The organism is Methanoregula sp. (assembly GCF_028679125.1).
GTDB lineage: Archaea > Halobacteriota > Methanomicrobia > Methanomicrobiales > Methanospirillaceae > Methanoregula.
The window spans coordinates 115,344-156,193 of the sequence record NZ_JAJRCG010000005.1 but is presented as its reverse complement, the minus strand read 5'-3'; the positions used below and the strand labels follow the sequence as shown (position 1 = coordinate 156,193).

The window sequence follows — 40,850 nt, the reverse complement described above, 5'->3', positions numbered from 1 at the left end:
TCAGTGACCCCCGGCCAGTTCGGTGTAACCTACGAGAAGATCGAGAAGCCCGAGGCCATCCACTGGCCCTGCCCGACCATCGAGCACCCGGGAACCCCGATCCTCCACATCGGCAAGTTTGCCGCTGCGGATGGCAAGGGCACCATGTTCGGTATCGAGTACCGCCCGCCCGCAGAAGTTGCGGATGCAGAGTACCCGTACACCCTGATGACTGGCCGTATTATCTTCCACTACCACACCAGGACCCAGACCGACAAGAGCCCGACCCTGCACAACGATGTACCCGAAAACTACGTCCAGCTCAACACGCTGGATGCAAAGGAACTCGGCATCAAGCAGCACGAGAAGATCAAGGTAACGAGCCGCCGTGGCGAGACCATCGCCATTGCACGGGTAACCGACGATGTCGCACCGAAGGTACTCTACATGCCAATGCACTTTGCCAATGGTGCAAACAACCTGACCAACACCGCGCTCGACCCGATGTCCAAGATGCCGGAGCTCAAGCACTGTGCTGTCAAGGTTGAAAAGATCGCAAAGGAGGCCTGAACATGGCAACAAAGAAAGGCGATATGCTCTATGCCTGGACCAATGATGCAGACATCAAGAAGAAGGCCGAGCTCGGTGGCGCAGTAACCGCCCTCTGGAAGTATGCCCTCGAGGCCAAGGTCGTTGACGCGGTCCTTGTGGTCACGAAAGGTGTGGACCTCTACGACGCGGTCCCGGTTGTTATTTCCGACCCGGCAGAGCTTGCCAAGACCGCCGGTTCCCTTCACTGCGGAACGCTGCTCATGGCAAAACTCGTCAAGAAATTCCTGAACGGGGCCAAAGACCAGAAGATCGGTGTCACGGTCAAGGGCTGCGACGCGATGGCGTTCTACGAACTCGCCAAGCGCAAGCAGATCAATCTCGACAACGTCATCATGATCGGTGTCAACTGCGGAGGATCGGTCAGCCCGGTCACAGCCCGCAAGATGATTCGTGCAAAGTACGATGTTGACCCCGAGAAGGTTCACAAGGAAGAGATCGACAAGGGCCAGTTCATCATCGAGTACGAGGGAGGCCACAAGGGTATCTCCGTTGACGAACTCGAAGAGGCCGGTTACGGCCGCAGGTCCAACTGCCGCCGCTGCAAGATGAAGATCCCCCGCCAGGCAGACCTTGCCTGCGGGAACTGGGGTGTTATCGGCGAGAAGGCCGGCAAGGCAACCTTTGTAGAAGTCTGCTCCGAGAAAGGTGCAGCACTCATTGAAGGCGCTGTCAAGAAGGGTCTCCTTGCCACCGAGCCCGCCAACCCCAAGGGTCTTGAGATCCGCGGAAAGGTCGAGGGCGCAATGCTCAAACTCGGCGAGAAGTGGCGAAAGAAGGACTTCGAGGCACTCGGCGAGGGCAAGGACCGGTTACAGAAGATCATGTCCGAGACCGCCCGCTGCATCAAGTGCTACCAGTGCATTGATGTCTGCCCGATCTGCTACTGTGTTGACTGCACGACAAAGAACCCGGCCATGGTTCCCCCGGGCGAACTGCCGGTCAACTTCATGTTCCACCTGATCCGGTACTCCCATATCGCTGATTCCTGTGTCAACTGCGGGCAGTGTGAGGAAGTCTGTGCAGCTGAGATTCCGAATGCGCTGATCATGCACTCCCAGCAGGTTGAGCTTGAGAAGATGTTCGGCCACACGCCGGGCATCAACATGGAACTTCCGCTCATGGCATATGTCGAGGAGAAGGAAGAGCGTGCACGGCTGAACAACACCGGCAGCGACATGATCTATCAGAACGTGTTCAACCCGGTTGCGAAGAAATAACCTTTTTTTTTAAAATAGAGTTTGTAATGGTCTGCATTTTAAATAGTTAAGTATATTAATATGTATGATTTTAACCAAAACCTTTAGGGTACTTCCCGGTAATATTGTGGTTAACGATTGGTTCGTGAGGATGGATTTTACGATGTTACAGTCCACAAAATTGCTGCTCACCCGGTATATGCCGTTCATGAACTGCTAATCGGTTATCTGGAGTTTTGTTGTCTGGATGCACCAGTATGTTGTGGACTTTCCACAGCAGAATTCAGTGCAGAAACCGATCAATGCGGTCACGGATTCTGATGAGAATCTGTAACATCATCATCCATTCCCTGGATCGTTTACCGGTGCCGAACCCGAACGTGTTCAGCGTTGGAATCCAGGTTGTTACGACCCACTGACGTTATATGTCAGATCATCGTTTTTGAACGAATCACAGCCAACCGTGAATCAGAAAATGGAGCATGGAAATGTCACAAACCCATGAAAATGCATTTACTGGTCTTGAAGCTGCAATTGTGCTTATTGCATTCGTCGTTGTCGCAGCAGTGTTCTCGTATGTACTTCTCGGCGCCGGGTTCTTTACAACCCAGAAGAGCCAGGAGACCGTGCACACTGCCGTTGGCCAGGCCAGCTCCGCCCTTGAAGTATCGGGAAACGTTATAGCGATCGCGTCATCCACAAGTGCTCTTGGAAATGTTGCAATATACCTCCAGCTCGCTGCAGGTGGCACAGAAGTTGATATGACAAAGGTAGCCTATACCGTTTCCACCTCCAATTTCCTGAAGACCTATCCGGACAGCGACACCACCCACATCACACGTGACCGTGTCCAGGGAACAGACTCGGATCTCCTGAGGAACCTTGAGATGGATAAAATCACCATCGTTGTTACGGATGCACAGATCGATATGAACGAGAAGTTCATCGTTGAAGTGAAACCCGATATCGGTGCAGCTCTTCCGATACAACGGACCGCTCCACCTGCACTGGTTCGCAATCAGGTCTATGAGGTTTACTGAAGTGAAGAAAATGAAACGATTGACACACTATGATGAAGGGTTCACCGGCCTTGAAGCTGCGATTGTGCTTATCGCATTTGTCGTTGTCGCGGCAGTGTTCTCATATGTGGTGCTCGGTGCCGGTTTCTTCACGACCCAGAAGAGCCAGGAGACCGTGCACACTGCAGTCGGACAGGCCAGCACAAGTCTTGAACTTGTTGGCAATGTATATGGTGCAGGATCCGGATCTTCAGCGCTGAAGTACATCCAGATCACCGTTGCATGCACTGCCGGGGGAGGGTCTCTGGATCTCTCGAAGTTAACTGTAACCTATCGGGATAATGAGGTATTCAATGAAATTGCGTATGACGTGACCAATTCCCAACTGGATGGCACTGAAGCGACAAACTCACCGACAGCAGGTAAATGGATCGTCTCGCAGGTACTGAATGGTAAAGGTGCGACGCAGACTGCCCTTCTTGAGCCGGGTACACAGTTCACCCTCCAGCTCCATCCCCCGTCAGGTGCGAACACGAATGTTAACCAACAGTTCACCATTGAACTGAAACCCGCGATTGGTGCAGTGCTCCCCATCACAAGGACGGTCCCTGCAGCAATCCAATCGAACAACGAACTCTACTAATTCTTTTTTTTAAAAACTGTATTCTGACCAGGTCATCACGTTATGTGAATTACCTTCGTAGCGATGCATCGATTGTGTATCCGGATGTGGAGATCTCGATGCAAGTGTCCCTGTGGGGAGATGACAATCTCTCACCGCATCATCTGGTATTCCGTGAATGAATTCCCCCAAAAAAGAATGGAATAAGACTCTGGATGCAGGACGGTGCATCGGAGCCTGTACGCAGGTTATCCCCACGTTTCGGGAAATGCCATGTTGGTGTAGAGATCCTCGAGTCGTGCCTTGTGTCCCCGCTCCATGTTGGCGAGCTGGGTGAAGAGCAGCTGTGTCTCCATGTCAGCAGCTGCACTGGCAAGCTGGGTATACATCTGCATGGCGTCAAGTTCCTTCTTGATGGCAAGGACCAGGCCATCAAGTGGTTTTAAATTCATCGTCAGGTCTGGTGTCGGGAGTGCATCGCCGACCTTGTAATCATGCCCTGCTGCGAACTTTATCCTGCTGACGTCTTTTGTGAGGAATCCCTGGAGGAACTCGCGGTGCTTCTTCTCTTCACCGGCAAGCTCAGCAAAGAGCGCCTTTAAGTTCTTGTCGTTAACCTTGTCGGAGACATTCCGGTAAAATGTGTACGCTTCCACTTCGCGATCAATAGCGGTTGAAATGATCTTCTTTGCATCCTCTGTCTTCATGTTCACACCCCGTAAAATATTTTATACCTGATATTGTTGAATAGCGTATTTATATTGTGGGTTAATACCAATTATCCGGCGTTCATGCTACACCAGATCGTTTTTTTTATCGGGGTGCGTCCCGGATTCGCCAGGGTCTCCCGCATATTCGCCGGAGAATAATTCTGTCTCTTTATCGTTTTTGCTTGGGAGTACGTTCCAGGCTTTATTATCGCGTATCTCCCTGTGGACCGGGTTCAGCTGTCAGGTTTGTTCGTCTTCACCGGGTCGTTCCAGAAGAGGTACGCCATGATGAACGGTGCGAGCAGGAAGATTTCCGCGCTCGAATAGATCTGGAATACGGCGATGATGATCCCTATAATGGCAAGGAGGGGAAAGACCAGGGTCCAGCTGACTTCGCGCTCGATCCAGACGGAATCGAGGTCCGGGACAAGGTCTGCCCTGCGTGTCCCGATGTAACGCCACTGGGCGAATGCGATTATGCCGATGATGAAAATATTTGCCTCGAAGAGCATGGCACCGAAGGTGTCGAAGGGATAATCCCCGGCCACGTTAGTGGTGAAGGGAATGAGGCAGACGAACGCGAGGCTCGTGATGTTCATGCAGAGGAGCGGGCGGTCGAGATGGATGAGATGACGGAACCGCTGGTGCTCGAAGTACCAGAAGATGGCGAGAATGATGAACGCGATGAAGTAGTGGAGGAGGTCAGGGAGCACGCTGGTGAGGATAGCCTGTACCGGTTCGGTGACATTTACCTGATCGTACTTGGGCGGGACGCTGATGGTGGTGACGAGCAGCGTCATGGAGAATGCATAGATTGCGTCGATGACGTTGCCGATCCGTTCCTTGGGGATGATGTGGTAGGGGAGGGGGGCAGTCATGATTGGTTGTCCTGTGAGTGATGTTAGCGAGGATGGGAAATAAAACCCGGGGCTGGTTCAGGAGCCAGGGGCAATTCCTGTGCGTTTTTTTGTGGTGGCGTAGTAAAATATTATGCATGAACACCCGCTTTTCCAGTGGTATCGGGGACTGTCCTGGTTTTTAAAAAATGATGTGCGTGATCAGTCGAATCCTGACGATAACCCGTTGCGGATGTCGGTTTTTCTCTCCGTGTTGAGCCTGGCGATATAATCTTCATACCGGTGGATTCTCGTACTGACCGGGAACGGGATGCCAATCGTTGAGATGATCGCCTCGCCCCGGTCGAGCGTCTGGATCTCGATCTCCATTTTACTCAGATCCTGCTTGGCGCTGCCCATGATGATCTCGCGGTCCCCCCGGTCGCCGAGGCCCATGACAACAAAGGTGTTGATCTGTGCCAGTACTTTTGGATCAACGTTCTTGGGCTGCTGGGTGATGACACAGAGCCCCACGCCGAACTTTCTTCCTTCCATGGCGCATTCCCGAAACATCTGGGTGGAGGCGCCCCCGGCGGCAAGCACTCGCTGTGCCTCTTCGATGGTGATCAGTACCTGGTGGCCGGATCCCGATTTCTCATCGATCCCAAAGCCCCGAGCATCGGACCGGTGCCGCTCCATGATCATCCGGGTGATGACCGAGAGGACAAAGAGTTCGCTCCGCTCCCCCATGTCCGGGATGTCGATGAGGACTACCCGGTTGGAATGGAGGTCCGTTATGATCTCCTGCACCGATGAACCCTGCTCGCGGAAGAATGCCCGGTTGCCGTTTGTCAGGTTCTCGATGTGCCGCTGGATCACCCGCACGGGGCCTGACATCGAGTTCCGGATCTGGTACGCGAGGCTCCCCTCCCGGATACCCGCGGCAGCGGGATCCTTGATGGGGAAGATCTCCGGGTCAACGTCCTGGAAGAACCGGATCGCATCTTTCCCGCTGACCCGGGCAAACGCCTCGATGATATCGTACTGTGCCGAGGTGAGTTCATAAAGAATCGAGAGGTCGGAGAGCCGGAAGTCATCGTATTCGAGCCAGAGCCGGTTCATCGCGTACTTCTTCCGGTCATCCTCGCCCCGTATGGTGAAGATCGAGAGGCCGTACTTGCCGTTCGTGTAATGGATGAGCCCTTTTGTCGGTTCCCCGGTCGAGGACTTGCCGCCGCTCACGTACTCGCCGTGCGGGTCAACGATCAAAAGGCCGAACTTCTGCTCCTTCATGCACGAGGCACAGAAGGTCTTCATGAAATTGGACTTGCCCATGCCGGTCGTAGCAAAGACGCCCATATGCTGCGGGAGGACGCGGGCAGGGATCCGGACCGGGACATCTTTTATCACATCCTGGCCGCTCCGCATGAGTCCGACCTCGATCTCGCCCATCTGTTCGGTGAGGAACAAGAAGTCCTCCGCGGTCGGGTCTTCGACAATGGAGAACTTGGAGGGGATGGTGCGGGCCTTGTGGAAGTCCCCGAGCAGGTCCACGCACCCGAGCGGCACGGCATCGACCGTGATGAAGACATCCTCGCCCAGGCCATAGAACTTCTCGGCATAGGCCCGGGTGTCCCACCGGGAATCGGCGAAGTTGGAATCATGCGAGAGGTCGGTGATCTTGGCAAAGAACGTGACGCCTTTGATCGTGTCGACGATCTTCTTGATATCGCCGATGTAGAGCGTCTCGCTGTGGGGGGCGATGAACCGGTAGGAGAGGACGCTCCTGCCAATGAGACGGTACTTCGAGGTATCCGTAGTTTCAGTATCGCGCAAATTCATCATGGTAATCTCCGAACAGGATCTCATAGGTCTGCCGATCGATACCGGCCTCTGCGAGCCTTCCGAGCAGCTCGCCTTTCACCTGCGCCACGATCTCTTCTGTCAGGGCAACGGTGCGATGGGCATCGAAGAGGGGATAGGGATAGCCCGGGATACGGCCGTCTGCGGAGCAGCCGCAAAGCCGGTTCATGATCTCTCCGGCATCCGGAATACCCGTGGCGAGTTCGATCTTCAGTGGTCCTTTCGAGCGGGGATGGAGGCAGGCGACATACATCTCGCCGTGCTGCCACTGGGCGTGCGGGGTATGGTCGAGAATGGCGGGATCGATTTTGATCCACCACGGGGCCGGGATGGTGCGGGTCTTTGCATACCCGAAGACTGCGGGGATGAGAGGGTAGCCGCCGCCCCATGTGGCAGTCGATCGTTTGGATATTCCGGCAAGACGGATCTCCCGGTCTTTGCATGCCAGGGCGATCCGGGTGAGGACCGGGTTGTGGCTCTCGTGGGACACTCTCAACGGGCCGTCCCTTAAGAGAAGGGCGCCGGGCGAAAGCTCGTTTGCCATCCGTTCCGTGACCCAGTACTCGACGGTATCCCGGAGGATTCCCGCAGCCCGCGAGATGTCCTCGTTCGAGAGCGTCTTTCCCGGCGGCTGTCCGAAGCAGTCGGCGTACAGGACCGGGAAGTCCTGGTTCTCTTCGTCAGGGCCGATCAGGGGGAATCTCATAGGCGTAACCGAGCGGCGCTTCCGTTCCATGTCCACAAACGTTGTCTGGGCCGCCCGGATAGCGGCAAGCACGAAGCTGCCGGATTCGAGGAGCATCACATTGCTGCCGTCAATAGCGCAGACCTCTCCGCACGGGGATGCGGTACAGGGAATGAAGTCGGACTTTTCGATGCCGCAGCTGGTTGCGAATTTCTCTACAAGATCCGCCGGGATCGTTGAGCGGATCCGGGCTGCGGCTTCCATCACGGCACTGGTGACCTCGTAGTCGCCCGCCATTACTCCACCATCTTCGCTGCACCCGGGTATTCGTCCTTCATGTACGTTGAATTCTATTTTGGCATAATGGGATATAAGAGGGTGGGAATGCGAGTGAACCTATGTACCAGAAGTACCCTTGTCGAGGTTCTGATGAACCTTTCAACGGCAGAAAACGGGAGGAGTCAACGGTATTCTTAACTGAAACAGGGGATTGTTTTTTCGAGGTTTACCGGTGCGAATAACGTCTGGCATCGTTCCTTGTATTATCTGGCCATAAGAGTATTCTTCTTTCTTCGGCCGGATCAGGGCCCCGGTTTGTTGCCGAAGACTAAACCTATTTATCTCACATCATGATATGGTAGGGTAGAGACAGAGCTCCTCCGGTGAGTGACAGAGATTATCATGACAGATTCTGGCAGAAAATACCGGTTCTCATGGGTACTCCTCGGGGATCTCACCTCCGGGAGACCCAGCCTCGGCCCCACGACACGCCTGGAAGTGTACCGGCTGATGCAGTATACCCTGCGGGATATCATTGAACAGGTGTGCGGGACAGAGAAGGCAGATGAGATCTTCTACAAGGCCGGGTTGCTTGCCGGAAAAGAATTTTACAAAAATGTTCTGGGAATCCCTGCGGACCTGAACGAGTTTGTCCGGAATCTGCAGCAGGTACTGGTGGACATGAATATCGGGATCCTCCGGATCGAGAAGGCGGACGCGGAGCAGGGCTCTTTTGTCATGACCGTGTCGGAGGATCTGGACTGTTCGGGTCTGCCCGAGACCGGCTATGGCATCTGTACCTATGACGAGGGGTTCATTGCCGGGCTCATGGAATCGTTTACGGGTGAACCGTTCGATGTCAGGGAGATTGACTGCTGGTGCACCGGCGACCGGACCTGCAGATTTGACGTGAATCGCCGGTCGCGGTAGATCGTTTTCGTATGGCAGAAAAAACGGCAGAAAAAAAACGCAGGACGCTGCCCCCCGGCTCACCTGATTCCTTGAAGGATGTACTGAAGGCAGTGGAGGATACGTTCCGGACGGAGATCTCTTTCGGAGATCCGGTTCCGCTCTCTGATAAAGAGGCACAGGACCAGCTGAAAGCGATCCTTGCAGATCTCGCGGCAACCCGACAGTTTGCCCAAACCCTGGCACGGGGGGATCTCTATGAGGATCTTCCCGTAACGGGGCGCACTGCCGGCTGCCTCAAGGCCCTCCAGGCCAACCTCCGGCACCTTACCTGGCAGACCGGACAGATCGCCAGCGGCGACCTCTCTCAGCGGGTCCATTTCATGGGGGACTTCTCGGATTCTTTCAATACCATGGTTGAACGTCTTTCCGAGGAGAAACTCAACCGGGCGCACCGGGAAGAAGAACTCCAGCGAGTGAATACTACCCTTGCCGATGAGGTTGCCGAACGAAGGAAGATAGAGGATGCGCTCCGGCGGGCAAACGAGAAGATCAGCATGCTCTCCTCCATCACGCGCCACGATATCCGGAACCAGCTTCAGGTCCTCCAGGGATACCTTGAACTCACCCTGCATACGGCAAAAGACCCGGTACTTCTCAATTATATCAACCGTGAGAAACAGGCCGCAGCTGCGATCGCCGGCCAGGTCGAGTTCATGAAATATTACGAGAGTCTCGGGGTCAATGCCCCGGAATGGCAGGATATCTCCCGGCAGGCCCATGCTGCAATAACCCATCTGCCCATACCGGGTACAACTGACATAGTCATCGATATCCCTCCCATTAAGGTATTTGCAGACGGGCTTATCGAGAAAGTCTTCTATAACCTTTTAGAAAATACGCTCCGCCACGGGGAACGGGTCAGCAGGATCCGGCTCTCCTTCCATGAAACGAACCATGGCGCGGAGATCGTGTACGAGGATAACGGCGTCGGGATCTCTCCCGAAGACAAGCCATTTCTCTTCCAGAAAGGGTTTGGCAAAAACACCGGTCTTGGCCTCTTCCTCTCGCAGGAGATACTGGCGATCACAGGCCTGACGATTCGGGAGGAGGGTGTGCCGGGGAATGGGGTGCGTTTCGTCATCGTTGTGCCGAAGGGGGCGTACCGGTTTTCCAGCACGGGGTAACGGGATACCTGCATTCGGATGATTTTTTTACCGGATCCTGGGTGGCTTCCCGTAGGCAGCATTACAATACGCAGAAAAAGAGGGAGGTAATGGTGGGATAAGAATTATTTCCGGATCCGGTCAGCCATTGCTTTACCGGCCTTGAACGCAGTGTCAAGTTCGGGAGCGTCCGGCACGTACAGGACTTCCTGCGAGCCGACAACGGTGAACCCGGCAGTCTTTAATTCATCGGCAACAATCTTCACGGCACCGCCCTTGCCTCCCATGGATCCGAAGGTGAAAGCGAACCGCTCGCCGGTCCGGTTGAAGTGCAGCCCCTTCAGGTAATAGAGGAGGTCCCCGATGCTCGGGTACGGCATGTCGTTGATGGTCGGAACGCCGACCATGATTGCTTTTGAATCGAGGATGTGCTTGACGATCTCGGATCGTTCGTCCTCGTGGAGGTTGAAGACCTTCACGTCGCATCCGCCCGCAATGACACCTTCTGCAAGACTGTGGGCGAGCATCTTGGTCGAGCCATGCATGGTGTCGTAGATGATCGTCACCTTGTTTTTCATGGCAGAACCGGATGCCCAGCCAACGTATGCCCCGATCACGTTGCCGGGATTGGTCCAGATCTGGCCGTGCGAGGGGGCGATCATGGTTACCTTCTCGATCAGGCCAAGCTCGGTGAGTTCTCCGGCTTTTTTGAGGAAGAGCGGTGACAAGGGAACGATCAGGTTGGCATAGAATTTCTGCGTGGCATCCATCAGGACATGCTCGGGAATTTCGGTGTCGAGCCGCTGTGCGCAGCAGAGGTGCTGGCCGAATGCATCGTTCGGGAAGAGGATTCCCTTCTCGGCATAGAGCGTGAACATCGAGTCCGGCCAGTGGAGGAGCGGGGCCTGGACAAATGCGAGGGTCTTTCCCCCAAGGTCAAGGGTCTCGCCGGTTTTGATATGATGGAATGCTGCACCCGAGAGGGCAGGGAAGTGCCGGAGGAGTCCGGTTTCAGCAATTTCGGTACAGTAGATCGGAGCCTTCGGGAATTTTTTATGGATCTCGACAAGCGCCCCGGAGTGATCCTTCTCTACGTGGTTCTGGACAATGATGTCGATCTGCTCCGTCTTTCCTTCCTTACTGAATGCATCCGCGATGCGGGCCCACATCTGGGCCGAATGTCCCGGGTAGACATTGTCAATGAGCGCAGTCTTTTTACCAAAGACAAGGTAGCAGTTGTATGACGTTCCATCAAGGGTGTACCCGTGGTAAGTCCTCAGGTCCCAGTCAAGCGACCCGACCCAGTACACGCCATCGGCGATTTTGTACGATTCGGCTTTCATGGTTCTCACATTGTTCGTAACTATACGAATGTTCTATTGTTTACGAACAGATTATATATGAATGTTGCGAAACTTATTGCAGGATATGGAAACTCAGTTGTTTAAGGGGAAACGATCGCCTGCGTCCCGACCGGAGGACCCGTCAGCGATCGGTCTCTTCTCCACACCTGCCGGTATACGGACGGTCCAGTCCCCGGTTCGCGTGAAGATCCTCTCGGTGCTCAGCACCCGCGATCGTACGTTCGATGAGATCGTCTCCGTCTCCGGCCGGGCCAAGTCAACCGTATCAGTCCATCTCAAGGGACTGGAGCAGGACGGGATTATCGGTTCGAAGATCGATCCAAAGGACGAGCGGAAAAAGATCTTTTATCTCCGGTCACATGCCCTGGGAAACCTCACCGGCGGTATTCCGGTTGATGACGGGGCGGACCTGGCAGGCCGGCTGATTGACGGTAACGATCCGTTTGGTTTTTACCGGTACATGTTCCGCACGATCCGGGTATCCCTCCTTGCCGAAGGGATCAATATTGACCCGGTGCTGCGCGAGTCCGGGAACCGGGTAGGCCGCACGATCGCGCAAAACCTCGCGGACAAGGACCTTTCGGTGCTGCTGGAAAACCTGGGGAATTTCTGGCGGAAGCATAACCTCGGGACACTGAATGTCGAGTCGCTTGCACCGCTGACCCTGCGGGCATATGACTGTTTTGAATGCGGGAACCTCCCGTATCTTGGCCGGCCGGCCTGTGCCTTTGACTCCGGGATCCTCGACGCGGTATTTTCAGAACACTTCAGAAAACCCCAGCAGGTCGATGAAACAGCCTGTTATGCCATGGGCGACGATCACTGCAGGTTCGTTATCACGCCCCGGTGAGATCTCAGTTTTAACGCGGTTCTTCGGTCTTGCCGCTTCCCTTTTCCTGGAAGGGAAATTCTCCCTGCATGAGCATTCCCTTTTCTCATGCAGCAGACCGGCGCTCACCATCAGCAACGGTATCTTTCATGCCACGATGAGATGGTATGATTAAAAAGAATCTGTGCACTACCACATGGAATTACAGACCGGCAAAATTATCATGCTCCTTGCAGCCGCCATGCCCCCGGTGGCACCGTTATCTCAAACCGTGCAGAATTGCCCGGCTCACCGGTCTCCCGGATAGTAATATCGGTAATGGCAAGGATCTCCCGGGCAAGGAAGAGACCGAACCCCGTGTTTTTACCAAATCCCCGCTCGAAGATATGCTCCTTATCTTCAGAGGGGATGCCAACACCATTGTCTTCATAGATCAGCACCAGTTCACCGGTATCCTTATGCCGGCAGGATAACCGGATCTCTGTTGCGGTCTCACTGTGACGGAGGGTATTGTCAACCAGGGTATAGAGACCTTTTTCAAAGAGCGGATCTGAAAAAATTTCAATCCCCGTGATATCCATACCAACGGATACAGACTCCGGCCGGAGGTCTGTTATCTGCTTTTCTGCGCATGTCCGGAGGTTCTGCCACTGGGGGGCTTTCACGCCGATATTCTGGTAGAGCCGGGTGAATACGATGTGCCGTTCTACGGCTGCGGAAGCATGCATTGCTTTTTGAATATGCCCCCGTGTCTGTTCATCCGCCACGTTTTTTGCCGCGAGCTCCAAAAATCCGCTCACCACCATCAGCTGGTTGAGGATGTCATGCCGGGTGATCGAGCTTAAGAGATTGAGCTTGACATTTGCCCGATGGTACGCCTCTTCAGTCTTCCGGAGATCCGCGGTCCGTTCAACAATCCGCTGCTCCAGGTTGGTGTACAGCATTTTGAGCTCGTCTTCCGCTGTTATCCTGTCAGTGATATCGATACCTATGGAAATAGTCCCGACAATGGTGCCCTGTTCCCGGATCTCATTATTCTGCCACGTGATATGCCGCACGTCGCCCGTTTTTGTCAGGAGGGGAATTTCCAGCTGTTTTGGTATCCCATCCCCCGTCAGATGATCGAGTTCTTCATAGACAGAAGAAAACCGGTCCCGGGGGACTACCACCTCAAACCAGTTTTTACCCTCCAGTTCGGCTCGGGTGTATCCGGTCGTCTTCTCCGCGGCCTGGTTGAAGAGGGTAATCCGGCCCGCGGTATCGTGGCCGACAATGATCGCATTTGCCGTCTCGATGACCGTTTCGGCAAACTCTCTGGCGTTCTCAAGCGCGATCTGTGCCTGCTTGTGAGGGGTGACATCGCGGATGGATTCTATCGCCCCGATTGTGGTGCCCTGTTCATCGTAGAGGGGGCTTGCCTTGGCCCAGAGATGCGTGCTCTTTCCGATCGGGTGGGGGAGATCCAGTTCTGCAATGAGCAGGTTCCCCTCCTGCCGGATGATATGGTAATGGTTGTTTTCGATCCGGTCACCTGGCTGGAGAACCAGGTTGATAAGGACCGGCCGGCGCAGTCCATAGAACGGGATGGCATAGGCATAATCCCCGCATCCCAGCATCTGTTCTGCCGGTACACTGGTCATCTCTTCGATCGCGCTGTTCCAGGCAATGACCGTTCCGGTCCGGTCGATGACAAACGTTGCATCGGGCAGGAAGTTGATGATATCAGTAAACTGGCGTGAAGATTGTCCAAAGTCAGTCCCTGCCTGTATTCGTTCCGTCATGATCATGAGAAAACCTGTCCGGTACTTTGCGCGAAGAAGTGCCGGATACTCGTACCAGCTATATGAAGAAAAATAACTTATAACATGATATATCTTTTTAAAAAATTATTACTCTCTCAATACATGCGGTGTCGGGGGTTCGTTTTGATGACATGAGGGCTGGTGTGGGTGCACTAGGTAAAAAAAAGGAATGCCCATGCTGGTCCTCCCGTGTTCGCAGACGGGCCTGCGTCCTGACATCACCTTGCGGGAGCGGATCATCGAAAACCCGGAATGAGACGATACACGATTACACGGCGTTCCCCTTGCCATCCCGGGATTATACCGGTGTTGACCGTGCCTCTCTTTGCGCTCATCGTGCCGGGAGATTTGCCGTGGATTTCCGGGATGGCGGGGATGAGGATGACCCAAAACTCCTCTCGTGCGTCAGGAAATTATCCGCGAATACCATATCCGCCCGTAGCGATCCTTTGTCTCTGCCAGGGACCGGTTTTTCCTGCATCGCATCAGGTATCTCCTGAACAGTTCAGGTGAGATATCCCCGGCCTGCCAGTTCATGATGGTAAGACAGAATTTCCCGTTGGACCGTTTGAGGCATTCATCCAGTCTCTTCTCCAGCCGTGTTTCCAGGGGATCGGTTCGTTTCCTGATTCGTACGGTATTGTCCGGGGCTCCCGCGTCGCAGGCAGCGGGCAGGCCCGGGTCTTCCTCTTTCCAGATATTCTTGCACCGCTTGCAGTGCATGGTATCGAGAAGACTGTAGACCTTATCGCTGGAACAGAACGGACAGCCTGGCATAATTCATCATTTAGCACGAGAAACGGCCGGCCGGTCCTCGTGCATCACTCCACCTCTTTTATCCTGCTCGCATTGTCTGCGCCCATCTCGATCTGAAGCGTGTTTGCAAACTCGCCCTGCATCTCTGCTATGTGGGAGATGAGGAGGATCTGCGGGAAGCGGGACTCCTGCGTGCGGAGGGCAGTGAGGAGATTGTTTCTCCGCTCCTCGTCCTGGCTCCCGAAGATCTCATCGAAGATGAGGAACGTGGACTCGTGCACCTGGTGGAGTTCAGCGAGATACCGCGAGAGGGCGATTCGGAGCGCGACCGCGATGTCGTCCTGCTCGCCGCCGCTGAACCGGTCGATCGGGTAATCGTTGTCAACGTCCCTCACGAGCAGGTTGAAGTCCTCGTCAAGGAGGACCTGTTCGTATCTCCCGCCCGTGATCTCTGCGATAATCCGGCTCACCTCGCCTTCGAGCCGGCTCCTGACGACCTGCATGAGGTAGACCACGTACTCGGCGATGAGGCTCCGCGTGAGTCTGAGAAGATCGATCTCGTCTTTGAGTTCTGTTGCCTGTTTCTGCAACAGGACGATCTGTTCAGTGGTACGCTTGTAATCCGCGATCTTTTCTTCGGCAAATTTTTTATCCCGTGCCGCATTGGCGATCGCGACATCGGCATCCCGGAGAGCCGTGTCGGTTGCCTTCATCCGGTCTTCGGTTCCGGCTGACTCTGTCGGGTTGTACGGCGCACCGGTTATTTCCTGTTCCCGTTTCGCAAGGTCAGCGTTCCTCTTCGCGATACGTTCCACGAGATCGGCGAGCTGCTGCTTCATGGAGTTTGCCTGGCCGATCTTTTTGCCGAGCTCGGTGAACCGGGCCTGTACCTTCCGGGCCGCTGCCTCCTGCTGCTCTGCGATGCTGCAGGTTTCCGCATTGAACGCGAGGTTTGTTATTGCCTCTGCACAGGCATGCTCTTCGCGCTGCTTTGTGCTGAGCTGGGTGGTGAGTTCCGCGATCGCGCTCTCGAACTCGGCCCGGCGTTTCAGCTGTGCAGCGAGGGTCCGGAGCTGTTCGAGAACCGGTCGCAGGGCCTCGATTGCTGTCTTCTCCTTCTCCAGTCTCTCCTGTCGTTCGAGATCGGCGACAGCCTTGTCCTCCATCTCCCGGAGTTTTGATCCGAACTCCTGCTCCAGGTCCCCGAAGTGGGCACCGAGTTTCTGCCGGCAGAGCGGGCAGATGCCGTCCGGCCCGGCCTGTGCGATCGTTGCCCGGTCGGCTTCGAGTTTTTCTTTCTCTTCTTTGTACCGCTGCTGCTGCGCTGCAAGGGTGCCGGCCCGCTTCATGAGATCCGCAACCTGGTAGTTGACCGCAGTATCGAGCCGGTCGTCCGCAAGCTCCGGGCCGGCACCGATGGACTTCCTGATGGTGGCGGCGAGGCGGGTATACTCCTCGGCGTCTTTTGCAAGACCTGCAAGCCGGGTTTTCTCCTTCCCGATACGGGCGTTTATGTCTGCGACCTGCTTTCGGCAAAAGCCGAGTTCCCCGGTGATGCGCTGGTGCTCGGCCTTCTGCTTTGCGAGCGTGTCGAGCCGTGCCCGGATCTCTGCATACGACCCGGCAGCCTTTTCGAGCTCGTGATACTCGGCCTCATCGTTCCTGAGCAGGACGAGGCCGGATTCGATCGTCTTCTGCTGGGCCGTCTCGGTGGCGAGCTCTTTTTTGATCGCCAGCTGCTGCTGCACGAGCCGGTCGTATGCGGCCTTCTTCTCTGCAAGGACCCTGAGTTGTGCGTCGAGCTCCGCCCGCTGTCTGGTGAGGTCGGTCTTCTGCTTCCCGAGTTCCGCGATCGCGGTGGTGAATGTTGTGATGGATGCCTGGAGGTTTGCGAGTTCTCCTTCGCTCTGCCGGCCGGACATTGCCGCAAGCTCGCCTTCCTTGCGCTGGAGTTCGCCGGTTTTTTTATCGATATCCTCTTTTAAGACTTTCTGGCTCTCGGTGCTCAGGTAATCGATCCCGAGCGCCCGGAGGAACCACTCTTTCCGTTTTCCGGGGGTGTTCTCCAGGAGCGTGAGGAGATCCTTCTGGCCTGCGTAGATCGTGTTTTTGAAATCCACCGGGCCCATCCCGAGCGTCCGCTTCACCTCGGTCTCGACCGGGCTCACGCCCGTTGCCATCATCTTATTGTTTTTGTGGAAGCTGGCATCGTGCGTGACCGTCTTGCCTTTTTTGAACGTGCGCACGACCGTGTAGGTGTCGCCCCCGATCCGGAAGTCGAGCCGGACCTCGCACTTCTCTTTCTGGCCTGCAAACGATGAGACAATATAGTCCGCAGCGATCCCGGTTGCCTGCACGCCATAGAGCGCAAAGAAGATCGCGGTGACGAGGCTTGACTTGCCCGTGCCGTTATTCCCGAGGATGCCGGTGATGCCGTCATGGAAGTTGATCACCTGGTGCCGGAACCGCTTGAAGTTATTGAGTTCGAGCCGGTCGAGGATCATGGGTGGGCTCCCGAACGATTTTTTATTGACGCTCCTGGGGGCCACGCCCCCGCCGCGTGGGCAGCCCCCGGTTTAAAGCCTCTTACCGGACAAATTTCCGGAACTCCGTCCTGACCGTGGGTGAGTGTTCCCCCACCCTTCGGGGATCGCCCGGCCGCTTCGTCAGGACCTCGCCCGGTAATGAGCGGATTCGCGAGACCGGTACGCTCATTGAGACCGCCGCGGGAGCGCGACAGGCATCGCAATGATTGAGAGAACATACAAGGAAATACATCTCCCCCATCGCCAAAACACTTGAAGGAGATCATTCTCCTGTCCCCCGGTGCTCGTCCATCACGGACCGGAGCACATCTCTTCCGCGTGCGAGCGCGAACTCCTTCTGCTTTGCGGAGATCTGCTGCTTTGCCACGAAGCCCTCGAATTCCTGCAGGTAATCGATCATCCGGATGTCCTGCTGGAGCAGGACCGGCGTGTCCTCCGCTTCGGATTTCACCCGGATCTTCAGGTCGAGCAGGTGCTCGCGGACGCCCGCAAGGTTTCGCGTGTCAATTCCCTTCCCGTGCTCCCGCGAGAGGCCGTCAAGCGTGACCTGCGCCATCGCGAACTTCGGGAGATTTTTCTGCTCCACGCGGGCGATGATCTCCTCCGTGATATCCCCGGGATGTACGCTCTGGCATTTGATTGTCCCGCAATCCGCCATCGCCGTCTTCGGGAGTCCGAGCGGCACAACCTCGTGCCGGCCCGGGTCAACGGAGAGGCCGCCCTTTGCATCCCGGATCTCGCCGTACGTGAGGAACTCGGAGGACCCCGAGTACCAGGCATTGTCCGTGATCTGGCACTGCCGGTGGTAGTGGCCGAGCGCAATGTAATCGAAGCGGTCGGAGAGGATCGTGCCATCCAGCTCGTGCTCGGCAACGGTCGCGAGGCGTTTGTCCTTGATCGCGGTCGCGAGGCCGTGGGTCACGAGCACGTTGTTGTGGTCCGGGCTGATTGTTATCTGATCGTAGGCTGTGCGGTAATCTTCGGGCCGGAGCATGTTGGGGATGAGGTGGAAGACGGTGTCCCCGATCTCGACCTTCTCGTACCGGAATTTATACGCTGCCTTGATTGCGGATTTGTGGTACGTCAGTACTTCGAACGGGCTTGTTGTATACCTCGTTTTGACCATGCTGTGGTTGCCGGCGATTATTACCAGGGGGATCTCTTTTTCGTGAAGTCGTTCGAGGGCTTCGAGAACGGTTGTGTAGGCTTTCGTTTTTGGTTTTACCACGTCAAAGAGATCGCCGGCGTGGACGAGGGCTTCGGGTTTTTGTTGTATGATCTCATCTATCGCTGAAAGAAAGTTATCGTACACCTGTTTTTCCCGGAGGTTCATGCCGCTTTCTGGATCGAGGCGGTTGAATGCTGCGAGGCCCAGGTGGGTGTCGGCGATGTGGATGAGTTTCATTTCTTAGATTGTTCGTTGGGTTTTATGGGATATAAGGGGGTGGGGGAGAGAGGTGAAAATGTGAAGATGAGGTCATGAAAAAATTATTCGTATGGATCCTTTGGCTGTATCCCGGTGCGAGGAAATCCGGTATGGTATTCTCTTTTCGGACCTGATGAAACGGGTGAAGCGATCTTATCGTGAGCTGCCGTTTATTGTTACTGTTGCGGGGAAACCCGTGACCGGGAAGATCGACCGGCTCATGGAGTTCGATGACGGGTCGTGGGCCGTGATCTATTACAAGAGCGAGGCGGCCGGGCCGGAGGAGTGATCCGGTACCGTACAGGACCCGGATTTGAGGTACGTTCCTGCGGGTGATCAGGCAAACCAGGACCTGTCCTCCCGGAAAGACCGTATCCCAAATACGCCCGATACGGCCCCGGATTGGCAATCCGGCGATCCGGTTTTCCGGTTCCACAGGAAATGATGTCCACGCCCACGGAAAAAACGATATTTCAGGGGTATTTTCAAAAACCGGGCAAAATGAAGGCCACTTAAACCTGCAAAATAGAAGGCGTCCAGCGCCCCCTTTTTTCAGACAGGTTTCGGGACGTGAAAAAATAACCTCTGGCCGGAGGCCGCTATGACCGTTTTAGAGGGGGGTGCCAGATTTCACGTCGGAGAAGTGAATATACATCCTGCCAGAGGGTCCGGCAGCCCGGAGTGCCGTGTACCAAACCGGTTCGGGAACCGATTGCATCGAAATATTTACCGGGCGTTGAAGGAACGAAGAAGGGCACGATCATTCATGAGGTCTTGCGGGGCCGGGATGCGGCAACCGTGCTGAAGGAGTACGGGGAATTTTCGGAGGAGCATCTCCGGCAGCTCGGAGAGATTGTTACCCGGTTCTTTTCTTCAGACCTGATGAAGCGGGTGAAGCGGTCGTTTTGTGAAGTGCCGTTTGTTGTTACGTTTGAGGGCGGGCCGGTGACCGGGAAGATTGACCGGTTGTGTGAATTTGATGATGGTTCCTGGATCGTGATCGATTACAAGTCGGAAGCATCTGCGATTATGCTGCTTTAGAGGAGGAGTACGCGCTTTCGTTGTCGGTTTATTGTGAGGCGGCCCGGCAATTCACCCGGGGGAATAGTGTAACCAGGGGGATATATTTCACGGAGACCGGGAAGTTTGACATAGTCTCCTCAGTGCAAAATTGAAAAATCCGTTGAAGGTATTTCAGAGAATGTATCAGAGATCAATCTGTTTTCTCACCGGGTCTGACTCACGGTGTGGATGCAATCAATTCCATGCACAAACCTTTGGGTCACGAGCACGTTGTGATGCGATCCGCCGGACTCAACGCATCGCGCATGCGATCCGGTAATCCTCGGCCAGGAGTATGTTAGGGGTCCGGTAAGAAATTGAAAGGTTTTCGCACAATCTTTGTTTACGCATGGTGGAGCCATGAGTGTATCAATTAAGTGAAAATCTTTTATGGAGAAGAACTTTCATTTGAAAGTTCTTCGATTGTGAGCCAACTTGAATTATCTGTGAATTAAAAAATAGATTATTAAGGAGTATAAATTTCGACCGTTGACATTGGTATTAAGTGTATTTTTTATTATCAGTTTCCGATGATAAATATGAATCAATCAAATCATAATGACCAACAAGAAAAAATGATAGGCTTTTTCATACCATGCATCATTTAGTAATTAATACTGGCTAAATCGGGTTGGAAAAATGATTGAGTTAGTTGTTACACTCCCAAAGTATGGAAGTGATGTGGCTTCACAGCATATTTGGTTGAAGATATCCACCGCGTTTCCTGAATTAAACGGTGTTTGCTATTATATGCATCCCATTTTAAAAACTCGATCTGGTGTTGTCCCCGACTTTACGTTACTTACACAATCTCATCAACCAGTTGTAATCCGATGTCTTCCCTATCAAATCGATGAGATAAAAAATCTTAATGAAAAATTTTGGATTGTCAATAATGAAGAAATTGATTCTCCCATTCAAGAGGCTGGGGATTTTGTTTTCCTACTCAAATCCAAATTCGGTGCTGATCGTGATTTAAGAAAAAGATTAGAACCTTATTGTATTCTTGCGCTTCCGTCGATTACCAAAAAAGAATTTGAAAGTAAATTTCCAAATACTTTAAACGATACCCTCGTTATATGGAAAGATAGTGATATTAATACTTTTTTAAAAGAGATTTCCCCTCGATTAACCGATGTTGAATGGCGATTAACTCGATCAATTATTCAAGGAATTAATCCTTTAACAAAAGGTGGTGGCCTTAAACCAAAACCTGCAAGTACACTTGGAGAAGCAATAAAATCAATAGATTCATACATTGCCTTATTGGATGATGAACAAGAGAAGGCTGCACTTCAAATCGCACCCGGACCTCAAAGAATTCGTGGCATGGCAGGAACGGGGAAAACAGTTTTATTGGCAATGAAAGCTGCTCAGATTCATCAAAGATTTCCTGAGAAGCGTATTCTTTTCACATTTAATACTCAAAGTTTGTATAATCAGATCCGAACATTAATAACAAAATTTTACAGGTTTCACAGTGATTCGGACCCCGATTGGGATTATTTACACATCCGTCACGCATGGGGTGGACCACGCAGATCAGGTGTATACTATGATACATGTAGGTATCTCGGTGTCCCTTCCCTTCCCTTTTTTGAAGCTAAACGATTAAATTGGAAATCTCCTTTTGTGTCATGTTGTAAGCATATATTATCGAAAGAAATTGATCCGATGTATGATTATATCATGGTTGATGAAGCTCAGGATTTCCCTTCTGAGTTTTTCCAACTCCTTTTCAATCTGACACCCACTCCTCATAATATTTATTGGGTTTATGATGAACTTCAGAGTCTATTTGGAGAGAAAATTCCTTCGCCAGAAGAATTATTTGGTGTCGATAAGGATGGAAAACCAAATGTAACTCTCGAAGGCGAAGCGTATCCCGGTGGAATTGAAAAAGATTTCATCCTTCATCGCTCCTATAGGTGCACCCAACCTGTCTTAATGTTGGCACATGCGATTGGTCTAGGGTTATACAGTCCTGATGGACCTGTTCAAATGCTTAGTAAGAAAGAGTCGTGGGAAGCATTTGGATATAAAATTGAACATGGCGATTTGGTTAAAGATAGCAAACTCACAATTTTCCGACCAAAAGAAAATAGTCCGAATCCAATAAATGATGTCTATAAAGGATCTCAAGAAATTATTACCTCTCAAATTTTTGAGGATCGTGATAAAGAATTTGATTGGATTGCTCGATCGATTTATAATGATATTACTGTTGAGAAAGTATTACCTGAGCACATTATCGTCATTTGTTTAGATCCTCTCAATATGAAGAAGTACTTACCTCCGATTCAAGAGAGGTTATACTCATTAGGTCTTCAATCAGCAATTCCCGGTTTGGTTGATGATAGTTCAGCATTTGCTGAAGATGGTCGGGTTACATTATCGACGGTATTGCGAGCAAAAGGGAACGAATCATATATTGTCTATGTGTTCAGTTTTGATGTTCTCTATGATTATGTAGAATCTTTACAAAACCGAAATCGAGCTTTTACCGCCATTACAAGATCTAAAGCTTGGGTTCGAATTTCTGGTATTGGACCTGGAATGAAAAAAGCAAAAAGTGAAATTGATAAAATTCTTTCAGATCAACCAAAATTTAATTTTATTTTTCCAGATATGGAAAAAATTCGAGATTTAGATGCAGAAATTGCACGAAGAAAACGGGATATTCGGAAAGCAAGAGATAATCTTACAGGGTTAACAAATGTGGATTTAAATGCTCTAATTGCTCTTTCAGAACAAGATCCTGATCTATTTGAAAGTGTCATCAAGAAGATTGAGGAGGTGACTGGAAAACGTGAATCTAAGTGAGACCTACCAATCTTTAAAAACAACAATATTAGATTGGCCGAATATTTTTATTAATCGAAGAGATAAAAGAGATGACGATACTCATAAGATTTCATGGAATAATTATCTTCGAAGAGATCGAATATTTGATATTCGGCGATCTGATCTGATTGAAATTGTAAAAACGGGTCAATATTCCTTTCAAATAATTGAAGATGGTTCTGTTTTTCAATTGTATTATGAATTTAATGATTACAATAACAGTTTATGTTCTGCAAATTTAGCATATTTCAATACCGGTGGTATTTCCTATGATACATTTCTCGAATTACAATTTTCTGATGTTTATAATGTCGAAACCAATTCCACACATACATTGGATAAAGACATCAACTATCAGGAAGATCTCTACGAAGATCCACTAATTGCTTGGATCAGAATAGATTATTCTCCACATGAATATTGTCGACCGCTTCATCACTTATGCCATATGCATTATAGTTTATTTCCGAATACAAGGATATCAGTGAATGCAGTTCCGACTCCGCGACAATTTCTTGAATTTATTTTAGCAACTAATTATCCCCACCTATACTCAGAAAAAAGATTAAATCAAACCTTTGAGCCCAACGATTTAACTCGTATCGCAGCATTTAACTCTCCGTCTTTTCCCCGAATTGATAGTAGTGTATATAGTGTTTTACCCCATATTAGCATTCCAAATCACTGATTTTCTGACGTAATGGAGCATTTCATTTCCAACATCTCCCCTGCCTCGCATTCCCGGGATCACGCCCGGGCGGGCGCCGTGAACATAACCCGGTGATGCAACCGTTTGAAAATGTTCAGCGGGGGTGGGTGGGGGCCTGATGGGATTACGGCCGGACTTTCATAACTTCGCACCCTGCGCCGCCAGCCGTTCCCGTGCAGCCTGCATAGCATCTTTAAGTTTCTGCTCAAGCACTTCGCGGGGCGGGAGATCGGTAAGATACTCAGAGACATGAATCCCTGATTTATCGAGCTGCAGAAGGCGGATCTGTTCCTGGTCTGCACCAGCACAAAGAATCAACCCCAGTGGTTGTTCCTCGCACGATTCTTTCTCGTGCTCTTCAAGCCACCGGAGATACAATTCCATCTGTCCCTTATATGCCGCCTTGAAATGACCAATCTTTAATTCTATTGCGATAAGCCGGTGAAGTTTCCGGTGGAAAAAGAGCAGGTCAAGATAAAAGTCCTCGTTGCCGATCACCATGCGGTATTGCCGTGCGACAAAACTAAACCCGGCGCCGAGTTCAAGAAGGAACTGCTCCATCTCCTTAAGAATAGCAGATTCGAGATCATCTTCACTATATGTATCCCGAAGCCGGAGAAAATCGAGAATATAGGGATCGCGAAAGACCAGATCCGGCGTCATCCGATCCTCCGTGCGGAGTAGAGAGAGTTCCTGCTGTGCCAGAAGTTCCGGCTTTTTCGATAGGGCCGTCCTCTCAAAAAGCATTGAATCAATCTTCTGTTGCAGCGTCCGTGTGCTCCATCGTTCGATCCGGCTCATCTCTGCATAAAAATCACGTTTCAGCGGATCATCAATATAGATAATCAGCCGGATGTGTGTCCAGCTGAGCGTGGAAACCAGGGATCTTACCCCGTGTTCATCAGGAAAAACTTCGGCAAATCGAATCATATTGAAAAGGTTGCGTTTGCCAAACCCCTCTCCATATTCAAGTCGTAATTGTGCACTCAGTGCGTGCACAATCTGTTCGCCGTATTCCGCACGTTCCCTGCCGAGAATTTCCCGGTGGATTCGCTCACCGATCCGCCAATAGAGCAATGTCAGCCCGGCATTGATGGTAACTGCAACCGCAGAACGCGTATCGGTGATGAGATGTCGCAGGTCGGTAAGTAACTCTTCCGGGATCAATTTTGGCACGGGCTCTGAACTCTCACGCGTTTGCGGCAGATTTCTTTTCCGGTTTGTATCAGACATCGTTTATCCTGCTCACCAATAGTTCCGTACCTCTGGTCTTGATCGAGTCCTCTTAACAGGGAGCCATGAGGAGAGTGAAAGTGAAACATTTTTTTATCGGATATCCCACGGCACTTGTTGTGATCGATCACTCTCCCCAACCACCAACTCCAAATCTCCCTAAAAAATGGTAATGCTCCTCTTCCTCGACACCGAAACCACCGGCCTCCTGAGATACTCCGCCACAGACCCGGTAGAAAAATAGCCCTTGGTTGCCCGGCCGGCCTGGTCGCTCCACGATACCGAAAAACCGGAAAAGCCGGATCCGTTTCATCATCCCCCCGGACTCTCCCCGCATTCCCATGATCTCGCTCGGACGCCGTGAACATAAACCGGTGCTGCAACCGTTTGAAAATGTTCAGCGGGAATCTGCCATAAAAAACCGGGCCGCCTCTCCGCTTCGGTAGTGGGGGTGCCTCTCGGCTGCATTGTTTTGTGCGGGGGATGGCCCCCATGTTTTTGCGGGAGCGGGTGGGCCTGACGGAAAAGAAGAATCCAAAAGAACTCTTCGATGGTGCCTGCGTAAAGATACGATCTAATAGACTTCTTCGTGCGATCCGATATCGATCAGGACAACGGTTGTCCGGCCTTCATCAACAAAATCAAAAACAAGGCGATGCTCATAGGTAATCCTGAACGACCAGAGCCCTTTTAAGACCCCGCTCAGGGAATGGGTTTTCAGTGCCGGATGAAACGGATCTTCTTCAAACTGGACAATTTTTCTGGCAAACTGTGCCTTCAGATCCGGATGCTGGCGGATCCACTTCGTGTAGATCTTTTTGAATCGTTCATCCCAAACGAGTTCAACCATTCAGATCCGCCAGAAGATCCTTTGCAGTCCCGCTTCGGACCGATTGTTTCTGCACGTTTGTCTTTGCCCGTTTTGCCCCACTGACAATGGCGGTGCGTTTTGCGTCGATGAGCCTGCGGTGGAGGATCTCCTGGATGTACTGCTGGTCTTCGATATCGAGCTTATCGACATTTTCAAGAATGGTATTGAGGGATACTGCTTCGGTTCCCATAAGATGCCCCTGTACCATAATGGTTGTTGGCCTACAAAGGCATTTTGATAGAACGGGTGATAAGGATTTCTTACCGGGAGAACTATATTGAATTGAACCCCCTGAATGATCATCGGAATAATGATACTCAGTCTTACGTCGTAAAAATCCGACCCAATTCTATTCCAGCCATAGCGCCCCCTCATTCCCCGGATCACGTATCAAAACCTCCTGGGACCCGTAACCCTTCCGTTTCGGCCGCTGTAACTCGGCTACATATGACCTCGGATCTGCCGACGTAAAACTGAGAAAAATGTGGGATTTATTCCCTCATTTACGAGCATTATTCCCTCTGGATCCGGAAAAGTGGTACATCCGGGGCCGTAGGGGGCCCGGATGGGCTGGTGAGGGGGTGATACCCTTCCATGAAGGTTTGGTTGTGAGGGTTATAACCCGACACGTTTTGTTGATTATGATGGGTTGTGACCGTCCACGTTTTCGGCACGGGCCGGAAATTTTCTGTCCGTTTCAGGAGCCGGTAATGCAACCAGTTAAATCCGCTACACACGGTGTAGCCAATTATATCTTCAGGAACGTCTCCATCGCAATCCCCTTGGAAAAATAAGATAGAACTGGTGGAAGTGCTTGAGATTTACCACGGAAAATCATGGCTGAATTTGCGGGGCAGTCCCAACTGACATACAATTGCCGGAGTTGGCTGCCCTTACAAGTATGCACCCGTCCTCCCCCCATACCAGTACCGGCCACCCTTCCCGGGAAAACTATATTCTCTTGCGGGAATAATGATGGTATAATGAATGAAATCCAGTACGTGTATGACGCCGGCGGCAACAAAAAAAGCGTCATAATTCCCGTAGAACTCTGGGAGCGGACACTTCAGATGCAGAACTCCAAAACTGCACCCTGCAACCCGCAGGAGTATTACGGGATATACCGTGACAGGATTAAAAATCCCAATGAAGTAGCACGAGCCCTCCGGAGTGAGTGGAACCGCGGATGACCTCGTACCTTATCGATACCAATATTCTCATCTATTATCTCGCCGGGGCAATTCCTGATGAAGAGAGACCGGTAATCGACCGGATCCTTCAGAAATCTTTTAACATCTCGATCATCACCCGGATCGAGCTCCTTGGCTGGAAAGACCATACTCCCGAAGGACTTGCCAACGCCCGGAGTCTTCTCGATTGTGCCCGGTGTCTGCCACTCGCCGATACCCTTGCAGAAAAAACGATCGAACTTCGCACAATGGTAAATATTTCGCTTCCCGATGCAGTTATCGCAGCATCGGCCTTGTCACTCGATGCCACTCTTGTAACCCGGAACGAGCGTGATTTTGATCAGGTGCCGGGTCTTGCAATTTACAACCCGTTTCATAAATCCACCTGAACATTTTTTTAAAACCCCCCCTCCCGCAATCAACTGGCTCCTGCCAATCCCCCACCAAACCCCCAACCCCAAATAGCATCCCGGGAAAAATATCAGTGAATATCAGACGATCGTTACATATAATGATGAAATTACAAAAATAATCGAGAGAATTTTTTATGACTTAAAAAATGCGGTGAAGACCGATAGGAAAACCGGCGAAAAAATTAATGTGTGCCGTCCGTTATTTCACGATATGAAATCGATCAAATAATAGGCATCCCTTAACGTTTTTTCTTTTGACGGGGTTTTAGATGTCTGGTTTTATCAGATATGTTTCTTTAGTTGCTTGTGACCTGTTGCGAGTCAATTTACTCCTTGTATCGTCCCATGAATAAACTATTTTGCTGTGGTGATCAACGCCCACTCCACAAAGGAGATCATAGGAAATGCGACCACTGTCACCAGCAACATCTTCGATGGGAAGACCATCTCCCCATAAAATAATATCATTATCTACCTGAGCGTCCGGACAGTCACTGAGATCGACAAGCATCATATCCATCATAACCGGGGATATCATCCGGCAATTGGTATTATTTATCCGCACAACTCTGCCATTTTGTGTTGAACGAGGATATCCATGACTGTAACCAACCGGTACAATTCCAACCCTCATGCCTTTTGAACATAATGATCCTGCACCATATCCCCCCGCATTTTGCCCATCTGTTGTCTTTTCCTTAATTTTATACAATTTTGTTTTAAATGTCATGACCGGCTTTAATTTTGATTTAAGTTTATTTTCAAGAGCGGATGCCAGGGGAGAGGTCGAATTTACAGGGAATGGATTGCCCCCATAAAGTGCAATTCCGGGGCGGACCCAGTCATAATGCATTTTGGGAAAGGCAAAAATTGCAGCGGAATTGCAAAAACACTTTTCACAGTCATCGTATTTTTTTATAAATTTGCGAAATTCTTTTATTTGCACGTTATTCAATGAATGCTCAGGATTATCAGCACATGCAAAATGTGACATAATTCGAATGCTGCGTTCATAGATACTGGAATTATTCTTTAATTTCCGCATTGCCTCATCGGCGTTTTCTGGCGAAAATCCCAGACGCCCCATTCCGGTATCAATTTTCAACCACGCATGAAGTTTACGTGGTAACGGATTCTCATATAACCAATCAATATGATCATCATCATGAAAGACAACATGAAATCCATATTCTGCGGCAATCTCCAATTCTCTGCGGTTAAATACTCCTTCAAGTAATACAATTGGCTTTGAGATTCCTTCGGCGCGTAATTTCAGCGCATCTTCTATTAAGATTATCCCAAAAGCATCCACTTCTTTGTCGAGAATTTTTGAGACCGGAATGCACCCGTGCCCATATGCATTGGATTTAATAATTGCCATTATTTTGACTTTGTGAGTGTCTGCAGGATGGGCATTTTTCAATTCTGCCTTTATGACATTCAGATTATGTAACAGGTTTTTCTTTGAATACGTGCATAACGCCTTCATTTTATTTGAGTCCTTTAAGATAGTGTACACAAAATGTTGTGAAAAGTGAGATGATCTCTTTGGATACTGTGGCTGCTGATTTTCAGCAATATAGTGACTCTACCGACAAATGCCTTACGGTTCACGTTTGGAAAAATCCTGAACGTTTTTTTATTCCCCTGATGAGAGACTTCATCTGTCCACGGCACCACCACAAAAAAAATCTCTGTCATGAAAAGAACGCTCATAGGTTCAAAGCGCGAAGATTCATCATTCAGATGAAGGGAATCGCTGACAAAATGAGTGTCGGTACCATGCAGAGATCCTTACAATATTTTATCGTGAAGGTTTTCTACCGGGCATGTGTATAATAATAACCTCTATCCATTGGCGGCGATCGTTTGGATTTTTTCCCTCGCATCAGGAATCACTGGCAAATAATGACCCAATATTACCCCTGGCATTTCATGGGGTTTTACGCACTCGGATATCTCATCCCCTACGTGTACACGCTGATAAATCTCTTCTGGATCGGGCGCATCAGTAATGATGCGTTTGCAATCACCGAACAATATGAATTCATTGCGCTGGCAATCAATGCCCTCGAGGATTTTATCCCGGTAGGGGTCCTTGCGCTCACTGCCCAGCACTATCACAACCATAAAAAAGTTATTGAGATCCTCAAAGCCGCACTGATCCTCCAGGCTGCACTCACACTCTTCCTGATGGCAATAATTATCATTTTTACCCAGGAGCTGATCGGAATGATCGGGACTCCAGAATCACTCGTGAACCCGACTATGGAATACCTTGTGTTGAGATCGATCACAATCCCCTTTTACATTATTTCCTATACCATCCTCATCACAATCAAATCCCTGCAGAAAGGAAAGGAGGCGTTCATTCTTATCGCAATCTCCATTATCTTGAATATTCTTCTCGATCTGTTCCTGATCTCCAATACGCCGGTCTCCCTGCAGATGGGTGTTTCGGGAGTAGTGATCGCGTATCTCATTACGCAGATAGTACTTACGGTAATTGCTGCTGCCTATCTTTTCCCTCTTCTGAAAACCACTATCCGGTCCTTCCTCACCACGTCATGGCGTCAGGAAGTTATCCCAATCCTCGGGATCGGGGGCTGGAGCGGCCTTGAATGTGCGATCCGTATGATCGGAGTGGTCTGGATCTTAATTATCTTAAACGGGCTCGGGACGAACGAGTACAGCGGATTCGGTATTGCCACGTGGATCTTCTGGATACTTCTCATGCCTATCTTTGCCATTGGAAGGGGAACCAGTATCTTTGTCGGAAATTGCTTCAGCGAGAGACGGTACGGCGATCTCCTGAACATTGTGAAGACCTCCTTTCTGGTAGTGATCGTTTTGGTACTTGCGGTTGTAGTAACCGGGATCTTCTGGTGGCACTACGTGTCGCTCTTATTAAACCCGAATCCAGAAATTGCAGCCTTCTCTGTTGTTACATACTCCTGGCTCATCATCGGCATGCTCGGTTATGGGATCGGAATCATTCTCCGCAGTATCTTTAACGGTACCGGCCAGACACGGTACATCTTCTATGTCGGTATGATCTCCAACGTCGGGATCATACTTCCGTTCTTTATTCTTGTCCAGACAGGAATCCTTACGCCAACCTTCACTATGGTTATGATGGTGTACCTGGTAGCCAACATTGTTGATCCCATTGTCGCCTGTTTCTGGGCACGAAAAGTTGTGGCAGGATTTCCGGCCGGGAACTGCGATGCCGCATCATCGGTCTGATCTCTCCTTTTTCAGGTGGTCGTGCGTAAGGTGACCGTTGGTAAGGAAGATCCCCCGGGTGACCGGGGCTGGCCTGTGATTGACGGCCGGACCGCTGCTTTGCCTTGCCGGTACCCGGCCGTACACAAACCCTATAATAATCCCCGGCCTATATCCCAGTACACGCGGGGTGAAAAATGGGCAAGGCAATCGAATGCATCTACGAGAATAATGTTCTCAAACCGGTAGGCAAGGTCCAGCTCAAGGAAGGGGAACGCATCCGGGTGACCATCGAGAAGATACTCCCCTTTGAACCCATACAGTTAAAGAAGAAACCTGCATCGGAACGCATCAGCGCTCTCAGGGATGAGTCATGGACCTCTTCCCAGATACCTCTTTTATCCCCCCGCTGATCATTGAAACCGATACAACCGACAGAGCCCGGGATTTTCCTCGTCATTCTCCGGCACCTGTGCAGCGAGCATGTCCGTGTATGTAGAAGCATTCTTTGTCGGGATCCGGCTGATAGCAGAAGATCAATTCGGCATTACCAGCACCACCCGACTCAAGGAGCACATCCGCAGTGAAGGCTACGGCTTTGCGGATGAATATATCCGCCACCTGAATGAATTCTTCTCCGGTCTTGTTATCGTGAAGGACTCGTCAAATCTTCAGCGTATCGAAGAGATAGCCCGGATGTACGTGCTACTTCCTAATGACGCACTGATTGTCGCGACCTGCAGGGACCATGCAATTTCGGGACTTGCAACATTTGATCGCGATTTCTCAAAAATAAAAGATCCGGTTCGCGTGAAAATCTAAAAACATTCAGGTTTTTTATTGAATCAAACCAGAAAAAACCCGCGGTCAGTTTTTTTGTATCCTGTTATCCGGACAAACCTCCGCAAATTTGCAGCTCAGGCACTCCCGCTGCGAAGGCTTTGCCGGGAAATCCCCGTACTCGTAACTCGCATTCATCTCCCCAAACTCCCGGGGGATCATCTCCTGGATCTCGGATAACTGCTCCCAGAAAAAGGAATAGGGTTTTGTCGCACCGGTCTTCAGAAATACCAGTTCGGTGCGGATGTCGTCACAACTTTTCCGGTAATACTGCATTGCCCAGAGCACATACGCTGCCATCTGGAGTTCCGACTCGTATTCATCATCGTCCCGCCCGGTCTTCCAGTCCGAGAGGAGGAGCGTGCCGTCCGGCATCTTCCCGATAAAATCCACCTTGACGATGACGCCGACATCCCCGATTTTGAAATGATCGAACGTCTCGTGCCTGAGGCATTCCCGGCCCTTGTAGTCCGGCCATTTCCCGAAGAATGTCTGGAGGCAGGTCTTCCCGTTCTCATCAATGTATGCATAAAACGATGAGGGGATCGTCTCGCCATTGTGGTACTCGGCGAATGTTTCGCCGCCGATATTTTTGTACCGCAAAACTTTCTTTGAGAACTCGCTCATTGCCGTGGCCGGATCCATTGGCTTGTTCTCGCAATGCAACTGGATCTGCTGGTCGATGATATCGTGAATGAGCTGGCCCTGCACGACAAATTTTGACGTGAAGTTCTTGAGGTACCGGATCCTTTCGGGATCCACGACCGGACTGGATTTGACGTACGGGGCAATGTATTCAAAATAATACTGGCGCTGGCACCGGTTCCAGACCCGGTGCCTCGTGAAGGACCAGGAATTTATTTTATGGAAAAAAGGATCGAGATCCGTCATAAGTCCCGGTTGCAGACCGCGAAGAAAAAACTTCCTTTTTCATTTTTCCCGCAGTCCCTGACAGCCCCATCATACGTGAAGTCAGTTTAACCCGGTGTCAGGGAACGCAAAAACCCCGTTTTTCCGGCATGAAATTCATCTCTCCGATGTGAGCCCCCGCTATTTCGGCCATAATCGCACCCTGATCGCACCGGCACGCATGGTTTGGTTCCGGGGATTACAAAGGGAGGCCCCGGCCGGCGTTCAGGCGCCTCACCCAGCTGCACATCGTCATCATCCTCCCTGAGGGGTTCCCCCAGGTCAGTCTGCTGAAAGCCAATGCAGGTGCAGCATAAAAAGTCGTATATACTTCCACTACGCAATCAGCCTTTTATCCAACATGTTGAAGCGAGCGGTTCCCGGCCCGCAAGCCCCGGGATGAGGAGGCACAAGTGCATGAAAACTGTTTTTGTAACGCCTGAACTCTGCATCGGGTGCAGGCACTGTGAGGTCGCGTGTGCGATCGAGCACGCGGAGAAAAAAGAGCTCTTCGCTGCGGTTGCGGAAGAGAAACGGTCGCAGCCGAGGGTGTATGTGGAGACGGGGATGCATTACCTGACCTTTCCCAACCGGTGCCGGCACTGCGACCCGGCGCCGTGCATGCAGGTCTGCCCGACCGAGGCGCTGGTGCGGGATGATGCCACGGCATCCGTGCTTGTGCGGTACGAGCGGTGCATCGGCTGTGCGGTCTGCGCCATGGCCTGCCCGTTCGGCATCATCCGCTTCAACCCGGTCCACCAGCTGGACACGGACCGCGAGGTGAACGCGAAGTGCGACAACTGCATCGAGCGGCAGCGGGCCGGGACGATCCCGGCGTGCGCCGAGGCCTGCAAGACCGGCGCCCTGACCTTTGGGGAGGCGGGCGACCTGATCCGGTCGAGCAGGAAGGACTTCACCCTGCGGCTGATCGCAGCGCAGGAGACCGGGGCCGAAGCACCGAAGATGCCGGCCAACATCAAGGCCTTCCGGTCGATCATGGCACGGCTTGCTGAACTTACGGGGGAGAACTGAGGGGGACAAAAAATGTACGATACATCTGCAGGAAAAAAGATCGCGGAAACGAGAGCGAGTGACAAGGCCGACCAGGAGATCATGGTAAAATCCATGGAGGATGGTATCGAGACCGTCTGGGACCGGTTCGCCGGCCAGCAGCCGCAGTGCGGCTTCGGGAACCTCGGCGTCTGCTGCAACCGGTGCGCCATGGGGCCCTGCCGGACCGAGCCGTTCGGCAAGAGTCCCACGCGGGGCACCTGCGGTGCGGAAGCGGATCTCATTGTTGCACGCAACCTGCTCGACGACCTGACCACCGGCGCAGCAGCACACAACGACCACGGGCGCGAGGTCGTGGAGGCCATGCTCGCTACCGCGGAAGGCCATGCCCAGGGATACCAGATCCTTGACGAGACCAAACTGCACACGGTCGCAACGGAGTACGGCATCAAAACATCTGGCCGGAAAAAGGAAGAGATCGCGGGCGAGCTTGCCCGGGCCCTGCTCGAGGAGTACGGGTCGCTGAAGAACCGGATCCAGATGACCGAGCGTGCCCCGCAGAAGACCAAAGATATGTGGAAGAAGGTCGGGATCATGCCCCGGGGTGTCGACCGCGAAGTCGTTGAAGCGATGCACCGGATCCACATGGGCGTTGACTCGGATTACGCAAACATCCTCGTGCACGCGATGCGGACTGCCCTTTCCGACGGCTGGGGCGGCTCGATGATGGGGACCGATGCCTCGGATATCCTCTTTGGGACCCCCACGCCCCTGAAGGCCTGGATCAACCTTGCCACCATCAGCAAAGACAAGGTCAATATCGTCCTCCACGGGCACAACCCGGTCCTCTCCGATATGATCGTCAAGGCGGCAGCGGACCCGGCCCTGGTCAAGCGGGCAAAGGACGCCGGCGCAAAGGGGATCAACCTTGCCGGGATGTGCTGCACGGGCAACGAACTCTTAATGAGGCACGGTATCCCCCTTGCCGGGAGTTTCTTCGACCAGGAACTGGTGATCGCGACCGGGGCAATCGAGGCCATGGTGATCGATTACCAGTGCATCTTCCCGGCGATCACCCAGACAGCCGGCTGTTATCACACGAAGGTCATCACCACCAGCCGGAAGGCGAAGATCCCGGGCTCCATCTACAAGGAGTTCCGGCCGGATAACGCCTACGACACCGCAAAGGAGATCATCGGCCTGGCTATCGACAACTTCGCGAACCGGAACCCGGCCCGGGTCCGGATCCCGGACAAGCCGGTACAACTGATGTCAGGCTTCTCGGAAGAAGCGATCCGCAAGGCACTCGGCGGGACGTACAAGCCGCTGATCGATGCCATCGTTGCCGGGAAGATCAAGGGAGCGGTCGGCATTGTCGGCTGCAACAACCCGAAGATCAAGCAGGACTACGGCCATGTCACGCTCGCAAAGGAGCTGATCAAGCGGGACATCCTCGTGGTCGAGACCGGGTGCGCCGCGATCGCCTGCGGGAAGGCGGGCCTGCTCGTCCCCGAATCTGCTGATATGGCGGGCCCCGGGCTCAAGTCGGTCTGCAACGCGCTCGGCATCCCGCCGGTGCTCCACATGGGCTCCTGCGTTGACTGCTCGCGTATCCTCGTCCTTGCCGCAAACATTGCAAAGGAACTCAATGTCGGCATCAGCGATCTCCCGCTGGGCGGCGCTGCACCCGAATGGTACTCGCAGAAAGCGATCTCGATCGGCACGTACTTCGTTGCCTCGGGCGTGTACACGGTCCTCGGCATCCCGCCCAAGATCTTCGGCAGCGCCAATGTCACAAACCTCCTCGCCAGCCAGCTCACAGGCATCGTGAACGCCTCGTTTGCTGTCGAGCCCGACCCGCTGAAGGCTGCCGACCTGCTCGAGACCGAGATCAACCGGAAGAGAAAGGCACTCGGAATTTAACCAGGGTCCATTAAAACCAGCTCATTTTTTTGTGAGGACACCATGGACGAACCAACGCTCGATGCCATTATCGCCCGGTATGACGATCCGGCCGGCCGGCTCCTCGGAATCCTCGGGGAGATCCAGGACGCGGACGGGTACATCCAGAAAGAAGCTCTCGTCATGCTTGCGGAAAAGCTGGACGTGCGCCTCTCGCAGCTCTACAGCCTCGCCACCTTCTACTCCTATTTCAGCCTGACACCGGTCGGGGAGCACGTCATCACGGTCTGCATGGGGACGGCCTGCCACGTGAAAGGCGCCCCGGCAATCCTCAACGCTCTCGAGGGGATGCTGAAGATCCAGAGCGATACCTCGGAGGACGGCAAGTTCTCTATCACCACGGAGGACAAAAAATTCACGCTGGAGATCGCCCGGTGCTTCGGCGCCTGCAGTATGGCACCGGTCCTCCGGATCGACGGGAACCTGTACGGGTACGCAACGAAAGAAAAGCTTCCGGCAATCCTGAAAGAGTACGGGTGGGAGCCATGAAGATCGTATCCGCAGCCGACCTCGCGGCGGCACAGGAGACCGGCATGCAGAAGATCCGGCCCGACCGGCCGCGGATCGCGGTGGGCCTTGCCACCTGCGGGATCGCCGTGGGTGGAAACCGGGTGTACGAACGCCTTCAGGAGATCATCGAAAAGGAGAAGGCAGAGATCATCCTGACAAAGACGGGGTGCATCGGCTACTGTAAGGAAGAGCCGCTCGTGAACATCACGATCCCCGATAAACCACTCGTGATCCTCCACAAGGTAACCGAGGCCGACGCAGAGGAGATTGTCAGGGAAGTCAGCAACGGGAAAGTGCCGGAGAAGCTGGCCCTGTGCCGGGTCCCGTCCTGGGACCACATTACCGGGTGTAACATTGAGTACGGCAAAGGATTTACAAAAATTCCCCTCTATGCAAAGGTCCCGTTCTTTGCCGGCCAGAAGAAAGTGGTCCTGCGGGACGCCGGGCTGATCAACCCGGAAGATATCGATGAGTACATCGCGGTGGGCGGCTATGCAGCGGCAAGGAAAGCCCTGACCGGCATGGACTCCGAAGCCATCATCAAAGAGGTTGAAACGTCCGGGCTCCGGGGACGGGGCGGTGCGGGGTTCCCCACCGGCCAGAAGTGGCGTATCACCCGGGATGCACCGGGCGAACGGAAGATCATCATCTGCAATGCCGATGAGGGCGACCCCGGCGCGTACATGAACCGGAACGAGATGGAGAGCGACCCCCACATGCTCATCGAGGGCATGATCATCGGGGCGTTTGCCATGGGCGCCGATACGGGCCTCATCTATATCCGGGCGGAATATCCGCTCGCGATACAAAGGCTGAAACTCGCGCTCGCGCAGGCACGGGAGTACGGGCTCCTCGGCCGCGATATCTTCGGCACGGGCTTTTCGTTCGATATCGGGATCGCGACCGGCGCCGGTGCGTTCGTCTGCGGGGAGTCGACGGCACTCGTTGCCTCCATCGAGGGCAGGACCGGCCGGCCCCACCCGCGCCCGCCGCGGCTGACTGATATCGGGGGCGGCCTCTGGGGATACCCCACGGACCTCAACAATGTCGAGACCTGGTGCAATGTGCCGGTCATCATCATGAACGGCAGTGGCTGGTACGCGAAGATCGGCTCGAAGGGCAACACCGGTACCAAGGTCTTCTCGCTCGTGGGCAAGGTCGACCGCGTCGGGCTCGTGGAAGTGCCGCTCGGTACAATGCTCAAGACCATCGTGTCGGATATCGGCAACGGCGGGGCCAATGGTAAGCATGTCAAGGCCGTCCAGACCGGCGGGCCGTCGGGCGGCTGCATCCCGCTCCGGATGTTCGATACCCCGGTGGACTTCGAGAACCTCAACAAAGCTGGTTCGATCATGGGCTCCGGCGGCATTGTGGTGATGGACGAGGAGACGGACATGGTGGACATCGCCCGCTACTTCATCACCTTCGCCACCGGTGAGTCCTGCGGGAAATGCGTCCCCTGCCGTGAGGGACTCAAACACGCGCTCCTCATCCTCAACCGGATCATGGCCGGGAAGGGTACGAAGAAGGATATCGAAACCCTCGCACTCCTTTCAGACACGATTGCGGCAACCTCGCTCTGCGGGCTTGGCCAGACGGCGCCGAACCCCGTGCTGACAACCTTAGCGTATTTCCGGGAAGAATACGATACGCGGGTGAAACCATGATGCACAAGGAATCCGGAAGGCCGGCCAAAAAACAGGTCACCGTAACCATCAATGGCAAAAAATGCCCGGCAGAGGAAGGCGAGATCCTGCTCGGGGTGGCGATCCGGGAGAAGATCGCGATCCCGCACCTCTGCTTCGAGCCGTCCCTCGACCCGTACGGGGCCTGCCGGCTCTGCATGGTCGAAGTGGTGAAACGCGGGAGGAAGGAGATGACCACGTCCTGCACGCTGCGGGCAGCGGAAGGGCTGGAGATCGTCACCGATACTCCGGAGATCGTAAAGTACCGGAACATCCTGTTCGAGCTCTACCTTGCCGAGGCCCCGAAGTCGGAGATCCTCAAAGCGATGGCGGCCCGGTACGGCGTGACGAAGACCCGGTTCTTAAAGAAACTTGAGGCTGCGGACACGCTCGACAACAAGTGCATCCTCTGCGGGCTCTGCGTGCGGGCCTGCAACGAGATCATGGGGGCCGGCGCGATCGGCTTTGTCAACCGTGGTCCGTACACGCTGGTTGGTACGCCGTATGGCGAACCCACGAAGGACTGCTTCGGGTGCGGGGCGTGCGTGAAGGTCTGCCCTACGAACGCCGTTGAGATGGAGGATACCGGGGATACGCGGATCATGAAATCCTGGAACGGGACAAAAGTGCCCTTATCGAAGTGCGACTGTTGCGGGGAGTTCTTTGCCCCGAAGGGGCTCGCAACGGCGGCCCTGGCCCGGGTCATCCCCTCGTTAAAGGAAGAGATAGCGGTACTCTGCCCTGCGTGCCGGGGAAAGCGGATCGCACAGGAAGAGATCCGTGCCCTGAGCGGCGGTGCAGGCCATCATGGCTGACCGGGAGAGGATCGCCGGGGCGGCCCGGGCGATCCGGGAGCACACCCGCCCGGGAAAGGACCGGGGGGCCCGCATCGTCATCACCGGTAAGGGAGGGGTGGGAAAGACCACGATCACCGCCCTCCTCGCCCACCTTTACGCACAGAAAGGGTATACCACGCTCGCCGTGGACGAGGACCCGCAGATGAACCTCCCTTACGCGGCCGGTATCCCCCGGGAGGAGAGCGACCGGATCGTCCCGCTCTCGAAAAATTTCGATTACGTGGAGGAGAAGACCGGGGCCCGGCCCGGCGCCGGGTGGGGCATGATGCTCCGGCTGAACCCGGATGTTGCGGACGTGGTGGAGCGCTTCGGGGCAAAGGGCCCGGGCGGTGTGAACGTGCTGGTCATGGGCACGATCGAGCAGGCGGCCGGCGGCTGCCTCTGCCCGGAGAACACGCTGCTTGAGGCCGTCATCCACTATGTCAGCCTCCGAAAAAACGAGGTGATCCTGATGGATACCCCGGCGGGGGTGGAACATTTCGGCAGGACCATTGCGAAGGGGTTTGACCAGGCGCTGCTGGTCACCGACCCCACGTTCAACGCTGTGCAGGTAGCCCGGCACGCGGCCGAGCTTGCAAAGGGCCTTGGGATCCGCACGATCTGGCTCGTGATCAACCGGGTGCGCTCGGAGAACGATATCGCAAAAGTGCAGGAACTCATGGGCGACAGCATGGCCCTCTTTTCAGGACAGTTTGTCCTTCCCTGGGACGAGAGCCTGATCGCGTGCGAGCCCGATGTCCGACCCCTGCTGGACGGGCCGTCACCGTTTATGGAACGCCTCCGGGATCTCCAGGTACGGCTGGAAAATGCACATAATGATATCCGGTGAAGTTCCCTGCCCCGGCGAACAACTCCAGACTCTTTATTGCCTTTGCCGGACGAGTAACGGATGAGGACCTGCAATGGTGAACCTGACTGACGAGATCAAGGAATCGCTGACCGGAACAAAGGTATTCTTTCTTGCAACATCATCGAAAGACTGCCGGCCCAACGTGGTCCCGATCGGGGCGTTCAAGCTGCTTGATGACGAGACGGCCCTTATCTCCGACCAGTTCTTCAATAAGACGCTGAAGAACCTGAAAGAGAACCCCCGGGTTGCCGTATCATGGTGGGGATCGAAGGGCGGCTTCCAGCTCAAGGGACAAGTGACCATTCATACATCCGGTGCGATCTTCGAGCAGGATATCGCGTGGGTAAAGACAATCAGGACCGACCTGGCGCCCAAGTCCGCGGTGGTCATGAAGATTACCGATGTGTACCAGGTGAAGCCCGGCGCCGATGCGGGGAAGAAGATTCTCTGAATAACCCGGTAACCGGAATATACCGGCACCGTTCCTTTTTTATTTCCCCCGTTCGGCCCCGGCCAAAAAACGCATGCATTTATCAGGATCGCCGTATGAATCAGACAATCACGGATGAATTTTATGAATGCAGCGAAACGTCACGGAAATTTTTGTCACATTGCCTGTGCAGTCCTCATTATTCTTGCCGTCGCCGCGTCCGGGTGCATGCAGGCTGCCACAACCCCTCCCCCGGCAGGATCGTCCCTGGTAACGCCGGTAAACGCAACCGCCCCGATCCGGGCGCATTACGCCCCCGGGGAGATCACCCGGCTCGCCACGGAAGCGCAGGCAGCCGCCAATGCATCACTTGAGGCTATTGCCGCGATCCCCCCGCAGCAGCGCACAACGGACAATACCCTCATCGCATTCGATACCGCAGTCTCGGATTACTACGATACCATCTCCCCGCTCATCCAGATGGGATATGTCTATCCCGACCCGGCCATCATGGCCGAGGGTATGGCAGTTGAGGAATCGTCGCAGAACTTCATGGATGAGGTTATGACCCGGCGCAACCTGTACAATGCCCTGCAGAATGCCTCCCCAAGGACGCCCGGCGAATCGCGGCTCTATAACGTGACTGTCAGGACTTTTAAGAAGAACGGCCTCGATCTCCCCGATGACCGGCTCTCCCATGTCCGGGCCCTGCGGGCAGACCTGAACAAAATCGAGACCCGGTTCAATGCGAACCTGAACAACGATACCACAACGCTTGAGTTCACGCAGGAAGATCTTGCCGGTGTCCCTGCCGATACCCTTGCGGCTTTCAGCCGGACCGCGAACGGCACGTATCTTGTGACAATGCAGATCCCGGATTACACGGCCGTGATGACCAATGCCGACCGGAACCTGACCCGGCTGAAGATGTACGATGCCTACAACAGCCGCCAGGCGGAAACGAATACGAAACTTCTCGAAGAAGCGGTCGGTCTGCGCCGCACGATCGCGCAGGAACTCGGGTATGCTACGTGGGCCGATTACCAGATGGATGGCAGGATGGCAGAGAACCCGGCCACGGTCATGGCATTCGTCGAATCCATGAAAGAGCCCCTGCAGGAGAAGAACCGTGCGGAGATGGCTGAACTCCTGAAGATCAAACAGACATACGATCCGTCTGCAACGGCTGTTGACCCGTGGGAGGTGGTCTACCTCCAGAACGAGCAGAAGAAACGCTCCTTTGCCTATGACGAGAACGAAGTGAAGGAGTACTTCCCGGCTGATACCGTGGTGCAGGGAATGTTTGCAACGTACGGTACCCTGTTCGGCATACACTTTGACGAGGTGAAGGGGGCGGACGTCTGGTCTCCGGAAGTCCGGCTCTTCCGGGTGAGCAATGTCTCCGACAATGCAACGGTCGGGTACCTGTATCTCGATCTCTACCCGCGGGAGAACAAGCACCAGTTCATTTATGAGTCCGGGATCATCAACCACCGGATAAGGAACGGGACTGTCGTGCTGCCGGTTGTAGTGATTGTTGACAATATTGCCGCACCCACCGCGGAGAAACCCTCGCTCATGACCCCTGATGATGCTTCAACACTCTTCCACGAGACCGGCCACGCCATGCACAGCATGCTCTCCGATGTC

General features: G+C 53.3%; 39 protein-coding genes (1 of these 39 only partly in view). 24 read left to right on the top strand and 15 right to left on the bottom strand.

Going from position 1 to position 40,850, the window contains the following annotated elements; all coding sequences use genetic code 11:
* The 4 genes from LUQ43_RS05610 to LUQ43_RS05595 all read left to right on the top strand — a co-directional run.
* On the top strand, window positions 1–549 hold a 549-nt coding region (locus LUQ43_RS05610), incomplete at its 5' end, for a molybdopterin oxidoreductase family protein (protein WP_299964896.1).
* Between the two features lie 2 nt (window positions 550–551).
* Window positions 552–1,808 carry a Coenzyme F420 hydrogenase/dehydrogenase, beta subunit C-terminal domain gene (locus LUQ43_RS05605; protein WP_299964895.1) on the top strand — a complete coding sequence of 419 codons (1,257 nt, stop codon included), beginning with the start codon at window positions 552–554 and terminating at the stop codon, window positions 1,806–1,808.
* A 467-nt stretch (window positions 1,809–2,275) separates the two neighbouring features.
* Window positions 2,276–2,827, top strand: coding sequence for an archaellin/type IV pilin N-terminal domain-containing protein (locus LUQ43_RS05600; RefSeq protein ID WP_363318494.1), 552 nt, complete (start codon window positions 2,276–2,278; stop codon window positions 2,825–2,827).
* A 10-nt stretch (window positions 2,828–2,837) separates the two neighbouring features.
* A complete protein-coding gene (locus LUQ43_RS05595; RefSeq protein WP_299964889.1) occupies window positions 2,838–3,449 on the top strand; it encodes an archaellin/type IV pilin N-terminal domain-containing protein in 612 nt (203 codons plus the stop codon).
* A 227-nt stretch (window positions 3,450–3,676) separates the two neighbouring features.
* On the opposite strand, the gene LUQ43_RS05590 is transcribed toward LUQ43_RS05595, so the two are convergent.
* The 4 genes from LUQ43_RS05590 to LUQ43_RS05575 form a co-directional block, all read right to left on the bottom strand.
* Window positions 3,677–4,135: a ferritin family protein gene (locus LUQ43_RS05590; RefSeq protein WP_299964886.1), complete on the bottom strand. Its 459-nt coding sequence runs from the start codon at window positions 4,133–4,135 to the stop codon at window positions 3,677–3,679.
* 236 nt (window positions 4,136–4,371) lie between these two features.
* Window positions 4,372–5,016, bottom strand: a complete 645-nt coding sequence (locus LUQ43_RS05585) for a TMEM175 family protein (protein WP_299964882.1) — start codon at window positions 5,014–5,016, stop codon at window positions 4,372–4,374.
* 180 nt (window positions 5,017–5,196) lie between these two features.
* Complete coding sequence (locus LUQ43_RS05580; protein WP_299964879.1) at window positions 5,197–6,819, bottom strand: ATP-binding protein; 1,623 nt, start codon at window positions 6,817–6,819, stop codon at window positions 5,197–5,199.
* Complete coding sequence (locus tag LUQ43_RS05575) at window positions 6,797–7,819, bottom strand: DNA double-strand break repair nuclease NurA (RefSeq protein WP_299964876.1); 1,023 nt, start codon at window positions 7,817–7,819, stop codon at window positions 6,797–6,799. Before LUQ43_RS05575 ends, LUQ43_RS05580 begins: the two co-directional genes overlap by 23 nt.
* Window positions 7,820–8,203: 384 nt before the next feature.
* Here LUQ43_RS05575 and LUQ43_RS05570 point away from each other — a divergent pair, with 384 nt between their 5' ends.
* Together LUQ43_RS05570 and LUQ43_RS05565 are read left to right on the top strand one after the other, a co-directional pair.
* Window positions 8,204–8,731 (top strand): V4R domain-containing protein, encoded by a 528-nt coding sequence (locus LUQ43_RS05570; RefSeq protein ID WP_299964874.1) that lies wholly within the window; start codon window positions 8,204–8,206, stop codon window positions 8,729–8,731.
* 11 nt (window positions 8,732–8,742) lie between these two features.
* Window positions 8,743–9,897 carry an ATP-binding protein gene (locus LUQ43_RS05565; protein WP_299964872.1) on the top strand — a complete coding sequence of 385 codons (1,155 nt, stop codon included), beginning with the start codon at window positions 8,743–8,745 and terminating at the stop codon, window positions 9,895–9,897.
* A 104-nt stretch (window positions 9,898–10,001) separates the two neighbouring features.
* Here the strand turns inward: LUQ43_RS05565 and LUQ43_RS05560 are convergent, their stop codons facing one another.
* Window positions 10,002–11,219, bottom strand: a complete 1,218-nt coding sequence (locus LUQ43_RS05560; RefSeq protein WP_299964869.1) for an FprA family A-type flavoprotein — start codon at window positions 11,217–11,219, stop codon at window positions 10,002–10,004.
* A gap of 85 nt (window positions 11,220–11,304) precedes the next feature.
* Here LUQ43_RS05560 and LUQ43_RS05555 point away from each other — a divergent pair, with 85 nt between their 5' ends.
* Window positions 11,305–12,090 carry a V4R domain-containing protein gene (locus LUQ43_RS05555; RefSeq protein ID WP_299964866.1) on the top strand — a complete coding sequence of 262 codons (786 nt, stop codon included), beginning with the start codon at window positions 11,305–11,307 and terminating at the stop codon, window positions 12,088–12,090.
* Between the two features lie 200 nt (window positions 12,091–12,290).
* On the opposite strand, the gene LUQ43_RS05550 is transcribed toward LUQ43_RS05555, so the two are convergent.
* The 5 genes from LUQ43_RS05550 to LUQ43_RS05530 form a co-directional block, all read right to left on the bottom strand.
* Complete coding sequence (locus tag LUQ43_RS05550; RefSeq protein ID WP_299964864.1) at window positions 12,291–13,850, bottom strand: PAS domain S-box protein; 1,560 nt, start codon at window positions 13,848–13,850, stop codon at window positions 12,291–12,293.
* 426 nt (window positions 13,851–14,276) lie between these two features.
* Entirely contained in the window at window positions 14,277–14,648 is a 372-nt protein-coding gene (locus tag LUQ43_RS05545; protein ID WP_299964862.1) for a hypothetical protein, read from the bottom strand.
* Window positions 14,649–14,692: 44 nt separating this feature from the next.
* Window positions 14,693–17,131 (bottom strand): SMC family ATPase, encoded by a 2,439-nt coding sequence (locus LUQ43_RS05540; RefSeq protein WP_299964860.1) that lies wholly within the window; start codon window positions 17,129–17,131, stop codon window positions 14,693–14,695.
* A gap of 82 nt (window positions 17,132–17,213) precedes the next feature.
* Window positions 17,214–17,405: a hypothetical protein gene (locus LUQ43_RS05535; RefSeq protein ID WP_299964858.1), complete on the bottom strand. Its 192-nt coding sequence runs from the start codon at window positions 17,403–17,405 to the stop codon at window positions 17,214–17,216.
* A gap of 30 nt (window positions 17,406–17,435) precedes the next feature.
* Window positions 17,436–18,578: a DNA repair exonuclease gene (locus tag LUQ43_RS05530; RefSeq protein WP_299964856.1), complete on the bottom strand. Its 1,143-nt coding sequence runs from the start codon at window positions 18,576–18,578 to the stop codon at window positions 17,436–17,438.
* 91 nt (window positions 18,579–18,669) lie between these two features.
* Between LUQ43_RS05530 and LUQ43_RS05525 the strand changes: the two genes are divergently transcribed.
* From LUQ43_RS05525 to LUQ43_RS05510, 4 genes are all read left to right on the top strand, one after another.
* Window positions 18,670–18,888 (top strand): hypothetical protein, encoded by a 219-nt coding sequence (locus tag LUQ43_RS05525; RefSeq protein ID WP_299964854.1) that lies wholly within the window; start codon window positions 18,670–18,672, stop codon window positions 18,886–18,888.
* Window positions 18,889–19,280: 392 nt separating this feature from the next.
* Window positions 19,281–19,640 carry a PD-(D/E)XK nuclease family protein gene (locus tag LUQ43_RS05520; RefSeq protein WP_299964851.1) on the top strand — a complete coding sequence of 120 codons (360 nt, stop codon included), beginning with the start codon at window positions 19,281–19,283 and terminating at the stop codon, window positions 19,638–19,640.
* 660 nt (window positions 19,641–20,300) lie between these two features.
* Entirely contained in the window at window positions 20,301–22,484 is a 2,184-nt protein-coding gene (locus tag LUQ43_RS05515) for an ATP-binding domain-containing protein (RefSeq protein ID WP_299964849.1), read from the top strand.
* Window positions 22,471–23,193 carry a DUF2290 domain-containing protein gene (locus tag LUQ43_RS05510; protein WP_299964847.1) on the top strand — a complete coding sequence of 241 codons (723 nt, stop codon included), beginning with the start codon at window positions 22,471–22,473 and terminating at the stop codon, window positions 23,191–23,193. Before LUQ43_RS05515 ends, LUQ43_RS05510 begins: the two co-directional genes overlap by 14 nt.
* A 159-nt stretch (window positions 23,194–23,352) precedes the next feature.
* On the opposite strand, the gene LUQ43_RS05505 is transcribed toward LUQ43_RS05510, so the two are convergent.
* From LUQ43_RS05505 to LUQ43_RS05495, 3 genes are all read right to left on the bottom strand, one after another.
* Window positions 23,353–24,390 carry a PDDEXK nuclease domain-containing protein gene (locus tag LUQ43_RS05505; protein WP_299964845.1) on the bottom strand — a complete coding sequence of 346 codons (1,038 nt, stop codon included), beginning with the start codon at window positions 24,388–24,390 and terminating at the stop codon, window positions 23,353–23,355.
* 631 nt (window positions 24,391–25,021) lie between these two features.
* Entirely contained in the window at window positions 25,022–25,297 is a 276-nt protein-coding gene (locus LUQ43_RS05500) for a type II toxin-antitoxin system mRNA interferase toxin, RelE/StbE family (RefSeq protein ID WP_299964844.1), read from the bottom strand.
* Complete coding sequence (locus LUQ43_RS05495) at window positions 25,290–25,508, bottom strand: hypothetical protein (RefSeq protein WP_299964842.1); 219 nt, start codon at window positions 25,506–25,508, stop codon at window positions 25,290–25,292. Before LUQ43_RS05495 ends, LUQ43_RS05500 begins: the two co-directional genes overlap by 8 nt.
* Before the next feature lie 793 nt (window positions 25,509–26,301).
* On the opposite strand from LUQ43_RS05495, the gene LUQ43_RS05490 reads away from it, so the two are divergent.
* Together LUQ43_RS05490 and LUQ43_RS05485 are read left to right on the top strand one after the other, a co-directional pair.
* A complete protein-coding gene (locus tag LUQ43_RS05490) occupies window positions 26,302–26,508 on the top strand; it encodes a hypothetical protein (protein WP_299964840.1) in 207 nt (68 codons plus the stop codon).
* Complete coding sequence (locus LUQ43_RS05485; protein ID WP_299964838.1) at window positions 26,505–26,897, top strand: type II toxin-antitoxin system VapC family toxin; 393 nt, start codon at window positions 26,505–26,507, stop codon at window positions 26,895–26,897. Before LUQ43_RS05490 ends, LUQ43_RS05485 begins: the two co-directional genes overlap by 4 nt.
* Window positions 26,898–27,186: 289 nt before the next feature.
* On the opposite strand, the gene alr is transcribed toward LUQ43_RS05485, so the two are convergent.
* Window positions 27,187–28,410 carry an alanine racemase gene (gene alr, locus LUQ43_RS05480; RefSeq protein ID WP_299964836.1) on the bottom strand — a complete coding sequence of 408 codons (1,224 nt, stop codon included), beginning with the start codon at window positions 28,408–28,410 and terminating at the stop codon, window positions 27,187–27,189.
* A 419-nt stretch (window positions 28,411–28,829) separates the two neighbouring features.
* Here alr and LUQ43_RS05475 point away from each other — a divergent pair, with 419 nt between their 5' ends.
* The 3 genes from LUQ43_RS05475 (at window position 28,830) to LUQ43_RS05465 (ending at window position 30,968) form a co-directional block, all read left to right on the top strand.
* The gene (locus LUQ43_RS05475) at window positions 28,830–30,167 is read left to right on the top strand and encodes an MATE family efflux transporter (RefSeq protein WP_299964833.1); all 1,338 of its coding nucleotides are present in this window, start codon (window positions 28,830–28,832) and stop codon (window positions 30,165–30,167) included.
* A 176-nt stretch (window positions 30,168–30,343) separates the two neighbouring features.
* Window positions 30,344–30,559, top strand: coding sequence for an antitoxin family protein (locus LUQ43_RS05470; protein ID WP_299964831.1), 216 nt, complete (start codon window positions 30,344–30,346; stop codon window positions 30,557–30,559).
* A gap of 70 nt (window positions 30,560–30,629) precedes the next feature.
* On the top strand, window positions 30,630–30,968 hold the full coding sequence (locus LUQ43_RS05465) for a PIN domain-containing protein (RefSeq protein ID WP_299964829.1): 339 nt from the start codon (window positions 30,630–30,632) through the stop codon (window positions 30,966–30,968).
* A 45-nt stretch (window positions 30,969–31,013) separates the two neighbouring features.
* Here the strand turns inward: LUQ43_RS05465 and LUQ43_RS05460 are convergent, their stop codons facing one another.
* A complete protein-coding gene (locus LUQ43_RS05460; protein ID WP_299964826.1) occupies window positions 31,014–31,877 on the bottom strand; it encodes a PD-(D/E)XK nuclease family protein in 864 nt (287 codons plus the stop codon).
* A 435-nt stretch (window positions 31,878–32,312) separates the two neighbouring features.
* Between LUQ43_RS05460 and LUQ43_RS05455 the strand changes: the two genes are divergently transcribed.
* The 8 genes from LUQ43_RS05455 to LUQ43_RS05420 form a co-directional block, all read left to right on the top strand.
* Complete coding sequence (locus LUQ43_RS05455; protein ID WP_299964823.1) at window positions 32,313–32,927, top strand: 4Fe-4S dicluster domain-containing protein; 615 nt, start codon at window positions 32,313–32,315, stop codon at window positions 32,925–32,927.
* A 12-nt stretch (window positions 32,928–32,939) separates the two neighbouring features.
* On the top strand, window positions 32,940–34,829 hold the full coding sequence (cooS, locus tag LUQ43_RS05450; RefSeq protein ID WP_299964821.1) for an anaerobic carbon-monoxide dehydrogenase catalytic subunit: 1,890 nt from the start codon (window positions 32,940–32,942) through the stop codon (window positions 34,827–34,829).
* 42 nt (window positions 34,830–34,871) lie between these two features.
* Window positions 34,872–35,357, top strand: a complete 486-nt coding sequence (locus LUQ43_RS05445; protein WP_299964819.1) for an NAD(P)H-dependent oxidoreductase subunit E — start codon at window positions 34,872–34,874, stop codon at window positions 35,355–35,357.
* Window positions 35,354–37,045 carry an NADH-ubiquinone oxidoreductase-F iron-sulfur binding region domain-containing protein gene (locus tag LUQ43_RS05440; protein WP_299964816.1) on the top strand — a complete coding sequence of 564 codons (1,692 nt, stop codon included), beginning with the start codon at window positions 35,354–35,356 and terminating at the stop codon, window positions 37,043–37,045. Before LUQ43_RS05445 ends, LUQ43_RS05440 begins: the two co-directional genes overlap by 4 nt.
* Complete coding sequence (locus tag LUQ43_RS05435) at window positions 37,042–37,878, top strand: 2Fe-2S iron-sulfur cluster-binding protein (protein ID WP_299964814.1); 837 nt, start codon at window positions 37,042–37,044, stop codon at window positions 37,876–37,878. Before LUQ43_RS05440 ends, LUQ43_RS05435 begins: the two co-directional genes overlap by 4 nt.
* The gene (locus tag LUQ43_RS05430) at window positions 37,871–38,749 is read left to right on the top strand and encodes an AAA family ATPase (protein WP_299964812.1); all 879 of its coding nucleotides are present in this window, start codon (window positions 37,871–37,873) and stop codon (window positions 38,747–38,749) included. The genes LUQ43_RS05435 and LUQ43_RS05430 overlap by 8 nt, the downstream gene beginning before the upstream one ends.
* Before the next feature lie 73 nt (window positions 38,750–38,822).
* Window positions 38,823–39,221, top strand: a complete 399-nt coding sequence (locus LUQ43_RS05425) for a pyridoxamine 5'-phosphate oxidase family protein (protein ID WP_299964809.1) — start codon at window positions 38,823–38,825, stop codon at window positions 39,219–39,221.
* A 123-nt stretch (window positions 39,222–39,344) separates the two neighbouring features.
* Window positions 39,345–40,850, top strand: the 5' portion of a protein-coding gene (locus tag LUQ43_RS05420) for a M3 family metallopeptidase (RefSeq protein WP_299964807.1). The gene runs 609 nt beyond the window's last position; 1,506 of the gene's 2,115 nt are visible here — the first part of the coding sequence; it begins with the start codon at window positions 39,345–39,347; the stop codon falls past the right edge of the window.

Bases quoted from the DNA above. Each gene is read 5' to 3' on its own strand.
- LUQ43_RS05570 (WP_299964874.1), top strand. From the start codon at position 8,204: ATGACAGATTCTGGCAGAAAATACCGGTTCTCATGGGTACTCCTCGGG.
- LUQ43_RS05575 (WP_299964876.1), bottom strand. From the start codon at position 7,819: ATGGCGGGCGACTACGAGGTCACCAGTGCCGTGATGGAAGCCGCAGCC.
- LUQ43_RS05495 (WP_299964842.1), bottom strand. From the start codon at position 25,508: ATGGGAACCGAAGCAGTATCCCTCAATACCATTCTTGAAAATGTCGAT.
- LUQ43_RS05545 (WP_299964862.1), bottom strand. From the start codon at position 14,648: ATGCCAGGCTGTCCGTTCTGTTCCAGCGATAAGGTCTACAGTCTTCTC.
- LUQ43_RS05430 (WP_299964812.1), top strand. From the start codon at position 37,871: ATGGCTGACCGGGAGAGGATCGCCGGGGCGGCCCGGGCGATCCGGGAG.
- LUQ43_RS05490 (WP_299964840.1), top strand. From the start codon at position 26,302: ATGAATGAAATCCAGTACGTGTATGACGCCGGCGGCAACAAAAAAAGC.
- LUQ43_RS05460 (WP_299964826.1), bottom strand. From the start codon at position 31,877: ATGACGGATCTCGATCCTTTTTTCCATAAAATAAATTCCTGGTCCTTC.
- LUQ43_RS05425 (WP_299964809.1), top strand. From the start codon at position 38,823: ATGGTGAACCTGACTGACGAGATCAAGGAATCGCTGACCGGAACAAAG.
- LUQ43_RS05440 (WP_299964816.1), top strand. From the start codon at position 35,354: ATGAAGATCGTATCCGCAGCCGACCTCGCGGCGGCACAGGAGACCGGC.
- LUQ43_RS05515 (WP_299964849.1), top strand. From the start codon at position 20,301: ATGATTGAGTTAGTTGTTACACTCCCAAAGTATGGAAGTGATGTGGCT.
- LUQ43_RS05470 (WP_299964831.1), top strand. From the start codon at position 30,344: ATGGGCAAGGCAATCGAATGCATCTACGAGAATAATGTTCTCAAACCG.
- LUQ43_RS05445 (WP_299964819.1), top strand. From the start codon at position 34,872: ATGGACGAACCAACGCTCGATGCCATTATCGCCCGGTATGACGATCCG.
- LUQ43_RS05525 (WP_299964854.1), top strand. From the start codon at position 18,670: ATGGATCCTTTGGCTGTATCCCGGTGCGAGGAAATCCGGTATGGTATT.
- LUQ43_RS05540 (WP_299964860.1), bottom strand. From the start codon at position 17,131: ATGATCCTCGACCGGCTCGAACTCAATAACTTCAAGCGGTTCCGGCAC.
- LUQ43_RS05565 (WP_299964872.1), top strand. From the start codon at position 8,743: ATGGCAGAAAAAACGGCAGAAAAAAAACGCAGGACGCTGCCCCCCGGC.
- LUQ43_RS05530 (WP_299964856.1), bottom strand. From the start codon at position 18,578: ATGAAACTCATCCACATCGCCGACACCCACCTGGGCCTCGCAGCATTC.
- LUQ43_RS05455 (WP_299964823.1), top strand. From the start codon at position 32,313: ATGAAAACTGTTTTTGTAACGCCTGAACTCTGCATCGGGTGCAGGCAC.
- LUQ43_RS05605 (WP_299964895.1), top strand. From the start codon at position 552: ATGGCAACAAAGAAAGGCGATATGCTCTATGCCTGGACCAATGATGCA.
- LUQ43_RS05485 (WP_299964838.1), top strand. From the start codon at position 26,505: ATGACCTCGTACCTTATCGATACCAATATTCTCATCTATTATCTCGCC.
- LUQ43_RS05585 (WP_299964882.1), bottom strand. From the start codon at position 5,016: ATGACTGCCCCCCTCCCCTACCACATCATCCCCAAGGAACGGATCGGC.
- LUQ43_RS05500 (WP_299964844.1), bottom strand. From the start codon at position 25,297: ATGGTTGAACTCGTTTGGGATGAACGATTCAAAAAGATCTACACGAAG.
- LUQ43_RS05550 (WP_299964864.1), bottom strand. From the start codon at position 13,850: ATGACGGAACGAATACAGGCAGGGACTGACTTTGGACAATCTTCACGC.
- LUQ43_RS05560 (WP_299964869.1), bottom strand. From the start codon at position 11,219: ATGAAAGCCGAATCGTACAAAATCGCCGATGGCGTGTACTGGGTCGGG.
- LUQ43_RS05580 (WP_299964879.1), bottom strand. From the start codon at position 6,819: ATGATGAATTTGCGCGATACTGAAACTACGGATACCTCGAAGTACCGT.
- LUQ43_RS05555 (WP_299964866.1), top strand. From the start codon at position 11,305: ATGGAAACTCAGTTGTTTAAGGGGAAACGATCGCCTGCGTCCCGACCG.
- LUQ43_RS05600 (WP_363318494.1), top strand. From the start codon at position 2,276: ATGTCACAAACCCATGAAAATGCATTTACTGGTCTTGAAGCTGCAATT.
- LUQ43_RS05475 (WP_299964833.1), top strand. From the start codon at position 28,830: ATGACCCAATATTACCCCTGGCATTTCATGGGGTTTTACGCACTCGGA.
- alr (WP_299964836.1), bottom strand. From the start codon at position 28,410: ATGAAGGCGTTATGCACGTATTCAAAGAAAAACCTGTTACATAATCTG.
- LUQ43_RS05535 (WP_299964858.1), bottom strand. From the start codon at position 17,405: ATGTATTTCCTTGTATGTTCTCTCAATCATTGCGATGCCTGTCGCGCT.
- cooS (WP_299964821.1), top strand. From the start codon at position 32,940: ATGTACGATACATCTGCAGGAAAAAAGATCGCGGAAACGAGAGCGAGT.
- LUQ43_RS05595 (WP_299964889.1), top strand. From the start codon at position 2,838: ATGAAACGATTGACACACTATGATGAAGGGTTCACCGGCCTTGAAGCT.
- LUQ43_RS05435 (WP_299964814.1), top strand. From the start codon at position 37,042: ATGATGCACAAGGAATCCGGAAGGCCGGCCAAAAAACAGGTCACCGTA.
- LUQ43_RS05590 (WP_299964886.1), bottom strand. From the start codon at position 4,135: ATGAAGACAGAGGATGCAAAGAAGATCATTTCAACCGCTATTGATCGC.
- LUQ43_RS05465 (WP_299964829.1), top strand. From the start codon at position 30,630: ATGTCCGTGTATGTAGAAGCATTCTTTGTCGGGATCCGGCTGATAGCA.